We start from the raw sequence: 57,671 nt of genomic DNA, 5'->3' as shown, positions 1-57,671 counted from the left end.
ATATGATTTAATTTCAGTAAAGTAAATAGCCCGCCATTACCGACGCCCTCCTTCGTACTGGTCGCATTAACATCATTGTCAGCAAACCATTGCCAATAAGCTTTTAAAAAGGCTGGGAATGTCGCTTTTAAGGATGACCATGGGTAGGTTAGGGGTATCCAGTAGGCTTTCTGAGGTGCTTTGGGAAGATCATCGAAATAATAGGCGATAATGATACCGAAATTCCCACCGCCAGCGCCACAGCAAGCCATGAATAGCTCCCTGTCTACCTCAGACACACTATCAGCACGCACATGTCGAAACGACAAACGATGCGAGGTCCCGACTGGCACCAGAATATCAACCCCGGTGACCCAATCTACTGTCAGCCCATGCAGACGTGAGAGTAACCCATAACCTCCGCCACTGATGTGCCCACCCACGCCCACTGAATAACATGACCCGCCAGGGATCGTCCGGCCAGATCGCTTGTATAGCGAAACATAGCCATTCCAGTTCTGATTCCCCGTCAGGCTCTTGAAGCGATAAGTATTTTTATTCGCGTCCCAAAGTGACGTTATTGTTTTGTCTTCATCGTAGTCCAGACCACTCATCTCACCTAAATCAATGATCGACAATCTTTCTGTAGATAACTTGTTGGAAACAAAACCTTCATAGCAGTGCCCCCCGCTCCGCACCGTGATGCGATTTCCTGCAGCTAGCGCGGTATTGGCAGCAGCAAAAACTTCGTCGGGTGTCGTGCAGATGTAGATAGTCTCAGCGCCCTGCTCAACGTTGGGTGGCCAACGCAAATTAAAACCCTTTTGCAACGTTTCATAGGTACTGACATTTTTATCAATAATCTTCATCGGTTAACCCCTGTCGATATACAGAGAACAGTCCTGAAACTAACCTATACGTTAAGCAGCAGTTCTGATTTTTTTGCATTAACGATAGTGGGAACCGCTCACAAAACGTGAATTTTTAGTCGAGTCACGACCATTATTTAAAAAAATATACCCAAAATAATTCAAATTGCAGGAAGGTAACCAACGCTACTGGCAGCTTGAAGTATGACGGGTATACAAGGCTAATTATTTCTTTTGTTACATTTATATCAAATTCAATTTTTAGATGGCTGAGTGCCAAAAAATGTCAGGTATTAAATATATTATTTTTATTCATAAAAAATAACGTGCTTACCTGCCGAATATATTGTCAAGATATCCATCTTGCATATTGGGGTTTGGGTTTCTCCATTTCTTATTTTTTGTGTAAAACACACATATACCTACAATAATCCGAGTTGCAGGAAGGCGGCAACTGAGCGACAAATTGGTCGGGAACCAATTTTAACAGCATTTATGCTGCCCGCAGGATAAGCCTATGGGATAAGCCTATGGGATAAGTCTTATTAATCTTCAATAACTTACACAAGTAAGTGACTGGGGTGAACGAAGGCAACTAACGCACATGCAGCTTGAAGTATAACGGGGATAGCTGCGTATGAACGTTCGCGTAGATACAAAGACGTTAAAGGGAGAATTGGATTCATGCAATTATTTCAGTTACCCACACATACAGTATGATATAATATAAAAATCTTACTTTAATAAACATGAGAAAATTATAAAAATGAGCATCTTGGTTATTGCATCTTTTTATTTTTTAATTGCTTATTTACTCATAAAAAGAGAAGTGAGAATATATCAAATAGTATCAAGCTTGCTATATGCAATTTCTTTACAAATGATACAGTGGAATATTACCGCCTTCATTGTATATTTAATAATACCAATATCAATTGCATTTTTTATGCATGATTAAAAAATCAAACAATCAAATAACATACTTTTCAATCCCTTGCTGGCTTGTTATTTTATCAATAATGATAAATTCAATTTTAAAATAGTAAGCCATCTCTTTGGGATTTATTTTTTCTCGTTACTTTTTACCTGTTTTCGCCAGACCCGCAGCATAAGTCGCTGTCCACAGTCCAGACAACAGAGATAGCCCAAGGTGGACACCATTTTTTGTCAGGTAAAATACTTATAGAACAAGGTATTCACAAATAACAGCGCTGCCCATTGGTGACTCCCCTGGTGTTGGATTACGCAGTGGCCAGCAGCTGTTACCGTGAAATAACATATTCAAAGGCTTTCTATGCATAACGAAATAGCCCTTGCCCCCTTTGGATACCGTTAACCAATATGCAATGGAACATAAACACGTATATCTATAAATACAGCCCATACCCTTTGAATTTATACGGATACTTCTGTGATGTAATAAATTTGAAGACAAATAATTAAAGTAATAGATATATCCCACACCTGAGTTAAACGAACGGCTAACGGTATACTGGTTTAGCCAGTATATCCCCGTCGCCCTTCAAGATGCAGGAGTGTTAGCTGCCCTTGCTCACCCCAGTCACTTAGTTATCTAAGCTCCTGGGGATTTACTCGGTTGCTGCCTACCTGCATCTTGAAGTAACTTGGGTATAGATGCATAGATAAACCCCATGCACTGAACACCACCATAATGTAACCCCCCTAATTAACACCTTGGATCCCTGGATAGGTATCTAGCAAATAACCATAAAGTGTGTAACCGAACACAGACGGTAAATAGCCAATCAATGGCTATTGCAGAGCCGGCAAACTCTCGCGGCGTATCAATTTCTGCCATTGGGGCAAAAAATACCGCCCTCTGTGTAAAGATGATCGCCCCACATCAAAATAACCTTAACGCGTTACCGGTAATGTGACTTCAGTCTGGACAAAACCATAACGGCTTAGCGGTGTGACTTTAACGGAAGTGGGTGATGACTTTATCGGAAACAGTTTGGAGGTCTCCGGCATAATATAAGGATTACCCAGTGCAACCACCTCATTACTTGGGACTAAAATAATCTGAGGCCCTAAGCGGACCACATGTTTACCTGGATTCTTAATAACCAAGTTATTGCCTGATGCGGAGAAAACCAACGTTTGCCACGGCATTCTAATTTGTGGCACAGCTCTAGGCTGGATCAGAAAGCCGACCTCCTGACGAATTGGCATAACGGCTGCATTACCTGGGATCTGTTCAACCCCTTCAAAAGAGGCTTTTAACAACACTTCATTGTTCAGCACCGTGCCCTTCTTCAAGACAAAATTCACTTGCTGGCTTTGCCCTGCATTAATACGGGTCACTGGGGGTGAAATCAAAATCTGCTTACTGAAACTTTTGCTATCCAAATCCGTTAATTTGGTCACCAGTAGTATTGGGTTGGTAGAGATATTATCGATAGTAAAACTGGTACGAGCATCACTTTCTTGCAAGATCACCGTCGTACTTTCTAATTTAAACGACGCGTAAGACACTGCGGCCCAACTACTCAATAAAATCAACAGAGTAAACACAAAAAATGGACTAAAACGATTGGCGCGATTCACCGACCTAACCGTTGCGCCAGTATCACAATGGAGAATAGTGGAATTTTGCATAAGAGATCCTATATTCAAAAGTCTGCACGTCTGGTCTTTTTGGTCACTTCTACTTTTATAATGTAAAACTCACTGACAGACCGCATCGGCAACTTCATACAATACATCAGGGTCAAATTTTTCAGGCTCACGGTAAGTCACACGACATTCATCACGGTTGCTTGCCTTGACGCGTAACGTCATACCAATCGCCTTGTTTTCCAACATAAAGTTTCCGTCACCAATAATTGTTCCCATAAAATTCCCTTTTTCATCCAGTACATTCGCACCAATCGGTAACATTTCACCCTCACTACCACGGATGGTTAGCAACAATTGGCGGGTTTCTGTTGTCTCAAAATTATGGGTTGCTACCGTGCCTCGAGTCATCATCAAATCGGCACTGGTGCTGTTAAGCCGAATATTCAGCGGTAATGTTTGAGTATTTATTTGTGCTTTCGAAGCGGTGTAAGGCCTCACTAATGGCAGCAAGGCTGTCCCGGCATAATCCGTAATCGCAATACCGCTGCTCGGCGATGAAACGCGCAAACCTGATTGGTTCGGTATGTTCACCACCGCAAAAGTATCGCCAACCGATGACGACGATGTGGCAAAGGTGTTATTCGCGTAAGCCACTGAACCAAGTGATGAAAGATATGCGGACCGGCTATTGTTTGTCGCTTGAGAAACCCCGCCGGTTAATTGTGAGTAAGCTGTCCTTATATTCATCGAACCATTGATACGCCGTTGCCTATCGTCACCGGTTATCCCTACCGAATAATCTTTGTTATCACCCCATCGCCCCTGATACGTACTACCTAGTGCCACATTGCCATCGTTACGTTGCACTCGACCACTTAAAGACCCATTCCCCAGTGGCATATTGATACCAACATATAGCGAATTTTGCCCTTGCGAGCTTGATTGAAAACTCAACAGGGTAGTGACCCTGCCAAATTGCTCACTCATTGAGAAAATATGATAAGTACGATCAGCGGCCTGATAATACATGTTATTCGATAAAACATAGGAGAATGCGCCCCAACGTGGGTGCGCCCAGCTCACGGCTACCGACGTCGCATTTTTTAATTTTCCAAACATCAGGTCATTCAGATTATTGCTACTGCTCAGAGCATCATCCGGTGACCAGTAATTGGCAGAGCCATAAATCGAGGACCATGAAGCACTCAAATTACCGTTAATCGTCATCTGATTCTGAATGCTAAACTGGTATCCCTGTCCTGCGTCTTTGGTATTAGCATAACTTGCTGCCGCTGAAAACCAGGCCTTATCCCATCCACTGTAAAGATTTTGCACACGGATATTTTGATAGCCAGAGGACAGTAACCCAGCAGATGTCATATAAAAGGCAGCCGCCGGATTGAATGACATTTCTCCGGAAACCAACAGTGGTGACTGCCGGTCCTCACCGATAAATATATCTCGGTAACGCCCCATCGCCAGCTGGTAGGTGGATGCCTGTTGTTCCGCGTTAATATCAAGGGCGCTCGTCACCGTAAAATTCTGTTGAGTTCCATCCTCTTCAATAATACTGACATCAGTGTTAACACCACTTGAGAAGTTACTGATATTGGATAACGAAAAAGGACCAGGTGCCACTACGGTACGATAAATAACCCGCCCACGCTGACGGATTTCAATGGTGGCATTGGTATTGGCAATGCCCTCAATGGGTACGAGCAATTGTGTATCATTCAGTTGTGCATTATCGGAATACAACTGAACGCCGGTTACCGGCAAACCCGAAAAAGTGTTACCTACTAAGCCAAACTCACCCAGTTGAGCCACGGATTTCAATGATTCAACCGCGCGTAAAGCATAGGTTTCCTGATTATAGTATTGGCTCACTCCTTGGTTATAACTGTAGGAACCGCGGTTTCTTAGTACCCAATTTTTAAAATTAATCCCCGGTTCAAATTGCCCCTGAACAAGATTAAAGTTGCTATTGTTACTTTCGACCCGTTGACCAAAGATATTGTAATTGAGCAAGAGTGCACGCCCTCCTTGCTGATACTCACTTCCTTCAATTTCTGGATCAAACGCCTCTTGTGGCAATGTCATTTCCACCCGGAACTGACCGGGAAAGAGTTTAACAGCCATACCCGGCCACCGGGTTTCCATATTCTCACAACTGCCGCCACTCTCTGTATTTCGTAATTTCAACGCCATTAGTAACGCTTTATCCATACACAGTTTCCCTTCGCTATCGAAGGTCGCTGCAATACGGTAGGTCTTGCTGACATTAATAATAACAGTGACATCATGTTGACCGGGTAGAAATCTATCCTGACCGCTGAAGAATTTTGCCAATTCAGCCGAATAACCTAATTTCTCCAGCGTTTCTATGTCAAAAACCACACCCCCCTCTTTTGTTATAGGGAAAGCCAGCATAGGAAAAAGAAAGAAAAACAATGCGATACACTGGAGATAAATACAACGGTCGATCACAGATATTCCCTGAAAAATTCATTACCAATAAAAACTCATAGGTTAAAATTATTAAAATATCTATTCTCACCATAGAGTTAAATAAAACAATGGCATATCTAAACCACGTCTTAATAATAAAGAACAAATGACCAAAACTATTTTAAACAAAAAGTAGTTTTGCCAATCAAAAATAGCCTTGGCCTTATCCGTTCATTACCAACTATATCCCAAATGCAAATCTCATGGTCAGGGAACCGTCAATCTTAGCGTCTTCCGTGATCGCGCCATTCATCGCACTAGTACCAGCCAGAACGGGAGTCACAATCAGATCAGCAACAAACACTTTGCCAGCGCTCTGTGTGCTGGCACCCGCAGCCCAACCGGTACGCAGGCCAGTAGCCAGATAAGCATTCGCTACAGGGGAGAATGAGGCGGATGCCGAAGTAAACACATTCGACTTTTTACCATCAACAGTCGCGTTCCAGATTTGTACCGTGTAGTAACCAATTTTACCGGTCTCGTTTACCTTACCCAAACCGAAGGCGGTGAGGGAATTGTCAGATGAAGAACCAGTACGGTTATCAACTGGAGTAAAATTCAGATAAGTATTGGCGTCGCAGTTTACCGTCCATGTTTTGTTGATCGGCTCCAGTGCAGTCACTGCATTACCTGGCTTAATTAGAGAAGAAGACAGTTTACCCATATCATAGACGCCTGCGTCCGGAGAAACGACGGTACAACTTGGTACTGTCACAGTGCCGACGACTTTTAATTCCGCAGTCGGCACTGCTGCATTAGCGGCACTAATACTAATAACCAAAGAAGACAATATCGCAATTTTAACCAATGGCTTTTTCATCTGAGACTCCTGATATATTATGATATTTATTTATGAGTAATAAAAATTGAATGTAGGATTAAAATCTTGGCCTTGAACATATCTATTAATTATTTGAATATAAATAATGAACACACCCAGATTTAGGCTTTGATTAGAGATTTTATTATTTTAGTTGTATATCAGAATGCACGCCATCTTCTGTAGGAAATTTCCTACGGCAGTTAAAGCTTATTCTTACCTAATATATTCACTCACGGCTTAACCCAACATCAAATACATGACATATCGCCATAAAAACAACAAGTTAAATGCCAATCAAACAATATTACCCCAGTTGTTTTATTATCATAAAAAAATCCATATAAAAAAGTAAGTTAATATAATTTAATGATTAATGAATCCTATTAATCATTAAGTGATTAGCAATATATTCTTATACATTTGTTTAAGTTTCAAATATGGAACAAATACGTAATCTTACAGTGGATATATAATATTCACTCTATGAGAATATTATATTCATATAAAAATCTGAGCGCCTATATTTTAATTTTGCATTTCAACTCATTATCTCTTTTCTATCCGAATATACCCGTCATACTTCAAGCTGCATGTGCGTTGGCTACGTTCGTTACTCGGCCCATCCATAGGCCTGAAAGATCATAGGCATAGGAGATATCCTGGTGTTAGAAGGGAACTCTATAGCTTGCCCTCAATGTGTTCAGACGAAGCAGGAGCGGTACTCAGAGGGTGTAGACAAGGAGAGTTGTGCGAAAAAAAACCCTGCCGAAGCAGGGTCTAATTGAAGTGGGCAGTCGTTATACCGACACACCATGCTGGCTTGCCAGCGCAGACAGGCCACCGGCAAAACCTTGGCCGACAGCTTTAAATTTCCATTCGTCATTATTGCGGTACAGCTCACCAAAGATCATGGCGGTTTCAGTACTTGCGTCCTCGGACAGATCAAAGCGAGCAATTTCTGCGCTGTTATCTTCGTTGACCACACGCATGAAGCTGTTACTTACCATACCAAAGTTTTGCTTACGGGCTTCAGCATCATAAATAGTGACTGAGAAAACAATTTTCTTCACGTCAGCGGGCACTTTTTTCAGATCAATTTTGATCTGCTCATCGTCGCCTTCACCAGCACCGGTGCGGTTATCACCCTGATGAACCACAGAGCCACACGGGCTTACTTTGTTGTTAAAGAAAATGAAGTGCTGATCAGACAAAACCTTACCATTTTCACCGACCATAAATACCGAGGCATCAAGGTCAAATTCAGAACCATCGGTTACACGTGCATCCCAGCCCAGCCCCACGACAGCAATGTTCATGGTTGGAGCTTCTTTTGTCAGAGATACGTTACCACCTTTTACCAGAGAAACTGCCATCGTACTTTCCTTAAACTGATATGTTAAACATTCAGAGCATTTTGCCCTGAATATGTGAATACGTTAATCTGCAATTAGCGTTACAGGTAAGCAGCCAGCAAACCAATCCCGATGAGCTTACTCAACGGATACCGTGCCTAGCGGCCCCCTGCAACGTCAAAAACGAAGAGAATGATTAAGATGCGTTGATGCCATACTGAGCACAAACAGACGACAAACCACCCGCATAGCCCTGACCTACTGCACGGAATTTCCACTCCGCATTATGGCGATACAACTCACCAAACAGCATCGCCGTTTCGGTGGACGCATCTTCAGACAGGTCGTAGCGCGCAATTTCAACGCTATTGTCATCGTTTACCAGGCGAATAAAGGCATTAGCGACCTGGCCGAAGCTCTGACGGCGCGCCTGAGCATCATGAATAGTGACAACAAAAACAATCTTATCCACATCTGCCGGGATCAGAGGCAATTTGATTTTCAGCGACTCATCGTCACCCTCGCCTTCACCAGTACGGTTGTCACCGGTGTGCATCACTGAACCATCAGATGATTTCAGATTGTTGTAGAAAATGAAATCTGCATCGTTACGTACTTTGCCGTTTGCAGTCAGAAGAAAAGCTGAAGCATCCAGGTCAAAATCCTGACCATCTGTAGAACGGGCATCCCAGCCGAGGCCAATCAGCACATTCGTCATTGTTGGAGCTTCTTTACTCAGGGAAACATTACCGCCTTTCGAAAGAGATACACCCATTTTCATTTCCTCAGTAGTTAAGTATTAATTCAATTTACATCATCAGGTATCAAAACCCTACGTTAGTGCTGTTCTTCCTTTGAATCCTTTTCAGGGAACAGGAAGCTGGCAACAATACCTATCGCCAGTACACCAATGACCACAAACAGGCTGGCATTGGCAGAGATTTCATAACCGTGATTGAAAAAGTGATCAGATGCATTCAGGCCCAATTTAGCGGCGATGAAGAACAACAGCACAATAACGGCTTTTTCGAGATGGACGAGATATTGCTTCAGCGCTTCAAGTACAAAATACAGTGTACGCAGGCCAAGGATTGCGAACATCATCGCACTGTAGACGATCAACGGTTCGCGGCTGACCGCAATCACCGCTGGGACGGAGTCAAAAGCAAACATCACATCTGACAGTTCAACCACTGCCAAACAGAGCAGTAATGGCGTGGCATAACGAGCAACACCGCCGTTACGGCCTACCTGCACATCCGCATTCTCAGGTTTAGCCAGTTCGGCATCAACCTCTTTCTGGCTCAATATAAAGGCGCTGCCTCTCAGTTTTGGCCAAATAGGGAAAAAACGCTTCACTAAACGATAAGCGATATGTTGGGAATAATCCTCAATGGCGTCATCGTCATCCCCTTTTCTCAGCATCATTACTGCCGTCCAGGCAACAACCACCGCGAAGACAACCTCAACCCACGGCCCCAGCATCAGCAAGCCCGTACCGATGGCGACGAAAATACCACGGAAGACGATAGCCCCGATAATCCCCCAATACAGTACGCGATGGCGGAAGCGGTCTGGTACCGCAAACCAAGAGAAAATAGCCATCATGACAAACAGGTTATCAATGGATAACACTTTTTCAAGCGCATACCCAGTAACGAACAAACTGGCTGCTTCAGCACCGTGATGCAGGTAAAGGAAGCCTGCGAATACAAAAGCGATGGCGACCCAGAAAAGAGACCACAACGCCGCACTTTTCAGAGAGATTGGCTTATCATGGCGATGCATGAAAAGATCGATAAAAATGGCACCGACAGAAAGCAGAATGAATACTGCTACTGTCTCAATGGGAAAGCCAATATGGGTGGATTCCATAATTCCTCAAATTGTTCGCTATTACAGTTGAAAATCAGCCAGTGCAAAACCTAAAGTCACGCAAATTTCACGTGCTGCAGTTTCTTCCATTTCATCAAAAACGCCGTCGCTTTTCGCCACAGCGATACCAACGCGCAAAGCAAGCTGTGCCGCTTCTGGCTGGCTTTTAAGCGCCATGATGTACTTCATCGCCTCACCCTTGCCAATGTCAGCATCAAATTCATAGCTGGTGACCAGTTTGTTAAAGAACTCGATCACTTCATTGGTATCGAAGACGCTTAATTCAGGCGACTGCTTGATGAACATGATCATCTTTTGCTTTTCTTCCGGACCCGCGCCATTACTCGCCATTGAGATATGCGCGCAGACGGCTACTGTGCCTTCCATGAATTTACGGTTTTTAAAGCGGCCAACCTGATTAGTCAGTTCGGTGCGCCCGGCACTGATGGCATTTTTCACTTTATTGAAAAAGCTCATAATATTTCCTCCAAATAAAAGTTTAACGTGGCTTATTTGCTGCCCGCTTTCCAGCGGAATCCCCAGCCAAAAGCCTCGTCCATTTCTTTGTGTCCGCTAAAATAGCGGTTAATTCGTTCAACTTTGATGTTGCCTGATTCATTCACCAAACGAGCAACCGCACACATATTTTTCCGATCATTCCCTTCGTTCATCTGCGTCTCGATAGGGGCCTGTCCGGGGACATTAATGGTTACAATGCCGTCGGTATTTCCCCAACTCGGAACACCTTCATAAATAAAAGCAAAAATCAGCACTTCCTTGACGTGTTTCCATTCGCGCCCATTAATGTGCATCCACTCACCGTCGCTGACATCACCAGTACGATCATCCCCCTGCAACTGAACATAAGGTTTACTGTGGTAGGAGCCAAAATTGTTCCCTAACGCCTGAATAACGCCACGGGAGCCATCGTTCAATGCGATAAAAGCCCCTAAATCGAGGTCGATCCCCTTGTTCGAGTTAAAGATGCCCTGCAAGAAACCTTTTGCTGGCGCACCTCCGCCACGGTGCCAATTTAGGTTGACGCGGATCTCACCGAAATCATCACGTTTCGTCAGGCTGATGACCGGCTTTTCTTTTGTCAGAGATACCTTGCTCAGATTGATAGGTTTGGCGATTGGCGGTGCGGTTGGCGCAGGGGTTGAAACCGGAGTTGGAACCGGAGTGGGTGCCGCGGGTTCGTCTTCTACCACCACACCAAAATGTTCGGCAAGCGGCTTAAGACCACCGTTAAAACCCTGAGCAACAAAGCGGAACTTCCACTCAGCATTACGCCGATACAATTCACCCAGAATAAGCGCCGCTTCCTGACGCCCCTGCGTCTCGACATCGCCCTTTATCAGCACACTGCCGTTCAGCTCGACCTGGATCGATAAGCTGCCTAGCTGTGAAAGGATTTGGTTACCGTCGCAGGTGGCCGTGAACGCTATCTTCTGTACATCATGATTGATGGCCTGAAGGTTAACTGAAAACTCAGTATTTACTCCCTGCCCAGACAAACGGATGGTGCTATCATCCGTAACAGGTTGACCATAGAACACCATGTCCGTATCGCCCCGGACTTTTCCGCTGGCATATAGCCGAAAAGCAGAAACATCAACGGAGGCACCAGACAGAACCCGTACTGTCAGCGTCTGAGACGCAACAGGGGCATTACCCCCAGGCATCAGATTCATCAGCGCACCACCGTCTCAATGATTTCAGACATCATGTCTTCGATAGTGCGGCCACGGCATGCACGCCCATGAGCGGTAAAGTCCCACTGACCATTGTTGCGGCGCAGAGAAGAAATAACGATACCGGTATGGCTCCCCTGTTCAGTGAGAACATAACGAGCAAGCTCTTTGCCAGCTTGATCGACTACGCGGCAAAACGCATTTTCGACTTCATTGAAGGTCTGCCCACGAAAACTGTTAACCGTAAATGCCAGATACTCGACTTCAGCAGGCAGCCGGCTCAGATCTACATTGATGACTTCATCATCACCGTCACCTTCCCCAGTGAGGTTATCGCCAGTATGTTGCACAGAACGACACTTGGAAGTGAGATGACGAAAAGAAACGGTATCAACGGGTTTGCCAGCCTGGCTCAACATCACACAGCTTGCATCCAGATCTATGCTATCGCTAGCGCTACCACCACCGAACAAACCGCCCAGAAAACTTTTTTTCTTTTTAACAGGATCCCAACCCAGACCGAACTGGACGCGGGACAGGGCACTGCTTTCTTTTGCCAGTGAGATAGTTTGGTTTTTGCTTAACGATATCATCACGTTTCCTTTTAGAATGAAATTATTGAACAAGTCACATTAACCGCATCACACCAATCATATCATGAAGCTATCATCATTCAACTCATGAATCATATTATGATTTGTAAAGAACATTAAATATCATTATAAACAATGCTTTAACCGTAATTTATTTATTTAAAATAAATTGATCAGTGCAATGATATGACAATCATAATATGATTAAGGATGAGATTTCATTCATAGACGATTAACACCTTCCCTTTGGCGGTTTCATAAGGATTCATCCACTGATGAAAAAAAATATTTGGTTCATGGGGGGATTATCTTCCCAAAGGGACATCATTTCTGGTGTGAAAAACACCAGTGAACTTCATGACAATGCTATTCAGGTTTTCGCCTCCCATCATCAGCATCGCTATGAAATTCTTGAAAAAGCGGATGCCGCTTTTATCGAACCATCGGATCTTGACGCCAAAATGGCGTTTATCAGCCATATCGTGAAGACGTTCGGTATAGAGGCAATTCATACTGGCCGCAGTTGTCTCTGGTTTGAGCAGCACCGAGCAGCCATTGAAGGGCTTGGCGTAAAATTGACCACTGGCGCGCAGTGCCCAGCGACCTTTGCTTTAGCTGACAATAAAGTCGAATACGCCGCTTACATGGCGCAAAAAGGTTTGCCTGTTGTTCCTTCAATTCAGATTTCTTCGCCTGGCGAATTGCGTGAACAACTGGCTAACCCGCCTTTTGATACCGAAAAACTCTGTATCAAACCCGTAACTGGTATTTACGGCATGGGTTTTTGGAAATTGGATCAATCCATTTCAGCAATGGACTGTTTTGACCGTACCGATAATCGTGTTGTTCACCCAGAGCTCTATCTGACCGCCCTTGAGCGCACTGAAAAGATGCAGCCCATGGTACTTATGCCCTATCTGCCTGGCCCTGAATCCTCCGTTGACATGTTGGTTGAAAAAGGCAAAGTCATTGCAGCTGTAGCACGCCGCAAAGAAGGTAGCGTACAGCACCTCCATCAATCGGGTGCCGCCTTTGAACTGGCTAAACCCAGTGCGGAGCTGATGCAGGCTGACGGGCTGGTGAATGTCCAAACTCGCTGCGATCACCACGGGCAGCCACTGTTACTGGAAATTAACCTTCGCCCCTCAGGCGGTATTGGCTATACCCGCCACAGCGGCGTGAATTTACCGGGCCTGTTCGCCCTTCGGCAACTGGATCTGATGAGCCAAGATGAGGTGAGTTCGCAAGCTATTACACATTTCAAGCCCGTCAGCGTGAGAGCAATCACTGATGCACAGCTGTTCCCCGCTGAGTTGCAGAATCTTACTCATTTCTAAAGAAGGACAGTCATGATGACAACCCAACCGCCGGTTTATCGCCGGGAATTGTCAGGGGGCACGTTGACGGTGATACCTAACAGTAGCGATATCCCACTGGATTCACTTTTTGATATTGCCGAACGTCGTAACCCTAAGCGTGCCTTCCTTTTTGTCAGCAAAGTATTGGGGCGGCACATCCCTGTTAGCCCTGCTACCATGCGCAATGTCTATCGCCAATTGGCGGAGAGATTTCCCGCAGAACTGCCTGGCCCCGTTCTGTTTATTGGTATGGCCGAAACCGCAGTGGGCCTGGCCGCCGGTGTATTTCAAGAGCTACGCAGCACGGTCTCTGAGCCGGTTTTTTTGACGTCAACCCGGCATCCTGTTGATGGCGATCTACTGTGTGAATTCAAAGAAAACCATAGCCATGCGACAGACCACCTGATCTATCTACCGTCTGATCCCGCGTTGCGCGCACGCCTGCAACGCGCCCGTTCAGTTGTTCTTATTGATGATGAGGCCACTACGGGGAACACCTTTATCAACCTCCTTCAGGCATTACGTGATGCCAATCTGAATGGCCTTGAAAAGGTGGTTGCCGTCACCCTGACCGACTGGAGCGGTAGCGCACTGACGGAACGGTGCCCTTTGCCAGTCACCACCATCTCACTTATCACCGGGGAGTGGAACTGGTCACCCACCCCTGATGCCCCAGTGCCCGTGATGCCCGCCTGTAATGTCACTGCCCGTGGCAATATTGCCATCACCGATAAACAAAATTGGGGTCGGCTCGGCATGGATGAAACCCGCTGTGATATAGGTCATATGGTCCATGTACTGGCCGGTGAGAAAGTGCTGGTTCTTGGTACCAGCGAGTTTGTCTGGCCACCTTTCTTATTGGCTGAGAGGCTGGAACATGAGGGGGCTATCGTCAAATTTAGCTCTATAACCCGCTCACCTATTGCACAGGGCCATGCCATTAACTCAATCATAGCGTTCAGCGATAACTACGGTCTGGGGATCCCTAATTTCCTCTATAACGTCGCTCATCAGCATTTTGATCGCATTATCGTTTGTGTCGAAACGCCAGCCGAATCTATTGATCCTTCACTGATTGAACAGCTTCGTACGGTGGCACCTTATGTGGAGGTTATTGCTTATGAATAAGCCTGTTTTTTTATGTGATCTGGACGATACGCTGTTCCAGACACGGCGCAAAATGGTCGATGAGCTAGGCCTTCCTCCTTTTCGGGTGGGGGCGTTGGATCGCAGCCTGACACCCCGCAGTTTCATGACCGAAGAGCAGTCCATGTTGGTGGATTGGCTATTGGAGCACGCCGAATTTATCCCCGTGACCGCCCGTGGAACAGAAGAGATCAGCCGCGTCAAAATTCCTTTCAGCTCATGGGCGATCACCACCCACGGTGCCGTTATTCTGACGCCAGACAGACAACCCGATGCTGGCTGGCAGGATACGGTGCTGACGAACTTGCAACCCTATCGTGACCGTTTGATAGCAATGGAAAGCCGTATCAATGAAATGATGGCCGAACGGGGTCTGAATGCCTGGTGCCGAATCAATTACGAATACGGCGATACCCCGGTTTATTTCGTGATGAAACACCGCGATAGCACACAGATAGCCGAGTTGTATGCCTTCAACGACGAACTGGAATCCCTATTTTCCACGGATGGATTTTATATTCACCGTAACAGCAACAATATTGCGTGGTTACCGGTTTGTATCGAAAAAGGCCTGGCCACCACTTATCTGCTCGATAAATTACGCCACGAATATGGCGCGTTTCCGGTTCTGGGTTTCGGCGATAGCCTGAGCGATTTCAGCTTTATGCGCCACTGTCATTGGTTCGGTATGCCCGTACAAAGTCAGTTCTCGCAGGCCCTAACATCGCATTTATTTGATAACAGTACATTTAATAAAAATAATGTTAATGGAGATAACGATGCATGACATTACACCTTTTTCTGGCTCCTATTTGCCAGATGACATTCAATTTTTGCTCAAACCAATACAGATTGAAATGACACCAGTCGATGTTAAAGAGAAACTGATCCAGTCAGGGGCACGCCATTATTCTGACATGCTCAGTCAGGAGCCAGCGCCGACCGATCATCACCTCACCTTGTTTGCACGAGCACTGGATCAAGGGGCCACACGCATGGCGCGTGAAGTGGTGATGCTGGCGAAAGCCCTGATCAACCGTTTCGGTGATACCCCGATTGTACTCGCCAGCTTGGTACGCGCGGGCGTACCACTTGGAGTGATGCTCCATCACACTCTGCGCGCGTTGGGAAAAACCTCTTTTCACTACGGTATCAGCATCATCCGTGACCGGGGGATTGATGAGGTCGCCTTGTCATATATTGAGCAAAAACACGGCACCGAAGGGCTGGTTTTCGTCGATGGCTGGACAGGTAAAGGGGCAATTACCGGTGAACTGACCCGCTCCCTACAGGGGCGTCCGGGCTACCCCGAGCTGCCTCGTCTGGTAGTGCTGGCCGATCCCTGTGGCTGTTCCTGGCTATCCGCGACCGATGATGATTGGCTTATCCCGTTCGGTATTATGGGCGCGCCAGTCTCGGGGCTGGTCTCCCGTTCCGTCTGGTCGGATAAAGGGCTACACGGTTGTGTTCACTGTGAACATTTGCAGGAATTTGAGTGCAGCCAACTGTTGGTGAACACCGTCGCTAACTGTCGCCAACAACTTGATCTGTCCCAGATACCCGCGGCGGAGTGGGACTATCAGAAAAACGCGTCGCTGCGGACCCAAAGCCATCAAGTGGTGCAAAACATAGCGGAACAGTTTGAGATCAGTAGCGTCAATCGTATCAAGCCGGGGATCGCTGAAGCGACCCGAGCCGTTCTTCGCCGTGTACCTGACCATGTTCTGGTTCGTCACATTGACGACCCAGATGTGTCATTGCTGGTCTATTTAGCCAAACAGAAGAAAATCACGATAAAAGAAGTGGGGAATGAACTGGGCCAATACCGTGCTATCACCATTATTAAAAAGGTCATCTGATGAAATCAACACCCTCCGCGTACGCTTTGGGGGCAACACTTTATATGCCCGCCACGCGTACCGATATTGCCGATATTATTATTCATAATAAAATTTCCGGCCTGCGCTCACTGGTAATCTGCCTGGAAGATGCCGTGAGTGAGGATGATGTGCCAATGGCTATCTCTCAACTCAGCACCCTATTGAATACGCTAGCCGCAGAGAAAGAACGCGATGGATCTTCCCATTGGCCGCTGATCTTTGTTCGTCCACGTCATGAAGCGATGGGGCTAACATTAATCACCCGTTTTAACCTAAGTGCTATCAATGGCTTTGTGTTGCCAAAGTTTACCCAAGCATCCATTACCACCTGGTGGGAGATCATGAAAGAGACTCATCTGTGCATGATGCCAACGCTGGAAACTGAAGATGTCTTTGATGTAGAGAAGATGAGTACTCTCGCCAGAGAACTGGAAAATCACCCCTCTCGTCAACGCATTGTTGCGCTGCGCATTGGTGGTAATGACCTTATGAGCGTTATTTCGATGCGGCGCTCACGTAAGTTGACACTGTACGATGGCCCTATGGGCTACGTGATCAAAATGCTGATTTCGGTATTCTGTCCAAAGAATTTTGCGTTAACCGCACCGGTCTGTGAGCAAATAGATAATCCGCAGTTGCTGGAAACAGAACTGGCGCTGGATATCGCTCATGGTCTGGTGGGGAAAACCGCTATTCATCCAAGTCAGATCGAGGTCATTCAACGCGCCTTAATGGTCGACACTCATGATCACGCTGATGCATTGCGGATCCTGAATTCAACACAGGCGGTTTTCAAGTCTCAGGGGGCGATGTGTGAGCCATCCACTCATAAGCGCTGGGCAGCGGCAATCCTTGAACGTGCACAATATTACGGAATAATGCCTGATTTTGCCGCGATGGCTGTTCGTGATGCGCCAAGAAAACATCAGAGTGGATAATACATGCCATAAGATGTCATGTTCAAAGAGGCGTAAGCACAAATATAGCCCATTTGGCAAAGCCGTTCGCTCATATATAAAACGCTTTTTGAGTCTCTTTTAGCCAATCAGCCATGGGTAGCATAGTCGTATAAGACAAGGGTTCCCTTTAAGGCTAAACTTGATGGGATCGTAAGTTGCACCGAGTTTTATCCCGTGGAGGCACTGGCCATGTATCGCGTTATATACCTAAATAATTTGGTGTTATTGGTAGGCAGATCCCGATGAGCGTACACTATCAGTGACTCGGGAGAAAATGCACCGCTAACCCCAGTAATGGTTAAGTACGAAGGGTATAGAGGAAAATATCGTCACCCCTATTTTCCTGCCAATCATTCCACCCATTAAAGGCGGCACTAACTAAAGATGCTTCTCAGCACCAAGCAATTTCGTCACTACACGCTGGCACTGCTTCTCGCGGGTGGCAAACCAGTGGACGCGGATGACATATACGATAAGTTGAGCTGTTCAGGCCCAACCCTCACCCGTGCGCTCAAGGAACTGCGGGAAACCTACAACGCAGAGATCCGTTACAGCAAAAGCACTCACAGTTACCAATTGACCGAGAAAGGAACGCTGACGCCAAAAGTGCTACGCCATATTAAAGATGCCATTGCCTCGCATATGATAATAAAATCACATGAGGAACAGGTGGCCAGCCACGTTATTTTGGACAAAGAGAAAAAGAGATCCATTTCACTCTCCCTACGCATGTCCGTTATCCGCAAAATTGACCAAGTGGTTAATCAGCTTGAGATAACCCGTAGTGAAGCCGTGGAAATGCTTGTTAACGCCTACATTAGCGAGTTAATGCTCTCCGTCAATAAGTCCCTAAAAGGGAAAAAAAGCGTTTAATTTAAAAAAATAATCTACAATTTACCCCCTAAATACCCCATCGACAGTGCTTCCCTATCAGCGGGCGCACTGTCGACATCTATTGCCGGAGAAAAAGTAAATCATCATCAACGATTCTTGCAGTAAACCCATCATGGCATTATTCAATAGATAATATCAAAATCCAAGTCTGATATTAAACAATAAACATTTTCTAGCCATTACATTTATATCATCGATATTTTATTTGCATTACACAATAAATAAATGTTATTTAATTAATTCGTTATTGAGTTAATTAACTATATTATACCCACACAAAGAAGGGAACATTATGGAAAGAAAACTAAGTTTCGAAATGAATTCAGCTAAAAATGAAAAAGAAATGGAGATTATATTTAAACTTATCGAATTTACCGACACGCTAGACCCTATTTATTACACAGTCAACACAGAAATTGGGGCCTCTGTATGGAGTGATACATATCGTACTATCATGGAGTTAAGAGAAAAAACAGATGTTACCTTGATACCTCACATCACAATAAATAATAAAAAAGAAAGGGAGATAATGCAGATTATAGAACAATATATAAAAGTAGGAATTTGTGAGTTCTTCGTAATTCGTGGTGACAAACATGTGTACGATCAAGATAACCCCATTAACTACGGGGTGGAATTGATTGAGTTAATACGCTGTAGCCACAAAACCGTCGGAATCAAAACCAGCCTGTATCCTGACTTTCACAAGGAAACCACAGATGTAAAAGAAGAGATGGACTGGAATGAAAGAAAATATCAACTCGGGGTTAATGAGTTTATTAGCCAACTGACGCTCAACACGAATGCATTAGATTTTCTGAGTCACTGGGTTGATAAAGAGCGCACCTTTACACCATCCATAATGCCACTTGGCAATTTTTCATTTATTGAAAAATTCACTTCATCTAATTCAATCGACTACCCTTTGTGGATTAAAAAATTCGCAAACAGTAAGAGCAATAGTAATGAAGATAAAGAAAACATCGGGATTGAGATAATTCGCTTTCTCTGTAGGGAACATCTCCATAAAAGGGAGAGGCTTCATGTGTTCACTTTGAATAAAGTTGATGTTATGAAGAAAATTTTCCAATAAGGAATTGTACACCGAAAGATTCTGTTGCATTAGCGCAGAACTGAGACTGTCATTAAAATTTCGATATTGTTTTATGGCTATGATACACCAAAATAACCTCACTCTGATGGGTGGGGTTATATCACCCCCCATTTCTTTTGCTTGATAGCTGTTACCCTTTGCGGGGAGCCAAATCGGTCTCGTCCACTGCCCCTAATTTTGGCCTGCCTCCCCTCAATTGTCTAATTTATGCACTGTTTGTCGCCATTTACTGATACAGGTCAAGATACTTCACATTAGCCATTGATCGAATGCTTATGATTATCATTTAATTTCGCATCTATGATTTAGTGAGCTTGCTATGAATATTGATCTGATGCCGTATTATACCCAACCAGGGCCACTGCCATTTCCCAAACGCTGGGCTACTATGCCGTGGCGTGACAGCCGGCCATTACCCGCAGAGTCACTCCAGGATAGCTGGCAGTCACTATTACAAAAAGTGCTTCCTCGCAATAAGCGTTTACTTTACTTACACATTCCATTCTGTGCTACCCACTGTACTTTCTGTGGTTTCTACCAGAACCCGCTGCAATCTGGTAGCACCGAACGCTATACCGATTACCTCTTGCGAGAACTGAGCATGGAAGCCGATAGCCCACTGCTACAAGGGGGGCCAATTCATGCGATCTACTTCGGTGGCGGTACACCAAGTGTACTTTCCGCACAACAATTGCATAGTATTATCAGCCAATTACGCAAGAGTTTACCGCTAGCACCCGATTGTGAGATCACCGTTGAAGGGCGAATTTTTAATTTTGATGATGAGAGAATTGATGCCTGTCTGGAAGCAGGGGCTAACCGTTTCTCTATCGGGATTCAAACGTTTAACACCCGTATTCGTCAACGAATGGGCCGCAAAGCTGACGGCGATCAGGCGATTCGTTTTCTGACTGATTTGGCGGCCCGTGATCGTGCTGCTGTTGTTTGTGATCTGATGTTCGGTTTACCACATCAAACCCCCGAAATCTGGCAGGAAGATTTGGCCATCGTGCGCCAACTCCCGCTGGATGGTGTTGACCTATATGCCCTAAATTTGTTGCCGACCACACCGCTGGCTAAATCGGTAGAAAATAACCGGGTGGAACTGCCGACACTGGCACAACAATGTGATTTTTACTGTAGCGGTGCAGATAGCCTCGCACAGGCGGGTTGGCATCAGTTAAGCAACAGTCACTGGGCGCGAACCACTCGTGAGCGTAATCTGTATAACCTGTTAATCAAGCAAGGGGCCGATTGTCTCGCTCTGGGCAGCGGTGCAGGAGGCTCCTTGCAAGGGCACGCTTATATGCAGCACCGTAGTCTGGATAACTACTATCGGTTAATCGATAATGGGCAGAAACCGTTAATGATGATGACGCAAGCCAGCGGCGAACATCCGTGGCGGGCTAAATTACAGAGTGGCATTGAAGTTGGGCGTCTGGACTTGAGCGAGTTAATTGCCGATCCGTACCCTCTAATGCCATTGATATCCCAGTGGTATCAAAGCCATCTACTGAAAGATAACAGTTTTTGCCTGTGCCTAACCGACAGCGGGCGTTTTTGGGCCAGCAATATCATGCAGGCACTGCAAAATATTATTCCTTCATTTATCACAGCGGAAAGCCACTCATGAATACGTCATCGTCTATAAATACATCGTCCTCTATGAATAGATCGCCACTGGCCGAATTCCTTGCCACCCAACCGGATGGCACCTTGGAACAGATTGCACAGGATTATCAGGCCAGCGTACTTGATGTTGTACGCGCCTTACCCGAACGAGTATTGGTAGGTGCAGAGCAGTTTGATCGTATATGGGACAGCATGACCGAGTGGGGGGATGTCACGACCTTAGTCCATACCGCCGATGTGATTCTGGAACACAAAGGCCCACTACCGAGCGGTGCTCACCGCCATGGCTATTTCAATTTGCGCAGTAAACAAGGCCTCAGTGGCCATATCAGAGCACAAAATTGCCAGGCAATCGCCCTGCTGGAACGCCCCTTTATGGGAATGGCAACAGCGTCAGTACAGTTTTTCAATCAGCAGGGTGAAGTGATGTTTAAAGTCTATGTTGGCCGAGATGAACATCGTCAATTACGGGCTGATGGCCTTACCGCATTCCATCAATTGGCTCAGCAACTCCTGATTGAAGACCTGATCCTGACTAAATAGCAAGACTCGTCAAACACAACAAGAGGAAACACCATGAGACCATGGTTGATATTTGGTGCAGGTCGTGGCGTAGGCGCACATCTGTTAGCGTTGGCAAATCAATATGCGGATTCTGCATCGAATCCTCGCCCTATCACCTTGTTGATCCGTCATCAGCAGCAAGCAGAGGAACTACGCAACAAAGGTCTGACGGTGGTCTGCGGTGATGCTTGTGATCCGGCCTGTGTACTCGAAACCTGCCAATTAGCCGGTGAGGACGCCGCCATCATTTCGACGTTGGGTAATAATAATGCTAACTATCAGGGCAATCGACTGATCATTGACACGGCTGAGCAACTGGGGCTGAAGCGTATGCTTTTGGTTACATCAATCGGTTGTGGCGATAGTTGGCCAACCCTCTCCCCTACGGCCCGAGCGGCTTTTGGTCAAGCAGTACGTGAGAAATCACTGGCCGAGAGTTGGTTACAAACCAGTAACCTGATTTATACCTTGATTAGGCCGGGTGGCCTATTGGACCAACCCGCCACCGGTAATGCGATACGCCTGCAAACTGAAGCCCATGGCATGGTCACGCGTGCAGATGTCGCACACCATATAAGCCAGATGATCGAGGACCCAGCGACATATTACCAAGCTTATGCATTAATTGAGCCAGGATTAGCTCGCAAGGTAAAAATTAATTAACAACAAATATGTCTTGATGTAATATCAAACCATACCTGATAATGCTTATCACACTGATAGTCGTTATCATTAAGTTGTTGGCCATATGGATAAACAGTTGAATAAAGTGCCAATGTTAAATGACGAAACTGCCACCGAATATTCGGTGGCACGTAAGCCTTTGTCTATTGCCAGCGAACAGCTGCTGGGAGAGCACGGCGTAGCCTTTATCGTCCATCAGGGTGAATGCTATCAACTGCGTCAGACCAAATCTGGAAAACTCATACTGACAAAATAACTCGCGTTATATACCCAAGGGTATGAATGACGCTTACTGCAAGCCACCCAGATTCTCGAATCAAGGCAGCCAGCAACCTATCGATATGTTTTTGAAAAAAAATATGGAGAATTGCCGACATGCTTCGTTCCACTTCCGACCGTTTCCGCTGGTCCCTACTCAGTTTGGCAATCGTTTGTACCTTGCCCCTTGCTGCTCAAGCTGCTGATACCACAACCACACAAACCAGCAGTAAAAAGCACAGCACCGACACCATGATCGTAACAGCAACCGGTAATGAGCGTAGCAGCTTTGAAGCGCCAATGATGGTAACGGTGATCGAAGGGAATACCCCAACCAGCCAAACCGCCGCGACGGCCGCAGATATGTTGCGACAAGTACCGGGGCTGACCGTCACTGGCAGCGGGCGTACCAACGGTCAGGATGTGGTGATGCGAGGTTACGGTAAACAAGGCGTGTTGACACTGGTTGATGGTGTTCGTCAGGGGACCGATACCGGTCACTTGAACTCCACTTTCCTCGATCCGGCGTTAGTCAAACGTATCGAAATCGTCCGTGGGCCAGCAGCACTGTTGTATGGCAGTGGCGCTCTGGGTGGGGTTATTGCGTATGAAACCGTAGATGCGGCGGATATGCTGCAACCGGGCCAAAACAGTGGTTATCGGGTTTACAGTTCTGCCGCAACGGGTGATCACAGCTTCGGTCTGGGTGCTAGCGCCTTTGGTCGCACCGATGATCTGGATGGTATCCTCTCTTTCGGTACCCGCGATATCGGCAACATTCGTCAAAGCAACGGTTTTAATGCTCCGAATGATGAAACTATCAGTAATGTGCTGGCAAAAGGCACATGGCAAATTGACCCGATTCAGTCTTTAAGCGCCAATCTGCGTTATTACAACAACAGTGCAATAGAGCCAAAGAATCCACAAACCAGCGCGCCATCCAGTACCAATGTCATGACCAATCGTTCAACGATCCAGCGTGATGCCCAGCTCAGCTATAAAATTAAGCCTCTCGATCAAGAATGGTTGAATGCCACGGCACAAGTTTATTACTCCGAAGTGGAAATCAATGCCCGCCCACAAGGTTCAGCCGAAGAAGGCCGCGAGCAGACGACCGAAGGTGCGAAACTGGAAAACCGCACCCGTCTGTTCACTAACAGCCCAGCATCCCACTTGCTGACCTATGGCACCGAAACCTATAAACAGGAACAAACCCCCGGTGGGGCAACGGAAAGTTTCCCACAGGCAAAAATTCGGTTTAGTTCGGGCTGGCTGCAAGATGAAATCACCCTGCGCGACCTACCTGTCTCCATATTAGCCGGTACCCGTTATGACAATTACAGTGGTAGCAGCGATGGCTATGCCGATGTAGATGCCGATAAATGGTCATCACGCGGCGCAATAAGCATTACGCCAACTGATTGGCTAATGCTGTTTGGCTCCTACGCTCAGGCTTTCCGCGCCCCAACCATGGGTGAGATGTATAACGATTCCAAACACTTTGCGATCCCTATCCGGCCTGGGATGACACTCACCAACTATTGGGTACCCAACCCAAATCTGAAACCAGAAACCAATGAGACCCAGGAATATGGTTTTGGTCTACGTTTCAGTGATTTACTGATGGCTGAAGATGACCTGCAATTTAAAGCCAGTTACTTCGATACCAATGCTAAAGACTACATTAGTACCAGCGTTAACATGCAAGCTATGACCACCACATCAGTGAATATCGACCGGGCAAAAATCTGGGGCTGGGATGCCACCATGAGCTATAAAACCGCCCTATTTAGCTGGGATCTGGCCTATAACCGCACCCGTGGTAAAAATCAGAATACCGATGAATGGCTCGACACCATCAACCCGGATACCGTCACCAGTATCGTTGATGTACCTGTCGCCAACAGTGGTTTCTCCGTCGGTTGGATTGGGACCTTCGCTGATCGCTCCAGCCGCGTTTCCAGTTCAGGCACACCGCAAGCCGGTTATGGCGTCAATGATTTCTATGTGAGCTATAAAGGCCAGGAAGCATTCAAAGGCATGACCACGACTATGTTATTGGGTAATGTCTTCGAAAAAGAGTATTACGCGCCACAAGGCATCCCACAAGATGGCCGTAACGCGAAATTTTTCGTTAGTTATCAATGGTAGCTAATGAAAAAAAGTTAGTCTGAAATCACTCATCCGGTAATCCAATTTAGGGCTTACCGGATTATCATTTGACAACGATTACCTGCATACAAAAAAACCAATTAATTAGGAAGCCATTATGAGCGCATCATTATACCAACAATATGTACAGGCTAAAGCAGAGCATCCTGGCAAATATGCCCGTGATTTAGCCACCCTGATGGGGATTTCAGAAGCAGAGCTGACCCACAGCCGCGTCGGGCATGATGCAAAACGTTTACAAAGTGATGCTCGCGCATTATTGGCCGCATTGGAATCCGTAGGCGAAGTCAAAGCCATTACCCGCAACACCTATGCGGTTCATGAGCAAGTGGGCCGCTATGAGAACCAACACTTAAATGGTCATGCAGGGTTAATCCTCAATCCACGCGCATTGGACCTCCGGTTATTCCTTAATCAGTGGGCAAGCGCCTTTACACTGAGCGAAGAAACCCGCCACGGCGTACGCCATAGTATCCAATTTTTCGACCATCAGGGCGATGCATTACACAAAGTGTATGTCACAGAACAGACAGATATGTCTGCCTGGGAAGCCTTGCTGGCACAATTTATCATCCCGGAAAAACCGGTATTGCAGTTAGAACCTTTGAGCACCCCAGAAGCTGTAGAACCCACAGCCGATGATGCGGCAGTGGATAGCGAATGGCGTGCCATGACCGATGTACACCAGTTCTTCCAACTGCTTAAACGTAATAACCTAACCCGTCAGCAGGCGTTCCGCGCTGTCGGTGATGATCTGGCTTACCAGGTCGATAACAACTCACTGACCCAACTTTTACACATCGCTCAGCAAGATCAGAACGAGATCATGATTTTTGTCGGCAATCGCGGATGTGTACAAATTTTCACCGGTCTAATTGAGAAAGTTACACCACACAACGAATGGATTAATGTTTTCAATCAGCGTTTTACACTGCATCTGATCGAAACGGCCATTGCCGAAAGCTGGATCACCCGCAAGCCAACAAAAGACGGTTTTGTCACCAGCCTGGAACTGTTTGCTGCTGATGGTACTCAACTTGCCCAACTTTACGGCCAACGCACCGAAGGGCAGCCAGAACAAAACCAATGGCGTGAACAGATTGCCCGCCTGACCAACAAGGATATCGCCGCATGAGACTCCGGTTGCTGTCGCTCCCCTTCATTCTGTCGCTCTGTGCCCCCCTGCTGCCACTAAATACATTGGCGGCAGAACGTATCGTGACTATTGGTGGAGATGTAACAGAAATTGCCTATGCACTCGGTGCAGGTGATGAGATTGTGGCCCGTGACAGCACCAGTCAACAGCCTCAGGCAGCGCAAAAGCTGCCTGATGTTGGTTATATGCGCACGCTGAATGCGGAAGGTATTTTGGCGATGAAGCCAACCATGTTGCTGGTTAGTGAACTGGCTCAGCCCTCACTGGTGCTGACGCAGATCGCCAGCAGTGGTGTGAATGTGGTGACGGTACCAGGCCAGACGACTCCGGAAAGCGTCGCGATGAAGATTAATGCCGTTGCCACGGCACTTCATCAGACGGAGAAAGGGCAGAAACTGATCGAAAACTACCAACAGCGCCTAGCCGCCGTGAACAATACTCCACTGCCAGTGAAAGTGTTGTTTATCATGAGCCATGGCGGGTTAACGCCTATGGCTGCGGGCCAAAATACGGCGGCAGATGCCATGATCCGTGCTGCGGGTGGCAGTAATGCGATGCAGGGCTTTAGCCGTTATCGCCCGTTGTCACAGGAAGGGGTTATCGCCAGTGCGCCAGATTTATTATTGATCACCACTGATGGCGTTAAAGCGCTGGGCAGCAGTGAAAATATCTGGAAATTACCCGGTATCGCACTGACCCCGGCAGGCAAACATAAACGCCTGTTGGTCGTGGACGATATGGCATTACTTGGCTTTGGTCTGGAAACACCACAAGTGCTTGCACAGCTACGTGAAAAAATGGAACAAATGCAATGAATGGTCGTGTTCAGCCACGACTCATGCTGAGCTTCTTACTGATATTGCTAGTTATTCTGGCGCTGGGTTCAGCTAACATGGGGGCATTGTCGCTCTCATTTCGCACGCTATGGAACACCTCCACAGATGATGCCTTGTGGCATATTTGGTTGAATATCCGTCTGCCACGGGTGTTGTTGGCTGTCGTAGTGGGGTGTGCATTGGCAGTTTCTGGCACCATTATGCAAGGGTTATTCCGTAACCCGCTGGCTGACCCCGGTTTGTTGGGCATCAGTAGCGGTGCGGCGCTTTGCGTCGGGCTGATTATCGTGATGCCTTTCAGCTTGCCACCGTTACTCGCGCTGTATAGCCATATGGTTGGGGCCTTTATCGGTAGTCTGGCTATTTCTACTATTATTTTTACCCTCAGCCGTTGGGGACATGGCAACCTGGCTCGTCTACTGCTGGCCGGTATTGCGATCAATGCCTTATGCGGTGCGGCGGTTGGGGTACTGACCTATATCAGTGATGACCAACAATTACGTCAGTTCTCGCTATGGAGTATGGGGAGTTTAGGGCAGGCGCAGTGGTCAACGCTGCTGGTCGCATCCTCCCTGATCCTGCCTACCTGTATTTTGGGGCTGCTACAGGCCCGCCAACTGAATTTGTTACAGTTGGGAGATGAAGAAGCACACTATCTTGGCGTCAATGTTCGGCAAGCCAAACTACGCTTACTGCTACTCAGTGCCATCCTGATTGGTGCCGCAGTGGCCGTCAGTGGCGTGATCGGCTTTATCGGGTTAGTGGTGCCACATCTGATCCGTATGCGTATCGGCGCGGATCATCGTTGGTTGCTACCCGGCGCGGCGTTGGGTGGTGCCTGCCTGCTACTGACGGCCGATACACTGGCTCGCACACTGGTTGCTCCGGCGGAAATGCCTGTTGGTCTGTTAACCAGCCTGTTGGGTGGGCCTTATTTTCTGTGGCTGATTTTACGTCAGCGGGAGCAACGCAGTGGTTGATATGGCAGTAACACCCGTCGCATTATTAGAGGCCAGCCACCTTCATTATCATGTACAACAGCAAGCGCTGATTAATGATGTTTCGCTGCACATCGCCAGTGGTGAAATGGTGGCTATTATCGGCCCAAATGGCGCAGGGAAATCAACCCTGTTACGTTTACTGACCGGCTATCTTTCCCCTTCCCACGGCGAGTGTCACCTGCTGGGGCAAAACCTCAATAGCTGGCAACCGAAAGCACTGGCTCGTACCCGTGCAGTGATGCGCCAACACAGCGAACTGGCTTTTCCTTTTAGTGTCAGTGAAGTGATTCAAATGGGCCGCGCACCTTACGGTAGCTCACAGGATCGACAAGCATTGCAGCAGGTCATGGCGCAAACGGACTGTCTGGCACTGGCACAGCGCGACTATCGCGTTTTATCCGGTGGCGAACAACAGCGGGTACAACTGGCGCGCGTTTTGGCGCAACTTTGGCAACCACAGCCAACACCACGCTGGCTATTCCTCGATGAACCCACATCCGCCTTGGATTTATATCACCAACAGCACACGCTACGTCTGCTGCGTCAACTGACCCGTCAGGAGCCGCTCGCTGTCTGCTGTGTGTTACATGATTTAAATCTGGCGGCGCTATACGCAGATCGTATTATGCTGCTGGCGCAGGGCAAACTCGTGGCTTGTGGTACGCCGGAAGAGGTGCTTAATGCCGAAACACTGACCCAATGGTATCAGGCAGATTTAGGTGTTTCGCGTCACCCAGAAAGCGCCCTGCCACAGATTTATCTGCGGCAATAACTTTACCGGTACCGCTATGCTAAAAAACAGCCTATGGCGGTTCTAAAGCACCAACTAAATAGATCACCAACAAAACTTAGGCAAGGAGCGGAAACGTCGATAAGAGCAATTCACGATAAAAACTATCCGCCAAAAAATAGTTAACTATTTGATGCTAAACGAACAAAACCTTGTACCAAATCCTCTTTGAGTTCATCCATATCCTCAAGACCAATTTGTAAATGGATGGTTAATCCACCAGGATTCCATTTCGTCACAGTGCGGTATTCCGAACAATCAAAAGGAATCACTCCAGCAACCATCGAAGATCTTGAGCAAGATGATTACCTGGTTATATAAAAGTACAGAGGGTGAGAGCGTATCATTGAAAATAAAAAATACCATGTAGACGGCTGGAAGAACCGAGTGTCTGCGCCAGGCAAAGCGCGGCCCCGGATAATATCAGCGCTGAATCAAATAGCGAATAGTTGGCCCATCCTGCTGAATATCTAGCACGGTATAGCCGTAATTACGGGCATCCAGAGGAATATTATTGATCGACTGTGGGCAGTCGCTGATCACCTCCAGAATTTCTCCCGGCTTCAGTTGTGGCATTGCCTCCAGCGTTGCTACTGCAGGGTATGGGCACGGCTCACCCACCATATCGAGGCGATAATCAGGCACAATAGGCGCTTGCGGCTGTGGTCTTTCCTCTGACGGAGAATGGCTCATAAGGATCCCTTAATCAGAGCCGAAGTTGTCGTTTTTTGTTTGTGGAAGAAACGCTTCTCCCACCACAGCATGGCGGAAAATGCTAATGCCAGCATCAGGTAAGTCACCAGCAACCCGCCCATTGGTCCGAATGTCTCCAATAGGTTAACTTTGTCATAATTGGTCGCTAACGCAGGGGCGAAATCGTCCCAGTAGTAAGCCAAGAGAGTGGCACCGATAATATTGCCCAATCCCACCCACCAATAGTGAATTTGCCCTTCCAGCGCGCGGTACATCCAACCGGTTTCACAGCCACCAGCCAGCACGATACCAAAACCAAACAGTAAGCCACCAATTACCGCATTTGGCCCAGCCCACAGAATTTTAGGTTCAACGCCCAGTTGGACGTAGCTGAAAATACCGATAGTACTGACCGCCATCCCTAGAATAATGGCCTTCGCCATATGGGTGCGCCCGGTTATCCACAAGTCACGGAAAGCTGACGTAAAGCAAATTTGAGCACGTTCAATCAGTAGCCCAAAGCCAATCCCGCACAACATGGCAATACCCAGTTTAGGCTGACGGAACAACTCAATCAGGGACCAGCCAAGTGCCAGAATCAAGACTACCATTCCCAAACGGAAACGGCGTGCCGCTCTGGCCGGATGCTGCGTAAGTGGTGAGGCGGCAGTCACTTTTTGTAGTTTAATCGGAATGCGAAACAGGGGGAGCAGCGTAAATTTGGCACCGAAGTAGGAACCAGCCGCCGTCGCTAGCGCAAAAAACCAAGCGTGCAGCGAAAATTGCGGGATACCGGTAAAGAAGGCAGCTAAATTGCACCCCATGGCTAAACGAGCGCCAAAGCCAGCAATAATACCCCCCACCAGCGCCTGCGCAATGCGGATATTGTGTTGCGGCTTACGTAACTTAATATTGTTAGCCCAGAGTGCAGCAGCGATACAACCAGCGAACATACCGATAATCATCATGCCATCAATACGATCCAGTGGCGTTCCTGCCAGACCGATCACTTTAAAATAGCCCCACTCCTGTGGCTGCGCACCAAACAGTTGCATAATATGCCCCCCCCAGCGAGTAAACTCACCAGTGACCGCCCAGAACGTGCCAGTCAAACCAAAATAATAGGTCGATAGAATACCGGCAGCAATAACCGCAGGTAAGGGTGCCCAAAAGCGCACTAAATATTGAGATTTAAACGCGGGCCAGCTCATATCGGCACCTCCAAACACAGGCTGCTACCTATAATATTAATAATATCAAGGTATAAAAGGTAACAGAGAAAATTGGCTTATATAATAAGCCAACTCAGACTGCTGACAAACCCCGATGACGTGATCTTGAACGGTGAGGATAGGCAGAGGAGTAAAGCGTCCGCGCCAAGGATGGCGCGGCTCGAGCCTACATGGATGTATTTACGGCGTCTTTACGATCTGCCTGTTCTCTCCGTCGCGGGCACTTTGTCAATAACCTCAGAGAAAATTGGCTTATATAATAAGCCAATTATTCACATAATAAAGATCGATATTGCATAATTTAGATGTTACTCAAATGTTACGCCGGAATGGTCAATATTATTGAATGACGGGGGTATATCGGGGGTCAGCTAGCTCTGCGGATCATCATTTGATTGCTGATAATCCAGCTCCAATGCCATGCGTAGAAGCGCAGCAACCGGCTCGAAGAATTGTTCTGGGATGGTGTCACCACAAGCAACATCACGGTGTAATGCGCGCGCCAGCGCAATGTTTTCTACCACAGGGATGCCGCTCTGCTCTGCGAGGCTCACAATCAATGCAGCCTGCTCATCATGACCTTTTTCAATCACTATCGGTAGCGGAGTATCTTCAGGATGATAAATCAGACAAACGGCAAAATGTGTCGGATTACGGACTACCGCGGTGGAACGGCGCACGTTAGTGGCAAAACTACCACTTTGTACTTCATGCTGTAGCTGCCGCCGCTTCTGCTTAATGTGCGGATCCCCATTACTGTCTTTATGCTCCCGCTTGACCTCATCATGGGACATTTTCAGCTGTTTCATGATGGTATAGCGCTGAAAAGCATAATCCATCAGTGAAAAAACCAGATAGCAGGCAATCAGTGAGCCTAATAACCACCCCATTAGTGTCGAAAAGACCGGGAAAGCACAGCGACTGCCACAGTGGGTCAAATAACCAAAAGAGGGCGCATATTGCATCAATAAGTAACCAAAAATCAGGGTTAGTACACCTACTTTTAATAATGACTTCATCAGCTCAAACAAGCTGTGCAATGAAAAAAGTTGTTTGGCATTCTGAATGGGGTTAATTCGTTCACCTTTAAACGATAACGCTTTGGTCGCCAACAGCGGCCCAACCTGAGCAATACCGGCAATAATGGTGACCACGATCAGTGCCCCCCCTAATACCACCACGATATGCATCAAGACTTCCATACACTCGGCACCGATACGGGTTAAAGCCAGGGTGAATGGTTGCTGTAGTTGTACGATTGAACTGCGGATCAAGGTTTTTGCCTGCTCGACCAAACTATATCCTGTCAGTAAAAAGTAGATAACCAGCGCCACCAACTGTACGCCGGAGGTTATCTCAACACTTTTGACTACCTGCCCTTTTTCTTTGGCTTCCTTAAGGCGCTTGGGCGTGGGCTTTTCATTCTTTTCAGTGGCCATCGCTTCCCCCCTTAATCAACGGGATCAACGTGCCAATTTTCTGTTCAGTATCGCTAATGCGGGCCAGATAATGATGCAGGCCATAAGGCAGGCTGATCAATAATAGAAAGAGTGCCAGTGCGCTTTTAATCGGCATTGCCAGAAAAAAGACATTCAGTTGCCGAGCCGAGCGGTTAATTAATCCCAAAGATAAATCAGCCAACACCATGACCAGCAGTGCCGGTAATGCAAAGCATAAACCAAGCTCAAACATCATCTGCCACTCAGTTTGCAGAAAGAGTAATAGATCTGCAGCAGGCTGTATCCCCTGGCCGATGGGTAAGCTATCGTACGAGTTGTACAGCGCCGCCAACACCCGATTAAAACCGCCGGAGATCAGGAACAGCACCGTTAATATATGGGTAAACAGAACGCCAAAAAGGGAGGATTCGACGCCCATACCGGGGTTAAATAGCGTGGACATCGTTGCCCCGCGTAAGGTATCGATCAGGAAACCGGCCATATTCATAGCCCAGAAAGGCAATGCGGCGACAAACCCCATCACCACTCCAATTAATAGCTCAGTGCATAACACCCCAATCCAGGTTGCCGGGCTACTATTGGCGATTATTGGTGCGGATAAAAATAGCGGCGTTACTGGCAGCGCGATGGCAAAAATCAAGCCATTACGCAATAAACTGCTTCCCAAACTGCGGGCGGTAAACAGCGGTAATATCAGTAATATGCCATAGGGCCGCATCATGGCTAATGCGAGTGCAGTCAGACCGGGCAGGACGTCAGTCATCTCAGGGCCGCATACTGGTTATATGCAAAAAACTCTGCTGGGTATAATTCAGCAATGTCGCCCCCATCCAATGGTAGGTCATCAGTAATGTGGCTGATACCGCTAACAACTTAATCAAAAATTGTAGGGTTTGATCCTGTATTTGGGTCAGTGCCTGAACAAGGCTAATCACCAGCCCAACCGTGGAAGCCACCACCACCACAGGTAAAGAGAGGAGTAAAACCAGCCATAACAACTCAGTGGCCAAATGAATAATAATGGCATTCTCGTGGTGGCTGCTCATAAATAGGAACCTACAAGCTGTCCGAGAACCAATGACCAGCCATCCACCAGGACGAAAACCAACAATTTAAACGGCAATGACAGGGTCATGGGTGACACCATCATCATGCCCATCGCCAGCAAGATGTTGGATACAATCAAATCGATGGCGACAAAAGGTAAAAAAAGTAACAGGCCGATTTTAAACGCTTCATTAAGCTGACTGAGGGTAAAGGCTGGCATTAATATCAGCAATGAATCGGGTTTGACGCTATCACGGTAACGTTCAGGCCACTTATTCTGCACAATATCGTTAAAAAAAGTGACTTGCTCAGTATCAGTATTGCGCTGTAAAAAATCGCGATAGGGCACCAGCGCATTTTGATCAATTTGGTGCGCTAATGCGCCTATGTCGTTGGACAGCACTTCATTTTGCAAGCGCTCCTGAACATCTAAACCAACCGGTGCCATGATAAAAATAGTCAGCACCAGCGCCAGCCCGTAAATAGCAATATTAGGGGGCACTTGTTGAACACCTAGCGCATTGCGTAACAACGAAAAAACCACCGATAACTTAAGGAACGCGGTCCCCATAACCACCAGCAAAGGTAACACTGACAGCATGAAAAGCAGGGCGATCAATTGATAAGATGAATTCAGTAATTCCATGTGATCTGTTTCATATAAGTAATCTGTTTCATATAAAAAGTAAGCTGTTTCGCATAAAAACAAGACGGACAGTATTGTCCTCCCCCTCCTTTCAGGGGTATCAGGTGATGACCCTAACCTTGTCATTCCATGACTTTTTCGTCATTTTGTAATCCCCATTGCGCAATTCTGACCACCAGTTGTTCATCGCAACGGAGTAAACTGCCGCGGCCAACAGATTGCCCATGCAGGCGGATATTTACCTCACCATAACAGTGGGTTTGGCACGCCAGCGTCTGACCAACCGCAAGTTGTTTGATATCACTCAGTGGCAAGGTCAAACGACCAATTTCCATCACCAACGTTTGTGGTAAATCCTCAAGTTGTACGGCTACCAAAGGCGGTGATTCAGCGGTGTTGCCGCAGACCAGCGGGTCACTATCTTCATTAATCTGCTGAACTGTCATTTTGTTCCCATCCTCTAGCTTGATATAAATTTGTGGCGATGCGTAGTGCCATAACCAGCACGCCTCTTCATCCAATTCCGCCGCCATAGAGAGGCGTAAACCATCGCCCGGCCCTAACTGCCGTAATTGACGCAATGATAAGCGGCACCACCCCGCCACCAATCCAGATTGCCACGGAAAATCGGGGGCAATGACCGCTTCACGCGGCCAATGAGACAAGGTGTCTGCCAACGCCGCCTGCGGCCAATCCAGCAGTACACCGGTAATCTGCTGTTCTTCCAGCTCGAAAGCCACCGTCACGGCCCACTGCATTGGCAGTGATCTCTTCTGTGGTGGCTCGGCCAATGCCACCAGATCTGCAAACGGCGCTAACAATGGGGTGACGGCCCAATTGGCCATTGCTATCACTAACTCTGCTGTCAACAACCGGGGGTTATCGGTTGCCAGCGTCGTGTCCAGCCAGTGCTGCCAACAGGATTGTGATAGCCACAATCCACACTCTTGGCCGCCATAGTGTAGCGGCAGATAAACACCCTCCCCGTCAACTTCCATCAAGGCTACGGACACCCCTGCGGTATGTCGGCCACTACCGATCAATGTACTAAGGGCGAGTAACTCAGGCGTCAGATTCGTCAACACAAGTGACCTCCAGTAGACACGGGAACCCTACCTGATGCAGTTGCCGCTGCCAGCGGTTTTGTATGCGCTGTAAGCGTTCAATCAGTTTGCTATCTGTATTACTGAGCACGATACGTAACCCGTGAGCCGTCATGCTGACACTGATTTTCGTCCCACATAGCGGCCCACTAACGATACGATAATGCGTCTCCATCAGGCTGTTATCATCATACCCAGCAACGGTACACGCTATGTTTTGCATCCGGGGTAAGGGAGATGAGAAACAGCGAGCAAACTGCTGACGTTGCCTCTCATGATCCCAATGTGCTGGCCGCTCTTCTGAATAGCCTCGTTCTCTTAGTGGCGGTAACGCGCCCTCAATATCGATTCGACTCATCTTCTGTCAGCATCCGTAATTTTTCCTGTTCACGCTGATTACGCCGTAACCGCGCCTGTTGTAGCTCAATGGCACTGACCTGTTGCCGCCCTTGTACCACCCATGCATTTAGCTGTTTTTGCGCCTGCCGTTCCGCCTGATACACCGCCTGCCGTTCCGCCTGATACACCGCCTGCCGTAATACTACTTTTTGCTCATCCGCCTCTCGCGGGGTCAGCATGCCGCACCATTGCGCAAGCTGTTGTAGCTGTTGGCAAAGTTGTTGATGCAGGCGACGGCCATTTTCCAGTTGCTGCTCCTGTTGCTGTTGTTCACGCCGCAGTTGTACCAGTTGCTGGCGTAACCGCCGTTCCTGCCGCTGCCGTAGCGCCAACAGGCGTTGTAGCATCTGTTGTTGTAATTGCTGCTGTTGCGAGCGATTCAACCGACAACCTGCGCCAGGTGTTCCAGAGTGGCATCAAGATGGGCGGTATTTGGGTCACGCGATAGGGTGTGGTCTTGTTGTAAAAAGGCGCATATTGCCGGATAACGTTGTAAAGCTTCATCAGCCTGTGGGTCTTCTCCTGCCTGATATTCACCAATCTGCACCAACAGCTCGATCTCCTGATAACAGGCCAGCATCCGCCGCAGTTTTTGTGCCATCGCCAACTGTCCGGCACTGACGATTTGCGGCATGATACGGCTGACGCTGGCGGCAATATCAATTGCCGGATAATGCCCGGCCCCGGCCAACCGTCGTGATAAAACGATGTGCCCATCCAACAGCGAACGCACTTCATCGGCTACCGGTTCATTCATGTCATCTCCCTCCACCAGCACGGTGTAAAAAGCCGTAATGCTGCCGCGATCACTGTTACCCGTTCGCTCCAACAGGCGGGGTAAGTTGGCAAAAACACTTGGGGGGAAACTGCCAGCAGCCGGTGGCTCGCCTGCCGCCAGACCAATTTCACGGGCGGCACGGGCATAGCGGGTCAGTGAATCCGCCAGTAACAACACCTTCAATCCACGTTCGCGAAAATACTCCGCCACCGTGGTGGCAGTAGACAGCCCCTTCAACCGCTCCAATGCTGGCCGGTCAGAGGTCGCCACCACCACCACGGTGCGCGCACGAGCCTCCGGAGTCAGCACCTGTTCAAGAAATTCGCGCACCTCCCGCCCACGCTCACCAATCAGTGCCAGTACCATCACATCAGCCGCACTATCAGCACATAACATGCTCAATAAAGTACTTTTCCCAACGCCAGCAGCGGCAAAAATACCAATACGCTGGCCCTCGCCACAGCTCAATATCCCATCAATCGCGCGGATCCCGGTGGTCAGCATTTGCTCTACCGGCTGGCGGGTTAGTGGGCTGGGAGGAGGGCAATCCAGTTCACGCCACTGCCCCGTCAGCGGGGGGCCGCCATCTATCGGAGCACCTAATCCATCCAGGATCCGTCCGGCCAAATCAGCCCCTACCTGTACCCGGTGCATGTGTCCAAGTGGCGTCACCCATTGCCCACAGCGCAGGCCATCTGAAGAGGCAAACGGGGATAACAAGGCCATGTTCTGCTCAATTGATACCACTTCAGCCAACATTCCTTGCGGTTCAATCCGGCATAATTCGCCTTGCGCCACATCGGGTAGGCAGGCTCGCAACAGGGTCGGACCAATTTCCACAATTGGCCCACGGTAACGCAAGCCTTCCGGTGGCACAGACGGTAATGTGAGTTGTTGTTGCAGGCGGGGGGTTAACCGCGCGATATCAGGCAGTTTCATCAAGTTCATCGCCAATCAATTCAATGGTGCCCACCACCTTGAGATTCATTTCATCGCCCAGTTCCTGCCAGGAAAGTACCGGTAGCACGAAGAGATCCCGCTCAATAATTTTGCGGACAAAGCGACGAACATCGAGGGTGGTGAGCAGTACCGCATCCTGATTTTCAGCAAATGCAGTTTTTATTTTGTCGAGGATCAAGAGGGATTGCCTCTCCTCCAGTGCAGAGTAAGTGCCTACTGATGTCTGGCGGATAGAGTCGCGGATCAGGTGCTCCACTCCATCACCGAGGCGCAATACCGATATCCATGTTTTATTGTGACTGAAGCGACGGCACAAATGGCGGCGCAAGGCGATACGTACATATTCGGTGAGCATAACAATATCTTTTTCTTTCGGTGCCCAAACTACCAACGCGCCGAAGATAGTCCGTAAATCACGAATGGAAATATTTTCCTCAACCAGCCGTTGTAATATTTCAGCCACTTTACCGACGGGTATCTGCCGTTGTAGCTCTTTCACTAACTCGCCATAGCGCCCTTCCATGGCATCCATCAGATAGCGGGTTTCCTGTACGCCGATAAATTCGGCGGTGTACCGTTCAAACACCCTTGTCAGACAGGTGATGATCCGTTGATGGCCCTCCACGTAAGGGATACCCAAGGTTCTGGCCTGCATACCCTGTTTAGCATCCAGCCAATCAAATGACCCCATCCTGGCACCCAGTGCCTGATTGTTCGTTGCTAACGATGAGCAAGGCCGTGTCAGTAACAAGCTGTCGGGCGGTAACACAACATCCAGCACCCGCTCCTGATACACCTGCACTGATAAGGTATTTTCCGCCAATGTAGGATCACAGCGGATCTCCACCTCGGGCAATGGCACACCGAGATGTTCAAACCAGCGCCAGCGTAGGCCATCGATATCGCGCCCTAAATGCGGGTGATGTAAATTTGAGGCACAGTGCAACATCAGCGGTACGGCACCGGGTGCCATAAGCTGCCCTGCGGCCACCCCCTCCTCACCGCCTCCATTTGCGTGACCATCCTGCGCTACCCGGCGGTTCTTCCGATAAAGTAAAAAAGCCGGGGCCGCAACAGCGGCTGCCAGAGTCATAAAGATCAGGAACGGGAAGCCGGGTAACAGGGCGAACACTGCCAGAATAGCCGCTGCCAACCACAGGGCATCGGGCTGACGCCCCACCTGCACCGCCAACTCATTCGCCAGACTCTGTTTATTGCTGCCAGGGACTCGGGTAACAATAATCCCGGCGGTAATAGAGATAAGTAACGAAGGGATTTGGGCGCACAATCCATCTCCTATCGATAATACCGCGTAGGTATTCATCGCCTCTTCCGCTGACATCTTGTGTTGCATCACACCAATAGTGATACCGCCAATGATATTAACCAGAATGATAATGATCCCGGCGATGGCATCCCCTTTAACAAACTTCATGGCACCGTCCATAGCACCAAATAAGCGGCTCTCTTTTTGTACCCGCTCCCGTAGCCGTTTAGCTTCGGTCGAATCGATCGCACCAGCACGCATGTCGCCATCGATACTCATCTGCTTACCCGGCATCCCATCGAGTGAGAAGCGCGCACTAACCTCAGCAACCCGCTCTGAACCTTTGGTAATCACGATAAATTGGACCACCGTGATAATAGTAAAAATGATCATCCCGACGGCCAGATTACCACCTACCACAAACTGGCCGAATGCCTCGACAATCTCACCGGCATCATGTTGCAACAGCACCAGTCGCGTGGTGCTGATCGTCAATGCCAATCGATAAAGGGTGGTGATCAACAGTAATGATGGAAAGACAGAGAACTCCAGGGGATCACGTAAATAGATCGAGATCATTAAGAGCATGACGGAGAAGGCAAGGTTGATGGCGATCAGTAAATCCACCATCACCGTAGGCAACGGCAAGATCATCATAAAGACAGCCACCAACAACATGACCGCTAAAAAAATATCCTGCCGCGCGGTGATCATCGTCAAACCCCGCACCAGTGCTGACTTACTCATAAATACTCTCTTCATCGAAAAGATCTGGCGACCGTTGTAGCCACAGAACCAGTTGAGATAAATGGTGGTGGAGAGAAAGCGTAAGTTGCAGCATTGGAGAGCCGAGTTGCGCCTGATCTGCGGCCATCTCCGTATCCCCTACACAACGCAGGCGTTCCCCCAATGCGGTAGTCACCGCAGGCAGGTGCTGTGGATGAACCCGTAGCGTTAATTCGCCTTGTTGTGCCATTTTCTCTACTTGATCCCCCAGACGCTGGATCAAAATCTGACTCATCGATTGTTCACCGCTCCAGGTCGTTACCACTGACGTGATGGCGGCTAAAATACGTTGGCGAGCTTGGGTTATCAGTAACGACTCCAATTGCTCCGCGCCCACCAGCCAGCGAACATGCTGTGCTAGCAGTGCGGCTTCCATCTGCGCACGCGCCTGACTGGTCAGTGCATCAGCTTGCTCCGCCGCTTGATCTAGCAGCAACAAACGCGCCTGCTCTGCCGCTTGCAGTATCTCTGCCGCTTGCGCGTTAGCCTGTGTCAAGAGATCCTGGCTGTGCATGACCTCTGCCAGATAAGTGGCCGGAATAACCACGCCAGACGGCAATGGGTAATCGTGCTTTTCAATCTCAAGGTGAAAGGGGTTCACAATAAACGCTCCAACCGGCTTAACCAGGCTTCTGTTTGCACCTGCATAGAGCGTGACAGGCATAGCGCACGTGGGTTAGGGGGGAGCAAGATGGAGACCGCCTGCCAAATAATATTGTTACTGCGAACTTGGCAGGCAAGGCTTTGCCCCAGCCGTAATGCCACATCGGGCAGCTGTTGTGGGCTTAGGCTGGCTTGCCGCCGACCGCGATATCCCATCCCAATCAGTTGTTGAATATCATCGTCATTTAACAGCGGAGACAACGCCTGCCGGTAGTGACGGAGACGTAAATAATCATGACACTGCAAACTGACAACCCCGAGCGCCAGACACAAGGCCGGTAAGCGTCGGCGCTGTGTGATTTGGCGCTGTTGCCGATGGTTTAATACCGCAGGCAGGGGTTGTTGCGGAAATTTTCGCCGTTGAATCAGCATGCCATTCAACGCACAGTCCAATGCCCGGCTGCGCCCATAACCGTAGTTTTCTGGGTTAACACCCACCTCAGCCAACCATAATGGGTGGGCAAACTGCGCTGGCCGCCAGGCTAACTGGTGTAAATATTGAACGTCAATAGACGGTAAAAACGCCATCATGCCCTCCCTGGTTATGTTGGGTATTCGCTTTTTTATCGATGATTTACTGACACGGATGGCTGTACTGATATGTCTGATTTGCTGACAGATACCGTTTTGTTGACGACCGCTCTTTATTTGCGTCGCCCGCCCTTTACCTACGTCGATAACAAAACCAACCCACAAACATCAATACAATAAGTGAGATAAACGCCACTCCCACCACGTTCTGCACCATTCCTACATGGCGCAATAGCCATTGCACCGTGGTTTGTGGCCCCTGTTGCTGCGCCGCTTCTGGGGCACTGAAACGGTAGTTCGCAGGCTGCATCACTACGCTTATCTTGGCGTAATCAATACCGGGAACCGCATCACGGACCAAGCCTTTGATTTGCGACTGATAACTTTGTAAATTGACTTCCGGTGAATACTTGATAAATACCGAGGCGGTATGCGGAAGACTGTTTTTTCCGTCAACCGACATGGGCATTGCCACTGTGACATCGGCATGAATCACCCCATCCATATGGCTCAGCATGTTTTCCAACTGCTGTTCTTTCAGAAAAACCATCTTGGCCTGCTCTTGTGTGGGAGAGGTCACTAACTGGTTGGCAGGAAATAGCTCATCCACCGTGATAAAACGTTGACGGGGGAAACCATTCTGTCGTAGCAGCTCAACGGCATTAATAAATTGCCGCTTATCGACAGTTAGCCCAACCATCCCACCCTTTTCGATCTGCTTTTCGGCGTTAATTTGGTGCAGCATCAGCAATGCCAGCATTTGATTGGCCTCTCCCTCAGACAGCCCGCTATACAACTCCATATCACAGCCAGCAAGGGATAATGTCATCAGGACTATCGCTAACATCTGCCGCAGAGATTTCATTGCATATTGACCAATTTATTAATGTTCTGCCCCATCACACCGGCCACTTTGGCGGCTAAATCTACCGCCAGTGAAGCGTGCATCCATTCAGCCTGCTGTATCAGCAATGATTCTGGTGTCATCATTAATTCAGGTGATGATGGCTGCCCCATTAACTCGGCAAATTTTGTCACTTGCTGTGTGTCACCCACTGGCGACTCTGTGGCCTGAAACAAGCCAGTAACGGCTTGAACGCTACTAATATTCATCTGATCATCGCCTATTAATAAAAAATTAATTCTGTCTTAGGATTACCCTAACGGCATATTTCCCGTCAGTTGACTTTGTTAGCCACTGACCCACCTCTTATCGCAGTAGACCCAGCAGAATCTGAGCGTCTTCTTCCCCCGATGTCGCCAGCAAAGCCCGCGCCTGGGTCTTATCACCGAGCCCGAACCGCAACATTGCCTCACAAACCAAACGTACCCGAGGCTCCGGTATTAATAAGGGCAACGCATTGAGGATATCGTGGGCTTCGGTCAACAAGCTGTGATTGACGCCCGCCAGTGCGGCTTCGACCACCAACTGACGGCAATCCGCTGAAAGTAAGTTCATATACGGGACAGGATTCTGTTTCTTATATCGTTGATCATCTTCATCTCGATGCTTTTTAAATCGAGAAAAGCCGAATACTGATTCATGGTGAATTGCGACTTCAACATATGTTCAGGTTCATTGATATTCATTGCCGCCATCTGGTTCTGATACTCCTGTTTGGCCTGATGAATATCGTTTGTCAATTGGCCCATTGGGCTACTTATATGCATCAGATTCTCCTATTCAATAAGTGAACGCATATGCGATGGGCATTGCTGAAAGCGCCGACGAAAGCTATCTGAGAAGTGTGCGTGATTACTAAAACCACACTCCATTGCAATATCTGCCACCCGTAAGCGGGTAGAAAGTAATAGCTCACAGCCCTTTTTCAAACGCTGATCCAGTAACCACTGTTTAGCCGACATGCCGAACTTCTCATAAAACAGGAAATTCAGTTTCCGGGTCGAAATACCCAACTCATTGGCATAACGTGAAACGCTCCATGGGTTGAGCCGATTCTTTTCGAAAAATTCAAGTAGTTCATTATTCGTGCCAACAATGGAATCTAACAACTTGGAGAAATAAACGTTATCAATACCTAAACAATAAAGATAAAGAAACCGCAGAGACGCAACACGCTCTATATTAATTAACTGTTCGGCAGCTTGTATAATCTCAATGTTAGCTGGCAATACTTTATATTTATCATTTACCACATGAGGTAAACTGCCTTTATTCAATGACAGTGTTCCTCTGGCTAAATCCTGATATATCGGAAAAAGATCTATTGGGTAACATAATATCGAGGTGACAGCACTGTTTGCAAACGCAGAGGCACTGGCCTGCTCATCAGCAATTACTAATTTCCCCGCAGGTATAGCATAGCGTTCGCCATCACTGCGTAATACGCCCTCTTGCCGAAATAAAATAAACTGTATTGACTTCATGATATTCCTTAAGGAACGATTAATCTTATGCAGTTTGACAAATAATACTGACAATACGTATCCGGCATTCACCTGAAGTCTGTATAATCAGACAGTAATACATCACTTTATTTTTTATTCCTATAGCGTAGCGTCAGTATTTCTATTATTTCCTCTGCTCGTTGCAATGCCAGCATTATGTTATTAAGCGACTGATAATTTCCCTGTGTATGCAGCTGAGATAATTGATAGGTAATTAGTTTCCTTCCTTTCGCCAATACCTCTTTTCTTTGTTGGATTGCTGCAGGATCATGTTTAATATCTTCTTCCAGCACAGTAATATGCCGCATTTCCGTTGCTCCTGAACCTTAGAAATCCATGGGGATATGTACTAAATTATTTGCTTTTAATAATGCAAGCCCCTGTTCCCCAATAAAAATCACTTTATAACCATTTGCCAACACACTCCCTTGCTGCAAACGCCCACCATTAGCTAACCGCACAAATGCCGAATGGGTATTTCCTCCATAGCTAACGACCTTTGCCGGAAGAAATTGATCCGTTCGGTCTGACGCCGGGATATTCTGATATCTGACTGACGGAAAACCAGGTTGCTGCTGAGATAAAGCGGCCAATGTCTCCGTTAACTGCTGCTGCTGTTTAGATGACAGCACACCGCTGATGGTCAGCTCTTTATTACTTTCCGTCATGCTTAAGAGGCCTAATAAGCCTGCCGTCCTTAAGCGTTCCACCAGTTGTTGTATTTGCCCTGAATGAGCATTAACCACCAGCCAACCTTTCAACCCCGGAACCGCCGCTAGCGTGTCCTGCACGCTTAACCATTGATCACCCATTTGAACGGCACCATGAATAACAATATTTCCCGGCTCATCACCGATGCGCACCTCAATATCGTGGTAACCATGCTGATGTAATAGATCACTAACGGAAGCGATTAAGCGATCATCACAAACCAATTGATTACGAAAGGCGATATGGTTACGCAGTAAAAAATGTTGCAGTGGCTCCATAATTGAGGACGAGGCACAATGCCCACTTAACGTGACACTCCCATCCGCTAGCCAGGTTCCCTCTATGCCCTGCAAAGCGGGTTCGCGCAGGTGTTCGGCTAATTGCGTCGGGACATCCGCAAGAATCGAAGCACGTAATGTCTCAGGCTGAGTGGTTAACCAAAATAGAAAAACAAACAGCAGTGATAAGGGTACACATATCGCAATAACCAGCCATACCAATAAAGGGAACCTCGCACGGTGAGTGGCTTTAATTCCACTCAAAATATCCGTTTTTTCACCCAGAACAAATACCAATCCGGCAATCTCAACCGATTGCAACAGAGGAAGGGGAGCGTGTAAATCGTGCTGTGCACCATTAATCCAAACCTCCCCCGCCACCTGTATCATTACCTGATATTCATTAACATATAGCGTCACTATATTGCCGTCAGATAAAGGCAGCAGAACATCACATCCCTGTTCTCCCAGTGTAAATTCACCTTCCGGTAATATCAGCTCACGACCATTGAGATCACCATTTAGCAGGCGAAGCTTGAATACGGTGGTCATGTTATTCCCCTGCATTAACCGGAACAGCCTTGATCAGGAAGAGTCTGACCACGCTGTGAGATTGTTTATCCGTACTGCGGAACAACCCACCTAATAGAGGAATATCACCCAGTAAAGGAATTTTATTTTGTGACTCAATCTGCGTGTCCTGAATAAATCCGCCCAAAAGTAAACTTTGCCCAACCTGTAACGTGGCCTGAGTCGAAATGTCTGAGTTTCGTATTTCGGGTAATGGCTCATTGCTATTGGTAGAAGCTTGCTGCTGGCCATCCTGAATATTGAGATTAAGTAAAACCTCTTGTACCCCCTCGGTCTCGATCATTCTTGGTGTCACACGCAGTAATGACCCTGAAGTGACAGATTCAAGTTTGGCCACTTTCTCACCTTGCAGCTTGGTATAAAACGTCACGTTTTTATCCAGTACCGCCTGAATATTATTCAGGGTCACCACTGAAGGTTGAGATAAAATTCTGGCTCGTGAATTTTTTTGTAACGCATTCAGACGAACCATAAAGTTCCCCGTATCACCAATCACGGTAGAAAAACCTTCAGCATTACTCTTGGCAAAGGTGCTATTAAATGAGACCCCCGTTCCACCAATAGAAGCGGATGCAGACCAATCAACACCCAGTTGGCTGATATCTCCCGCATCAACATCAATAATAGTGACAGAAATTTCTATCTGAATTGGCCGCTGATCCAGTTGGGTAATCAAGCTGCGATAGATCGGCATATTAGCCTGACGATCGCGAATAATGACGGCATTTTGCCGAGGATCTGCCGAAAATACCGGCGAGCTTGCTTGATTTCCTTCCGGTTGGTTACCGCCCACTAAAGGCAAATTATTTCCTTGGTTCAACTCTCGTAACACACTGACCAACCCCGGTAATCTGACGTTTTGATCTCGGTACTGATAATCCGAATCCGCTGCTGAAGCATATTTCAGCGGGAAAACTTTCACTGTTTCTTTATTTTGGTTTTGGTGACGAACTTGCTCAGAAAGCATTTTGCTTACTGCTTTTACGCGTTCGATGCAGATAGGCACCCCCTTGACCTCAAGGGTATCAAGATGGGGAATCGCTTTTATGGCACAGTTTTTCCCCGCCAGCACGTCACCGCGCTGGAGATATTTAACTAACGTATTTGCTGCCAGACCATCGGGGGATATAAACTCCCGCTTGATTGATTGAGCTGGGTAAAAATAGAGTGTTTCACCATCGTAATACCACGTTATATTATATCGCCCAGCTAACTCCGATAGGATTTTTTCGGGTGTTTTATCCCTAATCTTCCCAGTAAAGTGCTCATTTATTTCCGCACTGACCACCACAGGAATACCGTAATTCATACCCAAATCTTTTAATAATTCAGAGACTGCCATACCTCGGCTATAAATAAAAAAAGGCTCGCCTTGCCAAGGAATCACTTTCCCATAAGAGATTTTCCCATAAGGCAAAAATGTGGCAAAAAACAGCAATATCAGACCCGTTATTTTTCTCATGATATAGATTAGCGACTTCCACTTATAATTTCTTAAATTTAAATACGGTTTTCGGCGTAAACCGATCATCGAGATATTGAATAATTATCCTTTATAATCTGGCGACCACAATAAGGTCATGACCTGATTAGCGCTCAGATTCATAGAGCTAAATGAATCTATAACGATGAGTAATTATATCAGTGTAATTCTTGATATCCCTTATCATCTATGGCGTACTGAAGAAAAAAATCAGGTGACTTTATGGATAAAGCATCATCACTTGTCACTCGATTGACATTATTACTGGGCGTCACACTAACCGTTATTTGGTTAATATTAATCGCAACAACGGCATTTTTTTCATATGAAAATACACGTCAAAGATTAATCAATGAGTTAACACATATGGCATCGATGCGGGCGGACTTAAGTAATCACCAGTTTGAAGGAGCTGAACGTGATGCAACCTCGTTAATAAGCCGACGAGAAAGCCTCCAGAACACCTCACCGTTGCCTGAAATATCGATAAAACATTATGACAGCCACTATATTCCTTTTAATCTGGATAGCTGCAATATTAATCAACACAAAAATGATCTGTGGATAATTCAAGCGTATGGCACAGCCGGACAAACGTATTATCTCGACAGTTTCATTATCAAACAAAAAGAGGGAATTGTGTTATTCCCACCCCAAAAATCATCGAGTGATTATCTGAATCAACGGCGCAAAGATTTATTTTTGCTCCCAAAATTCCCTACTCACAATAATATCTATTGGGGAGTGCCCACCTATACGCCTCAAGGTGGCTGGCATGTTTCTGTCGCGGCGTGTGATAAAGCGGGCACCTTGGCTGGCTTCGCCTTAAAACTGAACGATCTCGTCGCCTATAATCACCCTGTCGAGCAAAGAGACATTAATTTATTGTTGGATAAGAATGGTGAATTATTACCTATTTCTCAGCAAGCAACATCATCAAATCAACTACATGAAATTCTTAATCAACTCAAAAACAGTAAATTACACGATGGCTGGCAGCAAACACCCGATTATTTAGTATTACGTACCCAATTGAAAGGGCCGGGTTGGCAGCAACTAGTTGTTTATCCACGAATGGGCTTTGCCTGGGAGGCACTGAAGCCCGCCTTATATCAACTTCCTTTCGCTCTGGCTATTTTGCTATTGCTCACGTCAGTACTGTCACTGTTGCTGCGATATTATCTGGCGATCCCTTTGTGGAATTTCATCAATATCATTGGCGCTACCGGGCCACAGGCAATGGAACCCCGACTTCCCATAAACCGAATAGATGAATTAGGGCATATTGCCCGCGCTTATAACAACTTACTGGATACGTTGAACGAACAATATGACACCTTGGAAATGAAGGTGAAGGAGCGCACTCTGGCTCTGGCAGAAGCCAAGCGAGCTGCTGAGCAGGCTAACCGCCGTAAAAGCGACCATCTGACCACGATAAGCCATGAAATCCGTACACCGCTCAACGGTACGTTGGGGGCCGTTGAATTATTACAAAATACACCACTAGATGCTGGGCAAACCAGGTTAGCGGAAACGGCCCACCAGTGTTCGTTGTCACTGCTCGCAATCATCAACAACCTGTTAGATTTTTCACGTATTGAATCAGGACAAATGACACTGTCGCTGGAAAAAACGGCTCTACTGCCTTTGCTGGATCAAGCGATGTTAACCATTCATAGCCAGGCATTGAGTAAGTCATTAGCGCTATCCACATTTGTCAGTGCCGATATCCCACTGGAACTTGAGATGGATACACTGCGTTTAAGACAGATTCTGGTTAATTTATTGGGTAATGCTGTTAAGTTCACACCGCAGGGCTGTATTCAACTCAAGGTCAGGCGTCAAAACCAAACGCTTTGTTTTACCGTTGAGGACACAGGTTGTGGTATTGACGTGCAACATCAGCAAACAATATTCCAACCTTTTATGCAGACCAGTGACCATGAACAAGGAACCGGTCTGGGGCTGGCTATCGCAGATAACCTGACCAAAATGATGGGAGGGCACCTGACAGTATTCAGTGAACCGGGTCAGGGTAGCTGTTTTTCATTATATCTTCCCTTCAGTACAATCACACCGCCAGTACCTTTTCATGGCGAGTTATCCGCACCACGATGCTTACATGCTCAATTATCAGCATGGGGCATGACCTGCCAGCCAGAGTTACCCAATCAGCCATCACGGTACTTTGTGGATAACGCATTATGTTACTTACCCGGCAGGCTATACGCCAACCTGAAACAATATCTACAAGGTTCAGAGACAGAGTCGGTCAAGAACCTCCCACTGCAACCTTGGCAGATGCGTATTCTGCTGGTTGATGACTCAGAAACTAATCGCGATATTACCGGAATGATGTTGCAGCAACTGGGGCATCAGGTCACGCTAGCAGACAGTGGTACAACCGCACTGATAATTGGACGTCAACACAGTTTTGATTTAGTGCTAATGGATATTCGAATGCCTGAACTGGACGGGCTAGCCACCACGGCACTCTGGCGTCATGATCCGGCGAACATTGATAGCCACTGCATGATCACCGCCCTGAGTGCCAATGCCAGCCCAGATGAGCAAATCAAAACCAGTCAGGCTGGAATGAACCACTACCTTTCCAAACCTGTTACCCTCGGCCAGTTGGCTGAAATGTTAGATCTGACCGCGCAATTCCAGCTTGAACGTGGAGTCGTTCTATCACCACAACTATCTGAACCTCAACCATTACTGGATCTCGCGGACAGTACCCTGTCCCTGAAACTTTATCAGTCACTGCAAGGATTAATTCAACAGGCCAAAGACACTATTGAAAACTTGCCCGAATTATCCCATACGCTTCACACCATAAAAGGCTGTGCCGGGCAAGCTGGGCTCATTGAATTACAAGATGCAGTCATTCAATTAGAACACTCTCTCGACACTCATGAAACGCTGACACAGCAAGACATCATTCACCTTGATGAAATAATTCATGTGCTGCTACAGCCACTCATTACATGCGAATCCACGTTTATCATCAGTCAGGGCCAGTCCCTTATGGTTAAATAAAGAGAATGACGGAATGAATACCAAATTATTGATTGTCGACGATCATGAACTCATTATTCATGGCATCAAAAATATGCTGGCCGCCTACCCACGTTACATGGTTGTAGGCCAAGCTGATAATGGACTTGAAGTATATAACTTGTGTCACCAAACTGAACCTGACATGGTAATTTTGGATTTAGGATTACCTGGTATGGATGGCCTTGATGTTATCATTCAACTGCTTCGCCGTTGGCCAGCCATGAAGATCCTGACATTAACCGCCCGCAATGAAGAACACTATGCCAGCAGAACATTAAATAGTGGAGCCTTGGGTTATGTGCTGAAGAAAAGTCCCCAGCAAATCCTGATGGCAGCGATTCAAACAGTCGCAGTAGGTAAACGTTATATCGACCCTGCCCTTGATGCCTCTATGGTAATAAAACTGGCTCAAGAATCCGCTAATACTCCCCCGATTCTGACACCCCGCGAGCGGCAGATATTAAAACTTATCACCGAGGGATCTTGTAATCGGGTTATTGCTGATCAGCTTTCTATCAGCCAAAAAACCGTCGAAACACACCGGCTGAATATGATGAAGAAATTGGATGTACATAAAGTTGTAGAACTTATTCACTGGTCATATCGCTTAGGCTTGAATGCCTAGTGCCATCGAGCTACTTATTACTTATGTTGCGACAAATAAAAGCTCCCCATCAGTATGACTCTGATGGGGAGCTGGCAGATACTATTCTGCTATTCGCTAGGTCACATTCTAATCAGGCTATTGCTTTCCAATTAGGCTCTCGCTAATACTGCGCTGTAGCACCAAAGACGCAGGATATTAGCTTTGATTCGCTGGCGTCGGCTCTGCCGCAAACAACGCTTTTTCATACGCCTTGGCTTTTTTATCGTCAAACTGATTTTCCCATTTGGCGATAACCAATACTGCCAATGCATTACCCACCACATTCAGCGCCGTACGGGCCATATCAAGAATACGGTCAACACCCGCAATGAAGGCCAGACCTTCCAATGGAATACCCACACTGCCCAAAGTTGCCAGTAATACGACGAAGGATACGCCTGGTACACCGGCAATCCCTTTCGAGGTCACCATCAATGTCAGAACCAAAATAATCTCTTGCCCAATAGACAATTCGATTCCGTATAACTGTGCAATGAAGATAGCCGCAATGCTCTGATATAATGTCGAGCCATCTAAGTTGAATGAATAACCCGTTGGAACCACAAAGCTGGTAATCGCTTTTGGTGCGCCATAAGCCTCCATTTTCTCAATAATACGCGGCAAGACTGTTTCAGAGCTGGCGGTGGAATATGCCAAAATCAGTTCGTCTTTCAAAATGCGAATCAATATCCAGATACGCAGCTTACATAATCTTGCCACCGTTCCCAGAATGACCAAAGCAAAGAACAGGATCGCGGCGTAAACCAGAATAACTAATTTAGCCAGAGGGATAAGTGAGGCAAAACCAAAATTAGCCACGGTCACCGAGATCAAGCCAAACACCCCGATAGGCGCATAACGCATAATCATGTGAGTGACTTTGAACATGCTTTCAGAAACAGCCTTGAACACATTCAACAGTGGTTCTTTGGTTTCTTTTGGCAATGAAGACAGCCCTAAACCAAACAACACTGAGAAGAAAATAATCGGCAACATATCGCCTTTCGCCATTGAGGCAAAGACATTGGCTGGGATCAGCGACAAAATAGTGCTAACCAGACTATGGCTACCGCTTTGTACCTGTTCAGTGGTTTTTTCATACTGAGAGATATCAACGACGGTTAATGCAGACATATCTATACCCAGCCCTGGCTGGAACACATTAGCCAGAGTAATACCGATAATAATGGCAATCGTGGTGATAACTTCAAAGTAGATGATGGTTTTTAGACCAATCCGCCCCAGTTTCTTCGCATCACCGACCCCCGCAATACCGACAATTAACGTTGAAATAACAATCGGTACAACAATCATTTTAATTAAGCGGATAAATATATCACCCGCCGGACTCAGAATATTACTAACTAACCACTCCCTGGATTCAATTTGATTATGCAGAATTGCACCAACCAAAATGCCTAACACCAGTGCAATGAGTATTTGCCATGCCAGACTTATTTTTATACTTTTCATACCCTAAAAATTCCTCAAAGCATTCCATAAAATGCAAGAAACTAAGCATCTAGAATAAAATACTTAATCATTAAATACGGGCTATAGTTGATAGAACATATGGTTCAGCTTCCCGCCAGCCGTCCACGTTATAAATCAGTATCATTTCTGGATGCCCTTCTGCAAGTATTGTTTACACTATGCCCACATTATGATGATAGATAATTTCGGCCATATGAATTTTTCATTTTCAGTAAACATTTGTTATCTAAAAAGTAAAACTCACTCATTGCAAATAGTGTCTTCGCCAGAAGGGATAAAAAATAGGTAAAATTAAATTACTGTATAAATACTAATTATGTTTTGTTTTTTGACTCATTATGTTTTTAATTTGTTAAATTACAAAGTCATCACGACCCCTTTCACTTAAGATATTTCTCAACTAAAAACATTTTTTAAAAAATTCTCGACAAACAATCAGATAATAAAATAAATATGAAGATGTGATTTTATATCTCCATATTTTAATTTTTGTTACTAAATTTATAATAGCGTAATAACTTTAATTATAGAGTGGTACTAAAACAATAATTATTTAATAATTATAAATTACTTCAGTTAATTTTAACTCTGCGCTCAATATCAGAATATCAACTCCCAAAATGCGGATAGGTAATTTTCCGTCCACTTATTGCCTTAGTACTCCCCCTTCTGACTATCATTAAGATATCGATTCACCACGCAGTACATTGAGTCATGTCACTAAATCAACATCTTTTATACGTGATCTGCCGCCCAAAAAAGAAACAAAACACTCCCTCATACTATAATTAACCTTTATTTGACATATTATTAACAACCTCAAGGAGAATGACGATGAGCCAAATACATAAACATCCTATTCCAGCTGCAATTGCAGAGAATGCCCTAATTACCCCAGAACAATACCAACATTATTATCAACAATCAGTGCAGAACCCTGATGAATTCTGGGGCGAACAAGGCAAAATCATTGATTGGATTAAACCCTACAAAACGGTAAAGAATACCTCCTTTGACCCCGGTCATGTGAGTATCCGCTGGTTTGAGGACGGTACATTGAACCTCGCGGCGAATTGCCTCGATCGCCATTTGGCAGAGCGTGGTGATCAAACAGCCATCATTTGGGAAGGTGATGACCCTAATCAATCAAAAACCGTCACTTATAAGCAACTGCACCATGATGTGTGCCAGTTTGCTAATGTCCTAAAAAGTTTAGGCATCAAAAAAGGCGATGTAGTCGCCATCTATATGCCAATGGTGCCTGAAGCTGCCGTGGCGATGTTGGCTTGTGCGCGCATTGGCGCTGTTCATTCCGTTATCTTTGGTGGATTTTCTCCAGAGGCAGTTGCCGGGCGTATCATCGATTCTCACTCTAAACTGGTGATTACTGCTGATGAAGGTATCCGTGCCGGCCGTGCTATTCCACTGAAAAAGAATGTCGATGAAGCACTGAAAAACCCCGCGATCACCAATATTAAAAATGTTGTGGTCTTCCAACGTACTGGTAATGCTAGCTACTGGAAAGATGGGCGCGATGTATGGTGGCATGACCTGATCAAAGAGGCATCCGCTGACTGCCCGCCAGAAGAGATGAATGCAGAAGACCCATTGTTCATCCTTTATACATCTGGCTCTACCGGCAAACCTAAAGGGGTTGTGCATACGACTGGCGGTTATCTGGTTTACGCTGCACTGACATTCAAATATGTTTTTGATTATCACCCTGGCGATATCTACTGGTGTACTGCAGACGTTGGCTGGGTAACCGGGCACAGCTATCTGTTGTATGGGCCACTGGCTTGTGGGGCCATCACTCTAATGTTTGAAGGTGTGCCTAACTACCCTGGCGTCAATCGCTTGAGCCAAGTTGTTGATAAACACAAAGTCAATATTCTATACACCGCGCCGACAGCTATTCGGGCCTTAATGGCCGAAGGTGACAAAGCTATCGAAGGAACCAAACGCGAATCACTACGTATTATGGGGTCGGTCGGCGAACCGATTAACCCAGAAGCCTGGGAATGGTATTACAACAAGATCGGTAACAGTAAATGCCCGATTGTTGATACCTGGTGGCAGACTGAAACCGGTGGTTTCATGATAACCCCTCTGCCGGGTGCCACCGAGTTGAAAGCCGGCTCCGCAACTCGTCCATTCTTTGGGGTACAACCCGCGTTGGTGGATAACTTGGGCAATCCTCAGGAAGGGGTAGCAGAAGGTAATCTGGTCATAACTGACTCATGGCCAGGGCAAGCCAGAACATTATTTGGCGATCATGACCGTTTCGAACAAACCTACTTCTCAACCTTTAAAGGCATGTATTTCAGTGGTGATGGCGCACGTCGTGACGAAGACGGTTACTACTGGATAACCGGTCGAGTCGATGACGTACTCAACGTTTCAGGCCATCGCTTAGGGACCGCCGAAATTGAATCAGCGCTGGTCGCACACCCAAAAATTGCCGAAGCGGCAGTTGTCGGCGTGCCACATAATATTAAAGGACAGGCTATTTATGCCTATATCACGCTAAATCACGGTGAAGAACCAACACCAGAGTTATATACCGAAGTACGCAACTGGGTACGTAAAGAGATTGGCCCACTCGCAACACCCGATATCTTGCATTGGACAGACTCATTACCCAAAACCCGTTCAGGCAAGATCATGCGCCGTATTCTGCGCAAAATTGCGACAGGGGATACCAGCAACTTAGGAGATACCTCAACACTGGCCGATCCAAGCGTAGTAGAAAAATTACTAGAAGAAAAACAATCAATGCAGACACCGTCGTAAATTGTGCCGCCTGTGGGCGGCAAACTTAATTGATGCCTCAAAGGAGAGACTCTGATGAATGACAGCATTTATCAAGAGATTGAAGATAATCCGCGTTTCCAAGAATTGGTGAAAAAACGCAGCCGCTTTGCCTGGCTGTTGTCATTAATCACCTTAACGATGTATGTCGGTTTCATTTTTCTTATTGCTTTCGAACCACAATGGCTCGGTACTCCGATATATACCGGTTCTAGTGTCACTCGTGGTATTCCTGTCGGCGTGGGATTAATTGTTACTTCTTTTATTCTTACAGGTATTTATGTTATCCGCGCTAATGGCGAGTTTGACCGTCTGACGGCAGAAATCATTCGTGAGGTGAAGCAATGAAGATCCGCCATTGGTCTGCTCTTTCTTTATTAGTTTTGCCTACGCTGTCACAGGCGGAAGCACTTACCGGTGAGGTCCATCGCCAACCCCTCAATATTCAGGCGATCGTCATGTTCCTGCTGTTCGTTGGCGGAACTTTGTATATCACCTATTGGGCATCAAAACGTACTCGCTCCCGGCAAGATTATTACACTGCCGGTGGGCGGATTACTGGTTTTCAAAATGGTTTGGCAATCGCTGGGGACTATATGTCCGCTGCATCATTCCTCGGTATTTCAGCATTGGTTTATGCGTCCGGTTACGACGGTTTAATTTACTCCATCGGCTTCTTAATCGGCTGGCCCATTATTCTATTTTTAATCGCTGAACGCCTGCGTAATTTGGGGCGTTATACCTTTGCCGATGTTGCATCTTATCGCTTGCAACAAAGGCCCATACGGACATTATCAGCCTGTGGTTCGTTAGTCGTTGTCGCCCTGTATTTGATCGCTCAGATGGTGGGGGCGGGTAAACTCATTCAACTTTTATTTGGTTTGAACTACCACGTCGCTGTCGTGCTGGTTGGTATCCTGATGGTGCTGTACGTCCTGTTCGGCGGTATGTTAGCAACCACTTGGGTACAGATAATCAAAGCGGTCATGCTACTGTCTGGCGCCACATTTATGGCTATTATGGTCATGAAGTCAGTTAATTTTAACTTCAATACGTTATTCAGTGAGGCGGTTAAAGTTCATCCCAAAGGCCTCAGCATCATGAGCCCAGGAGGGTTGGTATCTGACCCGATATCAGCCTTATCTCTTGGTTTGGCCCTCATGTTTGGTACTGCTGGCTTACCTCATATCCTGATGCGCTTCTTTACTGTAAGCGATGCCAAAGAAGCACGTAAAAGCGTGTTCTATGCCACAGGATTTATAGGCTACTTCTATATATTGACCTTTATTATTGGATTCGGCGCGATCTTACTCGTTGGTCCAAACCAGACATTTAAAGATGCTGCTGGGGCATTATTGGGTGGTAACAATATGGCTGCGGTCCATTTGGCTAATGCTGTTGGGGGGAGCTTCTTCTTAGGCTTTATCTCAGCAGTTGCCTTCGCAACCATTTTGGCTGTAGTGGCAGGCTTGACATTAGCCGGTGCATCGGCGGTATCTCATGATCTCTATGCCAGCGTAATTAAGAAAGGCAAAGCCAATGAACGGGATGAATTGAGAGTATCCAAAATCACGGTAATCATCTTAGGTATTGTCGCTATCGGTTTGGGGATTTTGTTTGAAAACCAGAATATTGCCTTCATGGTCGGGTTAGCATTCTCCATTGCTGCCAGTTGTAACTTCCCAATTATTATCATCTCAATGTATTGGGATAAACTGACAACCCGTGGAGCAATGATCGGTGGGTGGCTCGGGTTATCAACGGCAGTGATCCTGATGATTTTAGGCCCTACGATCTGGGTAACAATCCTTGGTCATGAAAAGCCAATCTATCCGTATGAATACCCTGCATTGTTCTCAATGATAGCGGCGTTCGTCGGCACCTGGTTCTTCTCAATCACGGATAACTCAGAAACCGGCAAACAGGAACGGTTACTATTCAAATCACAGTTTGTCCGTTCACAAACCGGCTTGGGGGCATCTAAAGGTGGCGCTCACTGATAATATTTACAGGTTAAAAGGCCATTAGGGCCTACATACTGCTGGCAAAGCCCTAGCCTTCTGGCTGGGGCTAATCATTTTAGCCAATGGCCTAGCCACAAAAAAAAACCACATCTTGCTGCTCTTGATAAAAGACATGCCCAAGAGTTGGCCAGCTACCGCGGCTCCGCATTCTGTGAACGCCAGATGGCATGAACCTTATCGTAAGCTTGATCCACTGTTTGCGCGGGGAATAGCTTATCTTTTTCCACCACTAAAAAGTAGCATCGGCTTGGGTGCTACCAAGCTAGCAATATCAGGAAAATCTAACTTACTCGCTATGCCAGGGTGGAACATATAGAAAGAGGATTACCCACGCAGCACATTATTATCCGGCGTCATTAATCCCTGATAGTTACCAAACCACGATATAGCGGCTGTCGCAGCGACCTGATCGGACAACGCAGCCAACTGCCACGCACGATATGCCCCCATAGATAAAGTCAAGCACACCGATCCGTTTAGGGTCAACCGACGGGAGCGTTGTCATAAAATCGACGGTTCGCATGCCATCGTACCGGCAAGCGAGCGCCCCAAATTGAAAAAGTTACTGGCTAAAGCTTGTTGTCGCTCATAACTCATTGGGCCTCTATCACCCCAACCAATAGAATCAATGGAAAATACTACATAGCCACGCTTTGCCAGCTCATCGCCAACAAACTTTCCGCTGAAAAATTTATCGGACCAAGCCTGTGCAGAAGTGAGCTTTGCGCTATCTCTCCAAGGGCGGATCATTTTTTCTTTACCAATATCAAACTTCGAGCCATGGTCGTGCAATAAAGCAATCGCCGGGTGTGGCCCTCTTCCGTTTTAGGTGTTAATAACAATCCCAGAACACTGCTTTCATCGGTGATATTAAGGGCAACTTTTTCAGCTATGTAGCTACCGCGATCTTGTTGCTCAGCCTTCTCTGCAGAAAATGTAATAGTTGAATCCGGAGTAGTAGTACCTATCTTAAAATTTTTTTGGTATCACTCCGCCATAGAGAAAAACCTGTGTATTTTCCTGCCAGCCATGAGCTTTGATAAGTCATCTGCTGTTTCAACTGTGGCTAAAATACAGGTAAGTTATTTTCAGTAATTGCTTCTTTCTGGTATGCCACAGGGCTCGCTTGTACTGTCGTTGCAGTAAATATTACGCCTAATAGCATCGAACTGATGAAAGCAGCTCCATTCATTTAAACCTCACAATCAAAACTACATTTCATTTTGTATGAAATGACTCTAAGGTAATAGCACTTATTTTCTGTGGCGGATGTTATAAAAACAGTCGAAATAAAAATATTATGAGGTTTGGGATCACACTTGATGGCAAAGCAGAGTCATTAGCTCAAATTTATTAGAGTGAATAGTGTATGGAAGAAAATTATGAAAGGGAAATATCTGTGGGGCGAAATTTTTTGTCGATACCTCATTTATCGATGTGATATGAATTAATCGTGCAGGACCATAACCATATGCCGTCATACCGCTTCTCCCGGTGATCGATTATACCCACAGTCTCCTTACTCAGCGGCCGCGACGAACAAAACAATAAGGAGAGGAGAATATCTATCACAAAAAGTGAAGCTTCTAAGGTTGATGACCAAATGTCCGCGGCGAAGAGAATAGGCAACCAGTAAAAAATACCGTTTTGCCTGCTCCATATAGGCTCGAGCCGCGCCATCATTGGTGTGGACGCGTTGCTAACCTACCTTAGCCTCACCATTTTAATCATCATTATAACGCGTAATTTCACTGTTTCGCACACAGCAAAAACCCCACGCTTTTGGCATGGGGTCTTGGCTTTATTTGATGCCTGGCAGTGTCCTACTCTCGCATGGGGAGACCCCACACTACCATCGGCGCTACGGCGTTTCACTTCT

General features: G+C 46.9%; 53 protein-coding genes and 4 pseudogenes (1 of these 57 running past the window's edge). 22 read left to right on the top strand and 35 right to left on the bottom strand.

Annotated features, from left to right (window positions below; translation table 11 throughout):
- The 11 genes and pseudogenes from AC971_RS17315 to AC971_RS17270 form a co-directional block, all read right to left on the bottom strand.
- Positions 1-848, bottom strand: partial view of an FAD-binding protein gene (locus AC971_RS17315; protein WP_025382303.1) — the beginning only. 1,210 nt of this gene lie to the left of the window's left edge; only the first 848 of its 2,058 coding nucleotides appear in the window; the start codon lies at positions 846-848; its stop codon lies off the left edge, out of view.
- Between the two features lie 1,686 nt (positions 849-2,534).
- Positions 2,535-2,709: pseudogene (locus AC971_RS25265) on the bottom strand (MFS transporter); the annotation flags it as partial.
- A 14-nt stretch (positions 2,710-2,723) separates the two neighbouring features.
- Entirely contained in the window at positions 2,724-3,467 is a 744-nt protein-coding gene (locus tag AC971_RS17310) for a fimbria/pilus chaperone family protein (protein ID WP_025382302.1), read from the bottom strand.
- Positions 3,468-3,536: 69 nt separating this feature from the next.
- On the bottom strand, positions 3,537-5,915 hold the full coding sequence (locus tag AC971_RS17305; protein ID WP_025382301.1) for a fimbria/pilus outer membrane usher protein: 2,379 nt from the start codon (positions 5,913-5,915) through the stop codon (positions 3,537-3,539).
- 202 nt (positions 5,916-6,117) lie between these two features.
- Positions 6,118-6,756, bottom strand: coding sequence for a DUF1120 domain-containing protein (locus AC971_RS17300; protein ID WP_025382300.1), 639 nt, complete (start codon positions 6,754-6,756; stop codon positions 6,118-6,120).
- A gap of 800 nt (positions 6,757-7,556) precedes the next feature.
- Positions 7,557-8,132, bottom strand: a complete 576-nt coding sequence (locus AC971_RS17295; RefSeq protein ID WP_012105841.1) for a TerD family protein — start codon at positions 8,130-8,132, stop codon at positions 7,557-7,559.
- A 175-nt stretch (positions 8,133-8,307) separates the two neighbouring features.
- Positions 8,308-8,886, bottom strand: coding sequence for a TerD family protein (locus AC971_RS17290; RefSeq protein ID WP_025382299.1), 579 nt, complete (start codon positions 8,884-8,886; stop codon positions 8,308-8,310).
- 62 nt (positions 8,887-8,948) lie between these two features.
- Positions 8,949-9,986: a TerC/Alx family metal homeostasis membrane protein gene (locus tag AC971_RS17285; RefSeq protein WP_025382298.1), complete on the bottom strand. Its 1,038-nt coding sequence runs from the start codon at positions 9,984-9,986 to the stop codon at positions 8,949-8,951.
- Positions 9,987-10,007: 21 nt separating this feature from the next.
- Positions 10,008-10,463: a tellurite resistance TerB family protein gene (locus AC971_RS17280; protein WP_025382297.1), complete on the bottom strand. Its 456-nt coding sequence runs from the start codon at positions 10,461-10,463 to the stop codon at positions 10,008-10,010.
- Positions 10,464-10,495: 32 nt separating this feature from the next.
- The gene (locus AC971_RS17275; RefSeq protein ID WP_025382296.1) at positions 10,496-11,680 is read right to left on the bottom strand and encodes a TerD family protein; all 1,185 of its coding nucleotides are present in this window, start codon (positions 11,678-11,680) and stop codon (positions 10,496-10,498) included.
- The gene (locus AC971_RS17270) at positions 11,680-12,273 is read right to left on the bottom strand and encodes a TerD family protein (RefSeq protein WP_025382295.1); all 594 of its coding nucleotides are present in this window, start codon (positions 12,271-12,273) and stop codon (positions 11,680-11,682) included. The genes AC971_RS17275 and AC971_RS17270 overlap by 1 nt, the downstream gene beginning before the upstream one ends.
- Positions 12,274-12,548: 275 nt before the next feature.
- Between AC971_RS17270 and AC971_RS17265 the strand changes: the two genes are divergently transcribed.
- The 16 genes from AC971_RS17265 to AC971_RS17190 all read left to right on the top strand — a co-directional run bounded on the left by AC971_RS17265 (position 12,549) and on the right by AC971_RS17190 (position 28,699).
- Positions 12,549-13,610: an ATP-grasp domain-containing protein gene (locus AC971_RS17265; protein WP_025382294.1), complete on the top strand. Its 1,062-nt coding sequence runs from the start codon at positions 12,549-12,551 to the stop codon at positions 13,608-13,610.
- Positions 13,611-13,622: 12 nt separating this feature from the next.
- On the top strand, positions 13,623-14,759 hold the full coding sequence (locus tag AC971_RS17260; protein WP_025382293.1) for a phosphoribosyltransferase domain-containing protein: 1,137 nt from the start codon (positions 13,623-13,625) through the stop codon (positions 14,757-14,759).
- A complete protein-coding gene (locus AC971_RS17255) occupies positions 14,752-15,564 on the top strand; it encodes an HAD family hydrolase (protein WP_025382292.1) in 813 nt (270 codons plus the stop codon). The genes AC971_RS17260 and AC971_RS17255 overlap by 8 nt, the downstream gene beginning before the upstream one ends.
- Entirely contained in the window at positions 15,557-16,636 is a 1,080-nt protein-coding gene (locus AC971_RS17250; RefSeq protein WP_025382291.1) for a cysteine protease StiP family protein, read from the top strand. Before AC971_RS17255 ends, AC971_RS17250 begins: the two co-directional genes overlap by 8 nt.
- Entirely contained in the window at positions 16,636-17,595 is a 960-nt protein-coding gene (locus AC971_RS17245) for an HpcH/HpaI aldolase/citrate lyase family protein (RefSeq protein WP_025382290.1), read from the top strand. The genes AC971_RS17250 and AC971_RS17245 overlap by 1 nt, the downstream gene beginning before the upstream one ends.
- A 405-nt stretch (positions 17,596-18,000) precedes the next feature.
- Positions 18,001-18,489, top strand: coding sequence for a tellurium resistance protein TerW (locus AC971_RS17240; RefSeq protein ID WP_025382289.1), 489 nt, complete (start codon positions 18,001-18,003; stop codon positions 18,487-18,489).
- A gap of 313 nt (positions 18,490-18,802) precedes the next feature.
- Positions 18,803-19,603: a methylenetetrahydrofolate reductase gene (locus tag AC971_RS17235; RefSeq protein ID WP_025382288.1), complete on the top strand. Its 801-nt coding sequence runs from the start codon at positions 18,803-18,805 to the stop codon at positions 19,601-19,603.
- Positions 19,604-19,943: 340 nt separating this feature from the next.
- Positions 19,944-21,257, top strand: a complete 1,314-nt coding sequence (gene hutW, locus AC971_RS17230; RefSeq protein WP_025382287.1) for a heme anaerobic degradation radical SAM methyltransferase ChuW/HutW — start codon at positions 19,944-19,946, stop codon at positions 21,255-21,257.
- 32 nt (positions 21,258-21,289) lie between these two features.
- The gene (gene hutX, locus AC971_RS17225) at positions 21,290-21,799 is read left to right on the top strand and encodes a heme utilization cystosolic carrier protein HutX (protein WP_038402105.1); all 510 of its coding nucleotides are present in this window, start codon (positions 21,290-21,292) and stop codon (positions 21,797-21,799) included.
- A gap of 33 nt (positions 21,800-21,832) precedes the next feature.
- The gene (locus AC971_RS17220) at positions 21,833-22,483 is read left to right on the top strand and encodes an SDR family oxidoreductase (RefSeq protein WP_025382285.1); all 651 of its coding nucleotides are present in this window, start codon (positions 21,833-21,835) and stop codon (positions 22,481-22,483) included.
- 85 nt (positions 22,484-22,568) lie between these two features.
- Positions 22,569-22,760 carry a hemin uptake protein HemP gene (hemP, locus tag AC971_RS24425; RefSeq protein WP_048677768.1) on the top strand — a complete coding sequence of 64 codons (192 nt, stop codon included), beginning with the start codon at positions 22,569-22,571 and terminating at the stop codon, positions 22,758-22,760.
- A gap of 119 nt (positions 22,761-22,879) precedes the next feature.
- A complete protein-coding gene (locus tag AC971_RS17210; RefSeq protein WP_025382284.1) occupies positions 22,880-24,913 on the top strand; it encodes a TonB-dependent hemoglobin/transferrin/lactoferrin family receptor in 2,034 nt (677 codons plus the stop codon).
- A gap of 118 nt (positions 24,914-25,031) precedes the next feature.
- Positions 25,032-26,069: a hemin-degrading factor gene (locus tag AC971_RS17205; protein ID WP_025382283.1), complete on the top strand. Its 1,038-nt coding sequence runs from the start codon at positions 25,032-25,034 to the stop codon at positions 26,067-26,069.
- A complete protein-coding gene (locus AC971_RS17200) occupies positions 26,066-26,905 on the top strand; it encodes a heme/hemin ABC transporter substrate-binding protein (RefSeq protein WP_025382282.1) in 840 nt (279 codons plus the stop codon). Before AC971_RS17205 ends, AC971_RS17200 begins: the two co-directional genes overlap by 4 nt.
- Entirely contained in the window at positions 26,902-27,906 is a 1,005-nt protein-coding gene (locus AC971_RS17195; protein WP_025382281.1) for a FecCD family ABC transporter permease, read from the top strand. The genes AC971_RS17200 and AC971_RS17195 overlap by 4 nt, the downstream gene beginning before the upstream one ends.
- A complete protein-coding gene (locus tag AC971_RS17190) occupies positions 27,899-28,699 on the top strand; it encodes a heme ABC transporter ATP-binding protein (protein ID WP_025382280.1) in 801 nt (266 codons plus the stop codon). The genes AC971_RS17195 and AC971_RS17190 overlap by 8 nt, the downstream gene beginning before the upstream one ends.
- A gap of 140 nt (positions 28,700-28,839) precedes the next feature.
- Here AC971_RS17190 and AC971_RS24420 read toward each other — a convergent pair.
- The 3 genes and pseudogenes from AC971_RS24420 to yedE all read right to left on the bottom strand — a co-directional run.
- Positions 28,840-28,989 (bottom strand): annotated as a pseudogene (locus AC971_RS24420) (cystathionine beta-lyase); the annotation flags it as partial.
- 151 nt (positions 28,990-29,140) lie between these two features.
- Positions 29,141-29,410, bottom strand: coding sequence for a sulfurtransferase-like selenium metabolism protein YedF (gene yedF / locus AC971_RS17185; protein WP_025382279.1), 270 nt, complete (start codon positions 29,408-29,410; stop codon positions 29,141-29,143).
- The gene (yedE, locus tag AC971_RS17180) at positions 29,407-30,621 is read right to left on the bottom strand and encodes a selenium metabolism membrane protein YedE/FdhT (protein ID WP_025382278.1); all 1,215 of its coding nucleotides are present in this window, start codon (positions 30,619-30,621) and stop codon (positions 29,407-29,409) included. The genes yedF and yedE overlap by 4 nt, the downstream gene beginning before the upstream one ends.
- 191 nt (positions 30,622-30,812) lie before the next feature.
- Between yedE and AC971_RS25260 the strand changes: the two are divergent.
- Positions 30,813-30,881: pseudogene (locus AC971_RS25260) on the top strand (gluconate 5-dehydrogenase); the annotation flags it as partial.
- Positions 30,882-31,013: 132 nt separating this feature from the next.
- Here the strand turns inward: AC971_RS25260 and AC971_RS17170 are convergent.
- The 19 genes from AC971_RS17170 to AC971_RS17080 all read right to left on the bottom strand — a co-directional run bounded on the left by AC971_RS17170 (position 31,014) and on the right by AC971_RS17080 (position 45,733).
- Positions 31,014-32,081, bottom strand: coding sequence for an EscU/YscU/HrcU family type III secretion system export apparatus switch protein (locus tag AC971_RS17170; RefSeq protein ID WP_025382276.1), 1,068 nt, complete (start codon positions 32,079-32,081; stop codon positions 31,014-31,016).
- Complete coding sequence (gene sctT, locus AC971_RS17165) at positions 32,071-32,865, bottom strand: type III secretion system export apparatus subunit SctT (RefSeq protein WP_025382275.1); 795 nt, start codon at positions 32,863-32,865, stop codon at positions 32,071-32,073. Before sctT ends, AC971_RS17170 begins: the two co-directional genes overlap by 11 nt.
- 1 nt (position 32,866) lies before the next feature.
- Positions 32,867-33,148, bottom strand: a complete 282-nt coding sequence (locus AC971_RS17160) for an EscS/YscS/HrcS family type III secretion system export apparatus protein (protein ID WP_025382274.1) — start codon at positions 33,146-33,148, stop codon at positions 32,867-32,869.
- Positions 33,145-33,795 (bottom strand): type III secretion system export apparatus subunit SctR, encoded by a 651-nt coding sequence (sctR, locus tag AC971_RS17155; protein ID WP_038402505.1) that lies wholly within the window; start codon positions 33,793-33,795, stop codon positions 33,145-33,147. Before sctR ends, AC971_RS17160 begins: the two co-directional genes overlap by 4 nt.
- Positions 33,796-33,917: 122 nt before the next feature.
- Complete coding sequence (locus AC971_RS17150) at positions 33,918-34,880, bottom strand: YscQ/HrcQ family type III secretion apparatus protein (RefSeq protein WP_025382273.1); 963 nt, start codon at positions 34,878-34,880, stop codon at positions 33,918-33,920.
- On the bottom strand, positions 34,858-35,256 hold the full coding sequence (locus AC971_RS17145; protein ID WP_025382272.1) for a hypothetical protein: 399 nt from the start codon (positions 35,254-35,256) through the stop codon (positions 34,858-34,860). The genes AC971_RS17150 and AC971_RS17145 overlap by 23 nt, the downstream gene beginning before the upstream one ends.
- On the bottom strand, positions 35,237-35,644 hold the full coding sequence (locus tag AC971_RS17140; RefSeq protein WP_038402503.1) for a hypothetical protein: 408 nt from the start codon (positions 35,642-35,644) through the stop codon (positions 35,237-35,239). Before AC971_RS17140 ends, AC971_RS17145 begins: the two co-directional genes overlap by 20 nt.
- Positions 35,645-35,676: 32 nt before the next feature.
- Positions 35,677-37,014, bottom strand: coding sequence for an EscN/YscN/HrcN family type III secretion system ATPase (locus AC971_RS17135; RefSeq protein WP_038402501.1), 1,338 nt, complete (start codon positions 37,012-37,014; stop codon positions 35,677-35,679).
- Entirely contained in the window at positions 37,001-39,049 is a 2,049-nt protein-coding gene (locus tag AC971_RS17130; RefSeq protein ID WP_025382269.1) for an EscV/YscV/HrcV family type III secretion system export apparatus protein, read from the bottom strand. Before AC971_RS17130 ends, AC971_RS17135 begins: the two co-directional genes overlap by 14 nt.
- Positions 39,042-39,689, bottom strand: coding sequence for a type III secretion system stator protein SctL (sctL, locus tag AC971_RS17125; RefSeq protein ID WP_025382268.1), 648 nt, complete (start codon positions 39,687-39,689; stop codon positions 39,042-39,044). Before sctL ends, AC971_RS17130 begins: the two co-directional genes overlap by 8 nt.
- Positions 39,686-40,279, bottom strand: coding sequence for a type III secretion system domain-containing protein (locus tag AC971_RS17120; RefSeq protein ID WP_025382267.1), 594 nt, complete (start codon positions 40,277-40,279; stop codon positions 39,686-39,688). The genes sctL and AC971_RS17120 overlap by 4 nt, the downstream gene beginning before the upstream one ends.
- A gap of 136 nt (positions 40,280-40,415) precedes the next feature.
- A complete protein-coding gene (gene ssaJ / locus AC971_RS17115; RefSeq protein ID WP_025382266.1) occupies positions 40,416-41,147 on the bottom strand; it encodes an EscJ/YscJ/HrcJ family type III secretion inner membrane ring protein SsaJ in 732 nt (243 codons plus the stop codon).
- Positions 41,144-41,395 carry a type III secretion system inner rod subunit SctI gene (gene sctI, locus AC971_RS17110; protein ID WP_025382265.1) on the bottom strand — a complete coding sequence of 84 codons (252 nt, stop codon included), beginning with the start codon at positions 41,393-41,395 and terminating at the stop codon, positions 41,144-41,146. Before sctI ends, ssaJ begins: the two co-directional genes overlap by 4 nt.
- 97 nt (positions 41,396-41,492) lie before the next feature.
- Positions 41,493-41,741 (bottom strand): EscG/YscG/SsaH family type III secretion system needle protein co-chaperone, encoded by a 249-nt coding sequence (locus AC971_RS17105; protein ID WP_025382264.1) that lies wholly within the window; start codon positions 41,739-41,741, stop codon positions 41,493-41,495.
- Complete coding sequence (sctF, locus tag AC971_RS17100) at positions 41,738-41,953, bottom strand: type III secretion system needle filament subunit SctF (protein ID WP_025382263.1); 216 nt, start codon at positions 41,951-41,953, stop codon at positions 41,738-41,740. The genes AC971_RS17105 and sctF overlap by 4 nt, the downstream gene beginning before the upstream one ends.
- A gap of 9 nt (positions 41,954-41,962) precedes the next feature.
- Positions 41,963-42,670: a helix-turn-helix domain-containing protein gene (locus AC971_RS17095; RefSeq protein ID WP_025382262.1), complete on the bottom strand. Its 708-nt coding sequence runs from the start codon at positions 42,668-42,670 to the stop codon at positions 41,963-41,965.
- A 107-nt stretch (positions 42,671-42,777) separates the two neighbouring features.
- Positions 42,778-42,999, bottom strand: coding sequence for an EscE/YscE/SsaE family type III secretion system needle protein co-chaperone (locus AC971_RS17090; protein ID WP_025382261.1), 222 nt, complete (start codon positions 42,997-42,999; stop codon positions 42,778-42,780).
- Positions 43,000-43,017: 18 nt separating this feature from the next.
- Complete coding sequence (sctD, locus tag AC971_RS17085) at positions 43,018-44,232, bottom strand: type III secretion system inner membrane ring subunit SctD (RefSeq protein ID WP_025382260.1); 1,215 nt, start codon at positions 44,230-44,232, stop codon at positions 43,018-43,020.
- 1 nt (position 44,233) lies between these two features.
- Positions 44,234-45,733, bottom strand: coding sequence for an EscC/YscC/HrcC family type III secretion system outer membrane ring protein (locus AC971_RS17080; RefSeq protein WP_025382259.1), 1,500 nt, complete (start codon positions 45,731-45,733; stop codon positions 44,234-44,236).
- A gap of 243 nt (positions 45,734-45,976) precedes the next feature.
- Here AC971_RS17080 and AC971_RS17075 point away from each other — a divergent pair, with 243 nt between their 5' ends.
- Positions 45,977-48,796 (top strand): two component system sensor kinase, encoded by a 2,820-nt coding sequence (locus AC971_RS17075; RefSeq protein WP_025382258.1) that lies wholly within the window; start codon positions 45,977-45,979, stop codon positions 48,794-48,796.
- Positions 48,797-48,809: 13 nt separating this feature from the next.
- On the top strand, positions 48,810-49,442 hold the full coding sequence (locus AC971_RS17070) for a two component system response regulator (RefSeq protein ID WP_025382257.1): 633 nt from the start codon (positions 48,810-48,812) through the stop codon (positions 49,440-49,442).
- Between the two features lie 177 nt (positions 49,443-49,619).
- Here the strand turns inward: AC971_RS17070 and gltP are convergent, their stop codons facing one another.
- Complete coding sequence (gene gltP, locus AC971_RS17065) at positions 49,620-50,936, bottom strand: glutamate/aspartate:proton symporter GltP (RefSeq protein WP_025382256.1); 1,317 nt, start codon at positions 50,934-50,936, stop codon at positions 49,620-49,622.
- An 855-nt stretch (positions 50,937-51,791) separates the two neighbouring features.
- On the opposite strand from gltP, the gene acs reads away from it, so the two are divergent.
- The 3 genes from acs to actP are packed head-to-tail and all read left to right on the top strand — an operon-like array spanning position 51,792 to position 55,768.
- Positions 51,792-53,750: an acetate--CoA ligase gene (gene acs, locus AC971_RS17060; protein ID WP_025382255.1), complete on the top strand. Its 1,959-nt coding sequence runs from the start codon at positions 51,792-51,794 to the stop codon at positions 53,748-53,750.
- A gap of 54 nt (positions 53,751-53,804) precedes the next feature.
- A complete protein-coding gene (locus AC971_RS17055) occupies positions 53,805-54,116 on the top strand; it encodes a DUF485 domain-containing protein (RefSeq protein WP_025382254.1) in 312 nt (103 codons plus the stop codon).
- Positions 54,113-55,768 (top strand): cation/acetate symporter ActP, encoded by a 1,656-nt coding sequence (gene actP / locus AC971_RS17050; RefSeq protein WP_025382253.1) that lies wholly within the window; start codon positions 54,113-54,115, stop codon positions 55,766-55,768. Before AC971_RS17055 ends, actP begins: the two co-directional genes overlap by 4 nt.
- A gap of 74 nt (positions 55,769-55,842) precedes the next feature.
- Here actP and AC971_RS24785 read toward each other — a convergent pair.
- Positions 55,843-56,840: pseudogene (locus AC971_RS24785) on the bottom strand (dienelactone hydrolase family protein).
- Between the last annotated feature and the right edge of the window lie 831 nt (positions 56,841-57,671).

The sequence above is a fragment of the Yersinia similis genome (genome assembly GCF_001053095.1).
Taxonomy (GTDB): domain Bacteria; phylum Pseudomonadota; class Gammaproteobacteria; order Enterobacterales; family Enterobacteriaceae; genus Yersinia; species Yersinia similis.
This window is presented reverse-complemented; position numbering and strand designations above follow the sequence as displayed.

Coding starts and splice junctions, on each gene's coding strand:
- AC971_RS17275 (WP_025382296.1), bottom strand. CDS start 11,680: ATGAATCTGATGCCTGGGGGTAATGCCCCTGTTGCGTCTCAGACGCTG.
- acs (WP_025382255.1), top strand. CDS start 51,792: ATGAGCCAAATACATAAACATCCTATTCCAGCTGCAATTGCAGAGAAT.
- sctF (WP_025382263.1), bottom strand. CDS start 41,953: ATGCATATAAGTAGCCCAATGGGCCAATTGACAAACGATATTCATCAG.
- AC971_RS17080 (WP_025382259.1), bottom strand. CDS start 45,733: ATGAGAAAAATAACGGGTCTGATATTGCTGTTTTTTGCCACATTTTTG.
- sctR (WP_038402505.1), bottom strand. CDS start 33,795: ATGGAATTACTGAATTCATCTTATCAATTGATCGCCCTGCTTTTCATG.
- AC971_RS17055 (WP_025382254.1), top strand. CDS start 53,805: ATGAATGACAGCATTTATCAAGAGATTGAAGATAATCCGCGTTTCCAA.
- AC971_RS17285 (WP_025382298.1), bottom strand. CDS start 9,986: ATGGAATCCACCCATATTGGCTTTCCCATTGAGACAGTAGCAGTATTC.
- hemP (WP_048677768.1), top strand. CDS start 22,569: ATGGATAAACAGTTGAATAAAGTGCCAATGTTAAATGACGAAACTGCC.
- AC971_RS17235 (WP_025382288.1), top strand. CDS start 18,803: ATGGAAAGAAAACTAAGTTTCGAAATGAATTCAGCTAAAAATGAAAAA.
- AC971_RS17095 (WP_025382262.1), bottom strand. CDS start 42,670: ATGAAGTCAATACAGTTTATTTTATTTCGGCAAGAGGGCGTATTACGC.
- AC971_RS17070 (WP_025382257.1), top strand. CDS start 48,810: ATGAATACCAAATTATTGATTGTCGACGATCATGAACTCATTATTCAT.
- AC971_RS17220 (WP_025382285.1), top strand. CDS start 21,833: ATGAGACCATGGTTGATATTTGGTGCAGGTCGTGGCGTAGGCGCACAT.
- actP (WP_025382253.1), top strand. CDS start 54,113: ATGAAGATCCGCCATTGGTCTGCTCTTTCTTTATTAGTTTTGCCTACG.
- AC971_RS17270 (WP_025382295.1), bottom strand. CDS start 12,273: ATGATATCGTTAAGCAAAAACCAAACTATCTCACTGGCAAAAGAAAGC.
- AC971_RS17140 (WP_038402503.1), bottom strand. CDS start 35,644: ATGCTACAACGCCTGTTGGCGCTACGGCAGCGGCAGGAACGGCGGTTA.
- sctI (WP_025382265.1), bottom strand. CDS start 41,395: ATGAATATTAGTAGCGTTCAAGCCGTTACTGGCTTGTTTCAGGCCACA.
- AC971_RS17130 (WP_025382269.1), bottom strand. CDS start 39,049: ATGAGTAAGTCAGCACTGGTGCGGGGTTTGACGATGATCACCGCGCGG.
- AC971_RS17090 (WP_025382261.1), bottom strand. CDS start 42,999: ATGCGGCATATTACTGTGCTGGAAGAAGATATTAAACATGATCCTGCA.
- AC971_RS17290 (WP_025382299.1), bottom strand. CDS start 8,886: ATGGGTGTATCTCTTTCGAAAGGCGGTAATGTTTCCCTGAGTAAAGAA.
- hutW (WP_025382287.1), top strand. CDS start 19,944: ATGAATATTGATCTGATGCCGTATTATACCCAACCAGGGCCACTGCCA.
- sctT (WP_025382275.1), bottom strand. CDS start 32,865: ATGACTGACGTCCTGCCCGGTCTGACTGCACTCGCATTAGCCATGATG.
- AC971_RS17075 (WP_025382258.1), top strand. CDS start 45,977: ATGGATAAAGCATCATCACTTGTCACTCGATTGACATTATTACTGGGC.
- AC971_RS17280 (WP_025382297.1), bottom strand. CDS start 10,463: ATGAGCTTTTTCAATAAAGTGAAAAATGCCATCAGTGCCGGGCGCACC.
- AC971_RS17145 (WP_025382272.1), bottom strand. CDS start 35,256: ATGAGTCGAATCGATATTGAGGGCGCGTTACCGCCACTAAGAGAACGA.
- AC971_RS17300 (WP_025382300.1), bottom strand. CDS start 6,756: ATGAAAAAGCCATTGGTTAAAATTGCGATATTGTCTTCTTTGGTTATT.
- AC971_RS17310 (WP_025382302.1), bottom strand. CDS start 3,467: ATGCAAAATTCCACTATTCTCCATTGTGATACTGGCGCAACGGTTAGG.
- AC971_RS17260 (WP_025382293.1), top strand. CDS start 13,623: ATGATGACAACCCAACCGCCGGTTTATCGCCGGGAATTGTCAGGGGGC.
- AC971_RS17205 (WP_025382283.1), top strand. CDS start 25,032: ATGAGCGCATCATTATACCAACAATATGTACAGGCTAAAGCAGAGCAT.
- yedF (WP_025382279.1), bottom strand. CDS start 29,410: ATGAGCCATTCTCCGTCAGAGGAAAGACCACAGCCGCAAGCGCCTATT.
- AC971_RS17170 (WP_025382276.1), bottom strand. CDS start 32,081: ATGGCCACTGAAAAGAATGAAAAGCCCACGCCCAAGCGCCTTAAGGAA.
- AC971_RS17295 (WP_012105841.1), bottom strand. CDS start 8,132: ATGGCAGTTTCTCTGGTAAAAGGTGGTAACGTATCTCTGACAAAAGAA.
- sctD (WP_025382260.1), bottom strand. CDS start 44,232: ATGACCACCGTATTCAAGCTTCGCCTGCTAAATGGTGATCTCAATGGT.
- yedE (WP_025382278.1), bottom strand. CDS start 30,621: ATGAGCTGGCCCGCGTTTAAATCTCAATATTTAGTGCGCTTTTGGGCA.
- AC971_RS17210 (WP_025382284.1), top strand. CDS start 22,880: ATGCTTCGTTCCACTTCCGACCGTTTCCGCTGGTCCCTACTCAGTTTG.
- AC971_RS17200 (WP_025382282.1), top strand. CDS start 26,066: ATGAGACTCCGGTTGCTGTCGCTCCCCTTCATTCTGTCGCTCTGTGCC.
- hutX (WP_038402105.1), top strand. CDS start 21,290: ATGAATAGATCGCCACTGGCCGAATTCCTTGCCACCCAACCGGATGGC.
- ssaJ (WP_025382266.1), bottom strand. CDS start 41,147: ATGAAATCTCTGCGGCAGATGTTAGCGATAGTCCTGATGACATTATCC.
- AC971_RS17160 (WP_025382274.1), bottom strand. CDS start 33,148: ATGAGCAGCCACCACGAGAATGCCATTATTATTCATTTGGCCACTGAG.
- AC971_RS17265 (WP_025382294.1), top strand. CDS start 12,549: ATGAAAAAAAATATTTGGTTCATGGGGGGATTATCTTCCCAAAGGGAC.
- gltP (WP_025382256.1), bottom strand. CDS start 50,936: ATGAAAAGTATAAAAATAAGTCTGGCATGGCAAATACTCATTGCACTG.
- AC971_RS17135 (WP_038402501.1), bottom strand. CDS start 37,014: ATGAAACTGCCTGATATCGCGCGGTTAACCCCCCGCCTGCAACAACAA.
- AC971_RS17195 (WP_025382281.1), top strand. CDS start 26,902: ATGAATGGTCGTGTTCAGCCACGACTCATGCTGAGCTTCTTACTGATA.
- AC971_RS17105 (WP_025382264.1), bottom strand. CDS start 41,741: ATGAACTTACTTTCAGCGGATTGCCGTCAGTTGGTGGTCGAAGCCGCA.
- AC971_RS17245 (WP_025382290.1), top strand. CDS start 16,636: ATGAAATCAACACCCTCCGCGTACGCTTTGGGGGCAACACTTTATATG.
- AC971_RS17255 (WP_025382292.1), top strand. CDS start 14,752: ATGAATAAGCCTGTTTTTTTATGTGATCTGGACGATACGCTGTTCCAG.
- AC971_RS17120 (WP_025382267.1), bottom strand. CDS start 40,279: ATGGCGTTTTTACCGTCTATTGACGTTCAATATTTACACCAGTTAGCC.
- AC971_RS17250 (WP_025382291.1), top strand. CDS start 15,557: ATGCATGACATTACACCTTTTTCTGGCTCCTATTTGCCAGATGACATT.
- AC971_RS17240 (WP_025382289.1), top strand. CDS start 18,001: ATGCTTCTCAGCACCAAGCAATTTCGTCACTACACGCTGGCACTGCTT.